Origin of the sequence: Pseudoalteromonas sp. AS71 (assembly GCF_038900275.1) — a bacterium.
GTDB lineage: Bacteria > Pseudomonadota > Gammaproteobacteria > Enterobacterales > Alteromonadaceae > Pseudoalteromonas.
Genome location: NZ_JBBMQZ010000010.1, coordinates 1 through 57671 on the forward strand (window position 1 = coordinate 1; position 57671 = coordinate 57671).

Annotated in this window: 49 protein-coding genes and 1 pseudogene; 21 read left to right on the forward strand and 29 right to left on the reverse strand. The window is 39.9% G+C overall.

Annotated elements, in window-relative coordinates:
* Positions 1-97: 97 nt before the first annotated feature.
* The 3 genes from WNY98_RS09170 to WNY98_RS09180 all read right to left on the reverse strand — a co-directional run bounded on the left by WNY98_RS09170 (position 98) and on the right by WNY98_RS09180 (position 1879).
* Positions 98-898: an SDR family oxidoreductase gene (locus WNY98_RS09170; protein WP_342877719.1), complete on the reverse strand. Its 801-nt coding sequence runs from the start codon at positions 896-898 to the stop codon at positions 98-100.
* A 60-nt stretch (positions 899-958) separates the two neighbouring features.
* Positions 959-1312, reverse strand: coding sequence for a MerR family transcriptional regulator (locus tag WNY98_RS09175; protein ID WP_342877720.1), 354 nt, complete (start codon positions 1310-1312; stop codon positions 959-961).
* Between the two features lie 129 nt (positions 1313-1441).
* On the reverse strand, positions 1442-1879 hold the full coding sequence (locus WNY98_RS09180; RefSeq protein ID WP_342877721.1) for a hypothetical protein: 438 nt from the start codon (positions 1877-1879) through the stop codon (positions 1442-1444).
* Positions 1880-2144: 265 nt separating this feature from the next.
* On the opposite strand from WNY98_RS09180, the gene WNY98_RS09185 reads away from it, so the two are divergent.
* A complete protein-coding gene (locus tag WNY98_RS09185; RefSeq protein ID WP_342877722.1) occupies positions 2145-3113 on the forward strand; it encodes an integron integrase in 969 nt (322 codons plus the stop codon).
* Positions 3114-3187: 74 nt separating this feature from the next.
* Here the strand turns inward: WNY98_RS09185 and WNY98_RS09190 are convergent, their stop codons facing one another.
* From WNY98_RS09190 to WNY98_RS09220, 7 genes are all read right to left on the reverse strand, one after another.
* Complete coding sequence (locus WNY98_RS09190; RefSeq protein WP_342877723.1) at positions 3188-3958, reverse strand: SDR family oxidoreductase; 771 nt, start codon at positions 3956-3958, stop codon at positions 3188-3190.
* Between the two features lie 9 nt (positions 3959-3967).
* Positions 3968-4867 (reverse strand): 3-hydroxyisobutyrate dehydrogenase, encoded by a 900-nt coding sequence (mmsB, locus tag WNY98_RS09195; protein ID WP_342877724.1) that lies wholly within the window; start codon positions 4865-4867, stop codon positions 3968-3970.
* Entirely contained in the window at positions 4864-6027 is a 1164-nt protein-coding gene (locus WNY98_RS09200) for an enoyl-CoA hydratase/isomerase family protein (RefSeq protein WP_342877725.1), read from the reverse strand. Before WNY98_RS09200 ends, mmsB begins: the two co-directional genes overlap by 4 nt.
* Positions 6027-6818: an enoyl-CoA hydratase gene (locus WNY98_RS09205; protein ID WP_342877726.1), complete on the reverse strand. Its 792-nt coding sequence runs from the start codon at positions 6816-6818 to the stop codon at positions 6027-6029. The genes WNY98_RS09200 and WNY98_RS09205 overlap by 1 nt, the downstream gene beginning before the upstream one ends.
* A 10-nt stretch (positions 6819-6828) precedes the next feature.
* Positions 6829-7986, reverse strand: coding sequence for an acyl-CoA dehydrogenase family protein (locus WNY98_RS09210; protein WP_101217337.1), 1158 nt, complete (start codon positions 7984-7986; stop codon positions 6829-6831).
* A gap of 166 nt (positions 7987-8152) precedes the next feature.
* Positions 8153-9643 carry a CoA-acylating methylmalonate-semialdehyde dehydrogenase gene (locus tag WNY98_RS09215; protein ID WP_342877727.1) on the reverse strand — a complete coding sequence of 497 codons (1491 nt, stop codon included), beginning with the start codon at positions 9641-9643 and terminating at the stop codon, positions 8153-8155.
* Between the two features lie 159 nt (positions 9644-9802).
* On the reverse strand, positions 9803-10984 hold the full coding sequence (locus WNY98_RS09220; protein ID WP_342877728.1) for an acetyl-CoA C-acyltransferase: 1182 nt from the start codon (positions 10982-10984) through the stop codon (positions 9803-9805).
* 330 nt (positions 10985-11314) lie between these two features.
* On the opposite strand from WNY98_RS09220, the gene WNY98_RS09225 reads away from it, so the two are divergent.
* The 9 genes from WNY98_RS09225 to WNY98_RS09265 all read left to right on the forward strand — a co-directional run bounded on the left by WNY98_RS09225 (position 11315) and on the right by WNY98_RS09265 (position 21148).
* Positions 11315-11749, forward strand: a complete 435-nt coding sequence (locus WNY98_RS09225) for a MerR family DNA-binding transcriptional regulator (RefSeq protein ID WP_024597970.1) — start codon at positions 11315-11317, stop codon at positions 11747-11749.
* A 57-nt stretch (positions 11750-11806) separates the two neighbouring features.
* Complete coding sequence (locus WNY98_RS09230; protein ID WP_170070948.1) at positions 11807-12982, forward strand: isovaleryl-CoA dehydrogenase; 1176 nt, start codon at positions 11807-11809, stop codon at positions 12980-12982.
* Positions 12983-12992: 10 nt separating this feature from the next.
* Positions 12993-14600 (forward strand): carboxyl transferase domain-containing protein, encoded by a 1608-nt coding sequence (locus tag WNY98_RS09235; RefSeq protein ID WP_342877729.1) that lies wholly within the window; start codon positions 12993-12995, stop codon positions 14598-14600.
* Positions 14601-14612: 12 nt separating this feature from the next.
* On the forward strand, positions 14613-15383 hold the full coding sequence (locus WNY98_RS09240; protein WP_342877730.1) for an enoyl-CoA hydratase/isomerase family protein: 771 nt from the start codon (positions 14613-14615) through the stop codon (positions 15381-15383).
* Between the two features lie 8 nt (positions 15384-15391).
* Entirely contained in the window at positions 15392-17395 is a 2004-nt protein-coding gene (locus tag WNY98_RS09245; protein ID WP_342877731.1) for an acetyl/propionyl/methylcrotonyl-CoA carboxylase subunit alpha, read from the forward strand.
* Positions 17395-18291, forward strand: a complete 897-nt coding sequence (locus tag WNY98_RS09250) for a hydroxymethylglutaryl-CoA lyase (protein WP_342877732.1) — start codon at positions 17395-17397, stop codon at positions 18289-18291. The genes WNY98_RS09245 and WNY98_RS09250 overlap by 1 nt, the downstream gene beginning before the upstream one ends.
* A gap of 261 nt (positions 18292-18552) precedes the next feature.
* On the forward strand, positions 18553-19251 hold the full coding sequence (locus WNY98_RS09255) for a CoA transferase subunit A (protein WP_342877733.1): 699 nt from the start codon (positions 18553-18555) through the stop codon (positions 19249-19251).
* A 14-nt stretch (positions 19252-19265) separates the two neighbouring features.
* Positions 19266-19922: a CoA transferase subunit B gene (locus WNY98_RS09260; RefSeq protein WP_007376577.1), complete on the forward strand. Its 657-nt coding sequence runs from the start codon at positions 19266-19268 to the stop codon at positions 19920-19922.
* Between the two features lie 344 nt (positions 19923-20266).
* Positions 20267-21148 carry a LysR family transcriptional regulator gene (locus WNY98_RS09265; protein WP_076923991.1) on the forward strand — a complete coding sequence of 294 codons (882 nt, stop codon included), beginning with the start codon at positions 20267-20269 and terminating at the stop codon, positions 21146-21148.
* Between the two features lie 740 nt (positions 21149-21888).
* Here the strand turns inward: WNY98_RS09265 and WNY98_RS09270 are convergent.
* Together WNY98_RS09270 and msrA are read right to left on the reverse strand one after the other, a co-directional pair.
* The gene (locus WNY98_RS09270; protein WP_342877734.1) at positions 21889-22665 is read right to left on the reverse strand and encodes an amino acid ABC transporter substrate-binding protein; all 777 of its coding nucleotides are present in this window, start codon (positions 22663-22665) and stop codon (positions 21889-21891) included.
* Positions 22666-22798: 133 nt separating this feature from the next.
* Positions 22799-24088, reverse strand: coding sequence for a peptide-methionine (S)-S-oxide reductase MsrA (gene msrA / locus WNY98_RS09275; protein ID WP_342877735.1), 1290 nt, complete (start codon positions 24086-24088; stop codon positions 22799-22801).
* A gap of 256 nt (positions 24089-24344) precedes the next feature.
* On the opposite strand from msrA, the gene pxpB reads away from it, so the two are divergent.
* From pxpB to WNY98_RS09305, 6 genes and pseudogenes are all read left to right on the forward strand, one after another.
* Positions 24345-25010 carry a 5-oxoprolinase subunit PxpB gene (gene pxpB, locus WNY98_RS09280; RefSeq protein WP_197184978.1) on the forward strand — a complete coding sequence of 222 codons (666 nt, stop codon included), beginning with the start codon at positions 24345-24347 and terminating at the stop codon, positions 25008-25010.
* Entirely contained in the window at positions 25003-25932 is a 930-nt protein-coding gene (locus WNY98_RS09285; protein WP_342877736.1) for a biotin-dependent carboxyltransferase family protein, read from the forward strand. Before pxpB ends, WNY98_RS09285 begins: the two co-directional genes overlap by 8 nt.
* Before the next feature lie 23 nt (positions 25933-25955).
* A pseudogene (locus tag WNY98_RS09290) lies at positions 25956-26063 on the forward strand (DUF979 family protein); the annotation flags it as partial.
* On the forward strand, positions 26056-26724 hold the full coding sequence (gene pcp / locus WNY98_RS09295) for a pyroglutamyl-peptidase I (protein ID WP_342877737.1): 669 nt from the start codon (positions 26056-26058) through the stop codon (positions 26722-26724). The pseudogene WNY98_RS09290 and the gene pcp, both read left to right, overlap by 8 nt.
* A 153-nt stretch (positions 26725-26877) precedes the next feature.
* Entirely contained in the window at positions 26878-28551 is a 1674-nt protein-coding gene (gene asnB, locus WNY98_RS09300; RefSeq protein ID WP_342877738.1) for an asparagine synthase B, read from the forward strand.
* Entirely contained in the window at positions 28535-29398 is an 864-nt protein-coding gene (locus tag WNY98_RS09305) for a PhzF family phenazine biosynthesis protein (protein ID WP_342877739.1), read from the forward strand. Before asnB ends, WNY98_RS09305 begins: the two co-directional genes overlap by 17 nt.
* A gap of 279 nt (positions 29399-29677) precedes the next feature.
* Here WNY98_RS09305 and egtD read toward each other — a convergent pair whose 3' ends face one another.
* Together egtD and egtB are read right to left on the reverse strand one after the other, a co-directional pair.
* Positions 29678-30652 (reverse strand): L-histidine N(alpha)-methyltransferase, encoded by a 975-nt coding sequence (gene egtD / locus WNY98_RS09310; protein WP_342877740.1) that lies wholly within the window; start codon positions 30650-30652, stop codon positions 29678-29680.
* Positions 30649-31920, reverse strand: a complete 1272-nt coding sequence (gene egtB, locus WNY98_RS09315; protein WP_342877741.1) for an ergothioneine biosynthesis protein EgtB — start codon at positions 31918-31920, stop codon at positions 30649-30651. The genes egtD and egtB overlap by 4 nt, the downstream gene beginning before the upstream one ends.
* Positions 31921-32550: 630 nt before the next feature.
* Between egtB and WNY98_RS09320 the strand changes: the two genes are divergently transcribed.
* Positions 32551-34131, forward strand: coding sequence for a BCCT family transporter (locus WNY98_RS09320; RefSeq protein WP_342877742.1), 1581 nt, complete (start codon positions 32551-32553; stop codon positions 34129-34131).
* A 239-nt stretch (positions 34132-34370) separates the two neighbouring features.
* Here the strand turns inward: WNY98_RS09320 and WNY98_RS09325 are convergent, their stop codons facing one another.
* The 5 genes from WNY98_RS09325 to WNY98_RS09345 all read right to left on the reverse strand — a co-directional run bounded on the left by WNY98_RS09325 (position 34371) and on the right by WNY98_RS09345 (position 42443).
* The gene (locus WNY98_RS09325; protein ID WP_076923983.1) at positions 34371-35081 is read right to left on the reverse strand and encodes a 3'-5' exonuclease; all 711 of its coding nucleotides are present in this window, start codon (positions 35079-35081) and stop codon (positions 34371-34373) included.
* Between the two features lie 3 nt (positions 35082-35084).
* Positions 35085-36980: a DUF294 nucleotidyltransferase-like domain-containing protein gene (locus tag WNY98_RS09330; RefSeq protein ID WP_170070962.1), complete on the reverse strand. Its 1896-nt coding sequence runs from the start codon at positions 36978-36980 to the stop codon at positions 35085-35087.
* A gap of 142 nt (positions 36981-37122) precedes the next feature.
* Positions 37123-40203 carry an efflux RND transporter permease subunit gene (locus WNY98_RS09335; protein ID WP_342877743.1) on the reverse strand — a complete coding sequence of 1027 codons (3081 nt, stop codon included), beginning with the start codon at positions 40201-40203 and terminating at the stop codon, positions 37123-37125.
* A 2-nt stretch (positions 40204-40205) separates the two neighbouring features.
* On the reverse strand, positions 40206-41222 hold the full coding sequence (locus WNY98_RS09340) for an efflux RND transporter periplasmic adaptor subunit (protein ID WP_342877744.1): 1017 nt from the start codon (positions 41220-41222) through the stop codon (positions 40206-40208).
* Positions 41223-41435: 213 nt separating this feature from the next.
* Positions 41436-42443, reverse strand: coding sequence for a rhodanese-related sulfurtransferase (locus WNY98_RS09345; RefSeq protein WP_024600244.1), 1008 nt, complete (start codon positions 42441-42443; stop codon positions 41436-41438).
* A gap of 209 nt (positions 42444-42652) precedes the next feature.
* On the opposite strand from WNY98_RS09345, the gene WNY98_RS09350 reads away from it, so the two are divergent.
* Positions 42653-43981: a DEAD/DEAH box helicase gene (locus WNY98_RS09350; RefSeq protein WP_024600245.1), complete on the forward strand. Its 1329-nt coding sequence runs from the start codon at positions 42653-42655 to the stop codon at positions 43979-43981.
* Positions 43982-43983: 2 nt separating this feature from the next.
* Positions 43984-44817 carry a S1-like domain-containing RNA-binding protein gene (locus tag WNY98_RS09355; protein WP_024590152.1) on the forward strand — a complete coding sequence of 278 codons (834 nt, stop codon included), beginning with the start codon at positions 43984-43986 and terminating at the stop codon, positions 44815-44817.
* Positions 44818-44860: 43 nt separating this feature from the next.
* Here the strand turns inward: WNY98_RS09355 and WNY98_RS09360 are convergent, their stop codons facing one another.
* The 10 genes from WNY98_RS09360 to gyrA form a co-directional block, all read right to left on the reverse strand.
* Positions 44861-45235, reverse strand: coding sequence for a hypothetical protein (locus WNY98_RS09360; RefSeq protein ID WP_342877745.1), 375 nt, complete (start codon positions 45233-45235; stop codon positions 44861-44863).
* Positions 45236-45329: 94 nt separating this feature from the next.
* On the reverse strand, positions 45330-46034 hold the full coding sequence (pyrF, locus tag WNY98_RS09365) for an orotidine-5'-phosphate decarboxylase (RefSeq protein WP_342877746.1): 705 nt from the start codon (positions 46032-46034) through the stop codon (positions 45330-45332).
* Between the two features lie 349 nt (positions 46035-46383).
* The gene (gene lapB / locus WNY98_RS09370; RefSeq protein WP_024600248.1) at positions 46384-47520 is read right to left on the reverse strand and encodes a lipopolysaccharide assembly protein LapB; all 1137 of its coding nucleotides are present in this window, start codon (positions 47518-47520) and stop codon (positions 46384-46386) included.
* A 2-nt stretch (positions 47521-47522) separates the two neighbouring features.
* Positions 47523-47804 carry a LapA family protein gene (locus WNY98_RS09375; RefSeq protein WP_024600249.1) on the reverse strand — a complete coding sequence of 94 codons (282 nt, stop codon included), beginning with the start codon at positions 47802-47804 and terminating at the stop codon, positions 47523-47525.
* A gap of 21 nt (positions 47805-47825) precedes the next feature.
* Positions 47826-48113: an integration host factor subunit beta gene (gene ihfB, locus WNY98_RS09380; RefSeq protein ID WP_007583054.1), complete on the reverse strand. Its 288-nt coding sequence runs from the start codon at positions 48111-48113 to the stop codon at positions 47826-47828.
* Positions 48114-48180: 67 nt separating this feature from the next.
* Positions 48181-49848 carry a 30S ribosomal protein S1 gene (rpsA, locus tag WNY98_RS09385; RefSeq protein ID WP_002961176.1) on the reverse strand — a complete coding sequence of 556 codons (1668 nt, stop codon included), beginning with the start codon at positions 49846-49848 and terminating at the stop codon, positions 48181-48183.
* Between the two features lie 96 nt (positions 49849-49944).
* A complete protein-coding gene (gene cmk, locus WNY98_RS09390; RefSeq protein ID WP_024600250.1) occupies positions 49945-50655 on the reverse strand; it encodes a (d)CMP kinase in 711 nt (236 codons plus the stop codon).
* Between the two features lie 106 nt (positions 50656-50761).
* The gene (aroA, locus tag WNY98_RS09395) at positions 50762-52039 is read right to left on the reverse strand and encodes a 3-phosphoshikimate 1-carboxyvinyltransferase (protein WP_024600251.1); all 1278 of its coding nucleotides are present in this window, start codon (positions 52037-52039) and stop codon (positions 50762-50764) included.
* Positions 52039-53121 (reverse strand): 3-phosphoserine/phosphohydroxythreonine transaminase, encoded by a 1083-nt coding sequence (gene serC / locus WNY98_RS09400; protein ID WP_024600252.1) that lies wholly within the window; start codon positions 53119-53121, stop codon positions 52039-52041. Before serC ends, aroA begins: the two co-directional genes overlap by 1 nt.
* 158 nt (positions 53122-53279) lie before the next feature.
* Positions 53280-55979 carry a DNA topoisomerase (ATP-hydrolyzing) subunit A gene (gene gyrA, locus WNY98_RS09405; RefSeq protein ID WP_024600253.1) on the reverse strand — a complete coding sequence of 900 codons (2700 nt, stop codon included), beginning with the start codon at positions 55977-55979 and terminating at the stop codon, positions 53280-53282.
* Between the two features lie 176 nt (positions 55980-56155).
* On the opposite strand from gyrA, the gene ubiG reads away from it, so the two are divergent.
* Both ubiG and WNY98_RS09415 read left to right on the forward strand, forming a co-directional pair.
* Entirely contained in the window at positions 56156-56866 is a 711-nt protein-coding gene (ubiG, locus tag WNY98_RS09410; protein WP_024600254.1) for a bifunctional 2-polyprenyl-6-hydroxyphenol methylase/3-demethylubiquinol 3-O-methyltransferase UbiG, read from the forward strand.
* Positions 56866-57546: an HAD-IA family hydrolase gene (locus WNY98_RS09415; protein WP_342877747.1), complete on the forward strand. Its 681-nt coding sequence runs from the start codon at positions 56866-56868 to the stop codon at positions 57544-57546. The genes ubiG and WNY98_RS09415 overlap by 1 nt, the downstream gene beginning before the upstream one ends.
* The last annotated feature ends 125 nt before the right edge of the window (positions 57547-57671 follow it).

Sequence of the window (57671 nt, forward strand, 5' to 3'; positions counted from 1 at the left end):
TTCTATGGTGAGGGATGGTGTCATGTGGGATCCTAAAATGGTTTGAAATTAGGAATTGACACCATAGTCACTTGTTAGGCGATATTTAAAACTAAGCTCATTTTCCTACTACACTATCCTTGAACATATTAACCACTATTTTGACCGTTCTTTTACGTGAAACTAATCGAGGTATTAAAGACATTAAGTAATTCATTTTTCCAGATACCGTATACATTTTATTTTTTCCATAATTAATGAGCGCGGCTCTAACCACTTCGCTTGCTGGAGCTAAGTCCATTTTAGATGTATCAGCATTAGCGTTTTCCATAAAACGAGACTCGGTAGTCCCTGGGCATAAGGCCATAACTCGAATATTGGCATCCAATAACTCCCCAGTAAGTGCCTCTGAAAAGCTTAAAACAAAAGCTTTAGATGCACCATAAACAGTTTGGTAAGGTAGAGGTTGAAAAGAACCAATAGAAGCTACGTTAATAATTCCACCACTATTTTTATTTATCATTGTAGGTAAACATAAATGAGTAAGCTCTACTAATGCATTAATATTTAACATCAACATTTCATGATAAGTTTCAAAGCTCTGACCAGAAAACTCACAAAACTTCCCAAAACCAGCATTATTAATCAAATAATCAACCGACAGGCCTAAATCATTTATTTGTTCAAATAATTTTCTAGATCCATTTAGTTCACTTAGGTCGGCAGGAATAGTTTTAATCCAAATATTCGTATGTTCATGCTCTAGCTCTTCCGCTAAATTAATTAGGTCGCTATGCGTTCTAGCTGTAAGAATTAAATTAGCTCCTTTGCTAGCGAGTTGTTTCGCAAACTCTTTCCCGATACCAGAAGATGCGCCTGTTATTAATATGGTTGTGTTTTCAAAATTCAGTTTTTTCACTATAAATCATCCTGTCAGTTAATTATAAGTTAACTGTAAGCCTTCCCCTTAAGGGGAAGGTCAAGTGAATTCTTTAACTAAATCTACTTTAAATTCGTTCAAATCATCCACTTTGCATAAAAGCTCCTCAGCTTCTTGTTTTAGATCTGATATTTTTTTATCTATGAGTCGATAAACTAAATCAATAGGAAGTTTCTTTTCTTTCGTTTTTATAGAGACTATATCTTTGATTTCAAATAGGCTAAACCCAAGTGTTTTGGCACGACAAATCATACTTATGACCATTACATCATGGTCGTTATAAATGCGATAGCTACCCTTTCTGTCTGGAGGAGTTATCAAACCAACTGACTCATAGTGCCGAATAGCTTTACGAGTTGCTCCCGTAAGTTCAGAAACACGACCTATTAACATAGTAACCCTCATGAGTGATGGAATAGATGATCGCCTAACGCCCAAATAACAGGCTAAGTAATGGTTGGCTAAAATTGTGCAGCGAAGCGAAACGTAGCCAACTTTTACGTGTCCTTGTTTATTTTCTTGTTATATTGCGCTTTTAACCAAACCTTGGTTTATTTTATGTTGCATATAAATCACATGAAAAATTGATGTAATAAATGGGTTTAACCAAAGCTTGTCACCTTTTTTAGAACCTGCAATTAGATTAATACGATTACGTACCATAACTATCCAAGTTACATCAAAAACACTTGAAATCATATGAATACCAAGTGAGCTTTTTAAAATAGCAAGATCATGAAAGTTAGCTAAACCATAAATTAAACTACCCAAAGAGATAGCAAACAAAACAATAGTTGTTGTAATAAAAGCTTTAGATATTTTAAGCTCTGTATGTTGATTGATTTGGCTAGAAAACCGGTAAAGCTTATAAATTAAATATGAGCCAATAGTTATTACACAAAGAGCTAGAGTCTTTGCTACTGAATCAACCTCAAATATATCTGTAAGTCCCTTTTTCATTTATTCTCCGAGCTGAAAGCAAACTGAAACTATTTAGCAATATAACAATTTTATAGTGCGCTCATCGCGCATATATCTGCCAATGTCACGCTCATGTATTCAATAAATCATTTTTACCAAATAACTTAACACATTGCTATATATAATTTTTTACTAGCACACAAACTCTCAATAAAAGACAAAATGCGCTCGTCGCTCATTTTCTTGAATATGGGAGCAGTGCAACTATACTGTATATAAATACAGCCATATTATTGGTGGTAATATGAAAACACGCTCTCCATTTTTAAATTATATAGCCGATTATATGTTGGTACGTCAGTATTCATTACGCACCATCGATACCTACCTAAGATGGATTGCATCTTATATCCATTTTCATAATAAACGCCATCCCGCCTCAATGGGAGACAATGAAGTCGAGTGCTACTTAGAACATTTAGTGTTAAAGCAAAACGTTGCACCACGTACGCAAGCCACTGCACTCAATTCATTGTCATTTTTATACAAACATATAATAAAAAACGAACTTTCATTAAATTTAAATTTTGCCCGTAGTAAAAAACAAGCAAAGCTCCCTGTCGTGATGACCCCAGAGGAAGTTAAAATGTTGATGGCTCATTTAAATAAGCGCTATTATTTAATTGCAGCCCTTATGTATGGAAGTGGTTTAAGAGTAATGGAAGCGGTGCAATTAAGGGTGAAAGATATTGATTTTGATTATAAATGTATTCAAGTATGGAATGGCAAAGGAAATAAACATCGTATTGTAACGCTCGCTACAGAGCTGATCCCTATGCTGAGAGCTCAAATTTTAAACGTTGATGACTACCTAAAGCTTGATTTAAATAACACTAAATATGCCGGCGCGTGGATGCCATATGCCTTAACAAAAAAATATCCTTCAGCCGTAAAAACACTAGCATGGCAGTATTTATTTCCTTCTCATATGTTAAGTTCAGATCCTCAAAGTGGTGAAATAAGGCGACATCATTTTCATCACTCTTGTATTAGAAAAGAGGTTAAAAAAGCCGTCCAAAAATCAGGGTTAACAAAAATAATAACACCTCATACATTAAGGCACTCTTTTGCTACTCATCTACTGCAAAATGGCGCCGATATAAGAACTGTTCAAGCTCAGCTTGGCCATTCTGATGTTAAAACCACACAAATTTATACTCATGTATTGCAGCAAGGTGCAAACGGGGTTATTAGCCCTTTTTCCAGATTATAAATCTCCCCGATTTAAAACAAAAAAGCACAGCCTACAAGGGCCATGCTTTTTAAATTCAAGCGTAAAAACTTAATTTACAAACGAATGCCGCCGTCTATTTCTACCACGCGACCGGTAAAAAAGTCGTTTTCGATTATGTATTGTGCAGTATGCGCAATTTCGTCACTTTCGCCTAAGCGCCCTACTGGCGTTACTGCAAGCATACGTTGTTTAGCTTCAGGCTTCATGGCGTCGGTCATGGCGGTGCTTATAACACCTGGTGCAATAGCGCCTACGCGTATACCAAATCGACCAAGTTCTTTAGCCCATGTAGTGGTAAGTGCCACAACACCCGCTTTTGAGGCAGCATAGTTTGTTTGGCCTATGTTACCTGCCCGCGCTACGCTCGACATATTAACTATGACGCCGCCTTTGCCTGATTCAATCATGTGGCTTGCAGCTTCGCGCCCTGCTAAAAATACGCCGGTAAGATTAACGTCAATCACTGATTGAAATTGCTCTAGCGACATTTTTTTAACCACTTTTCCGTCTTTTGCTTTTATGAACATGCCGTCACGCAAAATACCAGCGTTGTTAATAAGCACACTAATGTGGCCAAAATCATTGTTAATAGTACTAAATACGTTTTCTACTTCACTTTCAACAGTCACATTAGCAGCGTAACCTTTAATTATACCTTTTACGCCTTCAAACTGGTTTAGTTGCTCGCATGCGTTGTTTAATAAATCTTGTGCCATGTCAATAAGTGCAATATTTGCGCCCATAGCTGCAAACTTTTGCGCCATAGCGAAACCTAAACCTTGCGCCCCACCTGTGATTACTACCGTATTATTTTTAATTTCCACGGTTTACTCCTACTTCGAAAACAATTTAAATATGGCGCTAAAGTCATCGCTGCCTGCACCTTGATGCTGTAGCATAGTGTATAAATTTTTAGCCATTGACCCCATAGGGGTTGATGAATTACTTTGCTGCGCGGCTTCCATGGCAAGGCCTAGGTCTTTAGCCATTAAATCGACCATAAAGCCAGGTTTGTAATCGTTACTTGCAGGGGCTGCATCCATTACACCTGGGCAAGGATTGTAAAGCTCAAGCGTCCAGTTACGGCCAGAGCTTGCAGTCATAATGTCGCTAAGTACTTTAGGATCGAGGCCGTTATTTATACCCATTTGCAGTGCTTCGCTGGTGCCTGCCATTAAAATGCTAAGTAGCATGTTATTACATATTTTTGCTACTTGCCCTGCGCCAATGTCGCCTGCATGAAATATGTTTTTACCCATATCACTAAGCACTGTATTTGCTTTATTAAACGCTGCTTTTTCGCCGCCAACAATAAAAGTAAGTGTGCCTGCTGTTGCACCTGCAACGCCGCCCGATACCGGTGCATCTACAAAGCTAATGCCCTTCTCGCCAAGTGTACTGCCCACAATACGTGCTGATTCTGCATCTATTGTTGAGCAATCAATTACTAATGTATTTTTGCTCAGCTCTTTAATTAAACCGCTGTCGTCGTTATTACCTAAGTAAAGCGATTTAACATGCTTGCCCGCAGGTAACATACTAATAAGTACATCAGCGTTAGTTGCGCACTGTTTTGCATCAACTGCTGCTTTTGCGCCTTTGCTTGCAAGTTCATTTACGACCGACTGGTTTAAATCGAACACGCTAACAGTATGCCCAGCGTTAATTAAGTTAGCCGCCATTGGACCGCCCATATTGCCTAAGCCAATAAAACCTATGTTTAATTTACTCATAGTTGTTCCTTTATGTGTGTTCGCGTGTCTAAGCCATTGAGTGGGTGGTTTTCGCCAAAGCGATTAGCAAAAAAGCTGTCGATTATTGTTTGTGGTACATCACTAAGTGTTTTGTATTGCCAATTAGGCGCACCGTCTTTATCTATTAATAGCGCCCTTACACCTTCTTGAAACTCACCTACTTCGCCAGCGCGAACCGACATACCCAGCTCCATTTTAAAACACGCTAATAAGCTTTTGCCTTTGCTGGTTTTTAATTGCTCACTAACGAGTGCACAACTTAATGGGCATCCGTGTTTAAGTGATTTTTGAGCGCGTTGTAGCCACTTGTCATCAGTGGTTAGCCCTAAAATATAATTAACCTGCTCTTGCAAGGTTTTAAACTCACCCAGTTTTTGAATCGTTTTTAGGTTAGCTTTTACATTGCCTTTTGGCATACGCGCCGACTGGTTGTCTAAATCGGTGAGTAAATCGGTTAACCGCTCATGATTTAAATTTGCTGTTTTATCCCACTTGGCAGTTAAAATTTGCGCAAGCATGGCATCATATTTAGTGCTTTCGATAAAGTGATCGGCAAGCGATACAAAACGCGCGTCGTCGCAGTTTATAGAGGCCGACGTTAACCCTAAAAATAATCCAACACTTTGTGGCATTTTATGTAAAAAGTAACTGCCGCCTACATCTGGGTATAAACCTATGGTTTGCTCTGGCATGGCAATGCGTGATGTTTCAGTTACAACGCGGTGGCTAGCACCGGCCATTAGCCCTAAACCGCCGCCCATTACTATGCCGTTACCCCAAACAAGGATAGGTTTATCAAAGGTATGAATAAGGTAATCAAGCTTGTACTCGAGCGTAAAAAACTCTTCAACTAAGCTTGTTGGTTTACCTTGCGCCATTGCATGATGAAGGCTTACAACATCGCCGCCTGCACAAAATGCTTTATCGCCTGCGCCTTTTAACAAAACCATTGCAATAGTTTCATCGTCTTGCCAAGCTCGCAATTGCGGCTCAAGTAATTTGATCATCTCAAAATTAAGTGCATTTAAGGCTTTTGGCGCGTTGAGTGTAATAAGCCCAATTAAACTGCCATTTTCTGCGGTTGCGGTTTCAAATACTACGGGCTCATCGGCGTTATTTAATACTGTTAAAGCACTCATTAGCCGTTTACCCAGTTAGCGCGGCGTTTTTCTAAAAAGGCATTTACGCCTTCTTGTTGATCTTGTGTATCAAACAATCCAACAAACAATTCACGCTCAAGAGGCAATACACTTGCCATCGGTTGATGACGCCCTTTTTGAATCAATGTTTTACATGCTGCAACTGAGGTGGGGCTTTGATCGGCCACTTGGTTTGCAAGTTTTAATGCCGCTGCAAAGCTTTCACCGTGTGGTACTACTTCTTCTACTAAGCCAATTTGTAGGGCTTTATCGGCTTTCAAGCGCTCGCCGCATAAAATCATGCGTTTTGCCCAGCCTTCGCCTACAAGCCATGCTAAATTTTGTGTACCACCCGCACAGGGTAATAACCCTACTTTAGCTTCAGGCAATGCCATTTGTGCTTGCTCTTCCGCAATACGTATATCGCATCCAAGCGCCACCTCTAGCCCGCCGCCCATTGCGTAACCGTTAATGGCAGCAACCGACACGCCTCTAAAATTAGTAAGCGCTTCAAATGCTTCACCAAATACACGCGACATATCAGCAGCTACGCCTTTATCGCCACATGCAAATACGTTTAGGTCGGCACCCGCGCTAAAAAACTTCTCGCCTTCGCCAGTTAGTACTAATGCATAAATATTTTTATTGTTATTAAGCGCGTTAACGGTATTTTTTAAATCAACTAAGGTGTCTTTTGTCCACGTGTTTGCTGGCGGGTTAGACATAGTTAAAATTGCAACATGACCTTCGGTTGTTAGTTCAATACTCGGATTAGATTTAGATTCTGACATAAATTGCTCCTTATAAAACGTCGCTTGCTGACTGCGCTAAAATACGGCGCGCAATAATTACACGCATGATTTCGTTAGTGCCTTCTAAAATTTGATGAACTCGTACATCACGTACATGACGTTCAAGCGGGTATTCTTTTATGTAACCGTAACCACCATGAATTTGCAGTGCGTCGTTACACACAGTAAAGCCAACATCGGTAGCAAAGCGTTTAGCCATGGCGCAGTAAGTTGTTTTTTCAACGTCGTTATTATCAAGTTTAAATGCAGCAAGCCTGACCATTTGGCGCGCGGCTACAAGTTCGGTGTTCATATCGGCAATTTTAAATTGCAGTGCTTGAAACGCAGCCAATGGTTTACCAAATTGAGTGCGCTCTTTTAAGTATTCGCGGGCGGTATTAAGCGCCGCTTGCGCTGTACCAATTGAACATGTGGCAATGTTAATTCGACCGCCATCAAGGCCTTGCATCGCAAATTTAAAGCCTTCGCCCTCTGCCCCTAATAAGTTATGCGCAGGAATGCGCACATCTTCAAAGCTAATTAGGCGTGTAGGTTGTGCGTTCCAACCCATTTTTTCTTCTGCTTTGCCGTATTCAACACCTTTTGCGTCGGCCGGGACTACAAATGCCGAAATACCCGCAGCACCTTCGCCGCCTGTACGTGCCATTACAACTAATACTTCGGTTTCGCCCGCGCCCGATATAAACATTTTTGAGCCGTTAATAACGTACTCATCACCCTCAAGCACGGCTTTTGTTTTAAGTGATGCGGCGTCTGAGCCAGAGCCTGGCTCTGTTAAACAGTAAGAGGCAAGTAGCTCGCCCATTACTAATTGCTCTACGTATTTGTCTTTAACGGCATCAGTACCAAAACTTGCTACCATCCACGTGGCCATATTATGAATGGTTAACATGGCCGTAGTTGCTGTACAGCCCATAGCAAGCTGTTCAAAAATAATACTCGAATCTAAACGTGATAAACCAAGGCCGCCTGCTTCCTCTGGCGTGTATAAACCACAAAAACCAAGTTCGCCCGCTGCTTTAATCGTGTCTTTAGGAAAAATATGCTCGCGATCCCACTTTGCTGCATAGGGTGCGAGTTCTGACTCGGCAAATTGACGTGCAGTTTGCGCAAAGGCTTGTTGATCTTCTGATAAGTTAAAGTCCATGGTAGAGACCTCTTTAGTTGTGTGTTTGTTGTTGTGTGTTTGTTGCGTGTCGCTTTCCCATTAAGGGGATAGTTAGTGACGAGCGGCGAAGGCTTATGTGTGTGTTGTGTGTGAAGTAGCCTTCGCGCCCATCTTTTTTATTATTAGTTATTCATTTTAATCATGATTACTTTAAGTTAATACTCATGTTTGGACCCGACGCAATGTCGTCTTCAAACCAACGTGAGGTAATCGTTTTAGTTTCTGTGTAAAAACGAATACCTTGTTTACCGTACGTGTGTGTATCGCCGTAAAACGAGCCTTTCCAACCGGTGAACGAAAAGAACGGAAGTGGTACCGGAATTGGCACATTAATACCTACTTGGCCTACTTCAATTTCGTGTTGAAATTTACGAGCCACTGCGCCGCTTGACGTAAATAACGAGGTACCGTTACCGTATGGGCTGTCGTTAATTAGTGCGATTGCTTCATCAAGCGTGTCTACAAACATACACGCTAGTACTGGGCCAAATATTTCTTCTTTGTATAAATCCATTTCTTTGGTTACGTCAGTAAATAACGTTGGGCCAACCCAGTTACCTTGCTCATACCCTTCAACCGTAAAGTCAGAACCATCAATTAAACAAGTAGCGCCTTGCTCTTTACCACCAGCAATAAGCGATAAAATGCGCGCTTTTGCTGCTTTTGATGTTTGTGGTCCGTATGCTGCATTTGCATCATCCCACACGCCTGGGCGTACATTTTCAAAGCCTGCTTTGATTTCGTCTACCCATTCACTTGCCTGACCTACAAATACAGCAACCGAAATACCCATACAACGCTGGCCAGCAGCACCGACTGATGCGCCTACTAGGTTGTTTACAACGTGCGATTTACTAGCATCAGGCATAATAACCATGTGGTTTTTAGCACCAACACACGCTTGCACGCGTTTAAGGGTTTGTGTGCCTTTAGAATAAATATAAGCACCTACGCCACATGAGCCAACAAACGAAATAGCGCGTACTGCTTTGTCTTCTAGTAAGCGATCTACTTGTGGTTTTGTACCGTGTACAACTTGTAATACGCCTTTTGGGGCACCAGCTTCAATAAATAGCTCTGCTAAACGCATTGGTGTAAGTGGATCTTGCTCAGACGGTTTTAAAATAAAGGTGTTACCACATACAATAGCCAGCGGGAACATCCAAAGTGGGATCATTGCAGGGAAGTTAAACGGGGTAACACCTGCACATACGCCAAGTGGCTGCATGTAAGAATACGTATCGATTTTACGCGCTACGTTTTCCATTGTTTCACCCATCATTAATGATGGTGCGTTAGCGGCTTGTTCTACTACTTCAATACCACGCCAAACATCGCCTTTTGCATCTTCAAATGTTTTACCCAATTCGTGGCAAATAATGGTAGCAAGCTCATCGTGATGTTCTTTTAATAGCGCAGCGTACTTCATCATAATGCGAGCACGTTCAGTTATGGGTACGTCTTTCCATGTTTTAAACGTCTCTGAGGCTGAGGCAATTGCCGCGTCCATTTCTGACTCTGTGGTACATGGCACTTGTGCAAGTACTTCTTGAGTTGCTGGGTTTATAACATCGATAAGCTCTTTTGACGCTGATTGAATAAATTCGCCATTAATAAGTAGTGGTACTTGGTGCATGATTAAATCCTAGTGTGTGAGTTGTGTGTTCTCTTTTAAAAGTTGTGTGTTCTCTTTTGAAATTGGTAGCGCCGCTTTATTAGTATTATTAGTGCAGCGCTTTTATAGTTATTAATTTAGGTATTCGTTTAACTATTCATGTTGCTGTTAAATACCTAATTAGTAAGCTTCTACAGCCATAGCAACCGCTTCACCGCCACCAATACATAGAGACGCAATGCCTTTTTTAAGGCCTCGGTTTTTAAGAGCATGAATAAGCGTTACTAAAATACGCGCGCCGCTTGCACCAATTGGGTGGCCAAGTGCACATGCACCGCCGTTCACGTTTACTTTGCTTTCATCAAGTTTTAACTCATTAATAGCCAGCATGGTTACCATGGCAAATGCTTCGTTAATTTCCCAAAGGTCAACGTCGTTTACAGCCCAACCTGCCTTTTCAAGCACGCTGTTCATAGCCCCTACTGGCGCTACTGTAAATTCACTGGGTTTTTGAGAGTGTGTGCTGTGCGCTACAATTTTACAAAGCGGTGTTAAGCCCTGCTCTTTTGCTTTTGATTCGCTCATTAATATAAGCGCCGCGCCACCGTCTGAAATTGACGATGAATTAGCCGCTGTAATGGTGCCATCCTTTTTAAACGCTGCACGTAGGCTTGGGATTTTTTCTGGGCGGGCGTTACCTGGTTGCTCATCAATCGATACTGTTACGTCACCTTTACGTGTTTGCATCGTATGCGGTGCAACTTCGTTATCGAAGCTACCGTTTTCTATAGCGGCTTTTGCTTTACTTAATGAGCCCAGTGCAAACGCATCCATTTGCTCGCGGCCAATGCCGTACTCGTCGGCGGTGTCTTGTGCAAAACAGCCCATTGCTTTGTTGTCGTAAGCATCTTCAAGGCCATCACTCATCATGTGATCTTTTATTTCGCCATGACCCATTCGCATTCCACCACGTGCTTTTGGAATAAAGTATGGTGCGTTTGTCATGCTTTCCATGCCACCGGCAATAGCAGATTGAATAGAGCCCGCTTTAATTAAATCATTTGCAAGCATGGCTGCTTTTAAACCAGAGCCACATACTTTGTTAATTGTTGTAGCACCCGTGCTAAGTGCAAGGCCTGCTTTTAACATTGCTTGGCGAGCAGGCGCTTGCCCAAGGCCTGCTGGTAATACACAGCCCATAATTACTTCGTCTATTGCGTTATTAGCTAAACCAGTTTGGGCAAGTGCGCTGGCAATGGCGGTTGCGCCAAGCTCGGTAGACTGCGCATCACTTAACGCTCCCATAAAACCACCCATTGGGGTACGTTTTGCTGCTACAATTACCACTGATTCTAAAGTCATGACTAACTCCGTTGTAATTTAATGCAAATAGTTGTTAGTATATTTGCTCTATTAATTTAGTATTCATTTATTATTTAATACTCATACACAATACTAACGTTTACGCCAACGTCAACTAAAAACAGCTTAATTTTTAGTTTTAAAAGTGTAAGCATTATTTTCCAGTTTTAGACCAACACTGAGTAAATTAAATTAAATCATTGAATATTAAAAGTATAAATTAAAATTTCACACCAACACTCCTTTGTAAATAGTTTCAAACCACACCAAGCTTTACCTTTACGTAAACTTCACTTATATTGGAGTTATTCGAATGAGGTAAATACAACTATGAAACCAGATAATCAAACAAACTTTGCAAGCTCAGCCAATATACCGGCCAGTAATGAACAAACATTTAGCATTAGCGAACTCGCTAAAGAGTTTGACATTACTACCCGCTCTATTCGTTTTTACGAAGACCAAGGGTTAATAACCCCAGAGCGTAATGGTCAAACCCGTATTTATTCAAAACGCGACAAAGTGCGTTTAAAACTAATATTACGTGGTAAACGATTGGGCTTTACGCTTGCCGAAACCGGTCGTTTGTTTGAACTGTACGACGCAGATAAATCAAGCGCTAAGCAGTTGGTTACCATGCTTGACCTTATTTCAGAAAAAAAATCCGACCTATCTCAACAAATGGACGACATTAAAGTTGTTCTTATGGAGTTGGTAACGGCCGAGCGCCGCTGCAGAGACACGCTAAACAAAATAGACGAGTAAGTTTATTTTAAAAATAAAAACACACTGACAACACACATCCCCACACAGGAATGAATCATGAGCACTATTTCACTATATAAAGAAATGAACTTTGGCCTAGGCGAAACCGCCGATATGATCCGCGACCATGTAAACAGTTTTGCGAGTCAGGAAATTGCCCCACTTGCTGAAAAAACTGACTTAGATAACGCTTTCCCAAATCAACTTTGGACTCAAATGGGCGAAATGGGCGTACTGGGTATGACCGTATCTGAAGAGCTAGGCGGCGCAGGGTTAGGTTACTTAGAACATGTTATTGCCATGGAAGAAATTAGCCGTGCAAGTGCCTCTATTGGCCTAAGCTATGGCGCGCATTCAAACCTGTGTGTTAATCAAATCAACCGTAACGGCACACAAGCTCAAAAAGAAAAATATTTGCCAAAGCTTATTAGTGGTGAACATATTGGTGCTCTTGCAATGAGCGAGCCTAATGCGGGCTCTGACGTTGTATCGATGAAACTCAAAGCCGAAAAAAAAGGCGATAAGTACATTTTAAACGGCAATAAAATGTGGATCACCAATGGCCCTGACGCACACACACTAGTTATTTATGCTAAAACAGATTTAGATGCCGGCGCTAAAGGCATTACCGCGTTTATTGTTGAGAGCAACTTCCCTGGTTTTTCAACGGCGCAAAAGCTTGACAAACTGGGCATGCGCGGCTCAAACACCTGTGAACTAGTATTTGAAAACTGTGAAGTGCCAGAGGAAAACATTTTAGGTAACTTAAACGAAGGCGTTAAAGTACTTATGAGTGGCCTTGATTACGAACGCGTAGTACTTGCAGCAGGCCCGCTTGGCATAATGCAAGCGTGTATGGACATAGTAGTTCCGTACATTCATGAGCGTAAACAGTTTGACACCCCTATTGGTCAATTTCAGTTAATTCAAGGCAAAGTAGCCGACATGTATACACAAATGAATGCTGCGCGCTCATACGTATACACGGTAGCTCGTTCTTGTGACCGTGGCGAAACCACCCGTAAAGATGCAGCCGGTGCTATTTTATACGCCGCAGAGCTTGCAACTAAAATGGCGCTTGATGCGATTCAAATTTTAGGTGGCAATGGCTACATAAATGAATACGCCACAGGCCGCTTGCTGCGTGACGCTAAATTATACGAAATTGGTGCAGGTACATCTGAAATACGCCGCATGCTTATTGGTCGCGAACTTTTCACTGAAAGCCGTTAAGGATTAAACCATGACGATTTTAAAATCGAGCGTAAACCCCCACGACCCAACGTTTGTGCAAAACCATAAAAACATGTCGGCGCTGGTGGACGATTTACGCAGTAAGGTAGCAACAATTAGCCAAGGCGGAGGCGCTGCATTAAAGGAGCGCCACGAAGGCCGTGGTAAATTATTTGTACGCGACCGTATAAGTTCGTTAATTGACGAAGGCTCACCGTTTTTAGAAATTTCACAATTTGCTGCCTTTGGTGTATACGAGCAAGCAATACCGTGCGCCGGTGTTGTAGCTGGTATTGGCCGTGTAAAAGGTATTGAATGCATGATTATTGCAAACGATGCCACGGTTAAAGGCGGTACGTATTTTCCGCTTACCGTTAAAAAGCATTTACGCGCACAAGACATTGCAGAGCGTTGCCACTTACCGTGTATTTATCTTGTTGATTCGGGCGGTGCAAACCTGCCAGAGCAAGATGATGTATTTCCGGATAAGCTGCATTTTGGTCGTATTTTTTACAATCAAGCCCGTATGTCGGGTAAAGGTATCCCACAAATTGCCGTGGTAATGGGGTTATGTACCGCAGGTGGTGCGTACGTGCCTGCAATGGCAGACGAAAGCATTATTGTCAAAGATCAAGGCACTATATTTTTAGCAGGCCCGCCGCTTGTAAAAGCAGCAACAGGCGAAGAAGTAACTGCCGAAGAGCTTGGCGGCGCCGATGTGCACTGTAAAGTGTCGGGTGTTGCCGATCACTACGCTGAAAACGATGCTCATGCGCTTTCTATTGCGCGCCAATGTATTGAGCGTATTAATTACACACGTCCGACCGCCCCTCTTCTAGAGGATGTAAAACCACCTCGTTATGATATTAATGAGCTTTACGGCATTGTAGGCACCGACCTTAAAAAGCCGTTTGATGTACGCGAAGTAATAGCGCGCACAGTGGACGATTCCTCATTTGATGAATTTAAGCGCTATTTTGGTGAAACGTTAGTCACCGGTTTTGCCAGCATTTACGGTAACCCGGTTGGCATAGTAGCTAATAACGGTATTTTATTTAGTGAGTCGGCGCAAAAAGGCGCGCACTTTATTCAGCTGTGTGCTCAGCGCAATATTCCTTTAGTGTTTTTACAAAATATTACCGGCTTTATGGTGGGTAAAAAATACGAAGCTGAAGGTATTGCTAAGCACGGCGCTAAAATGGTGATGGCGGTTTCGTGTGCTGATGTGCCTAAATTTACAGTACTTATTGGCGGCTCTTACGGCGCAGGTAACTACGGAATGTGTGGCCGTGCATTTGAACCAACCATGATGTGGATGTGGCCTAATGCCCGTATTTCTGTCATGGGCGGCGAGCAAGCAGCGGGTGTAATGGCGCAAGTTAAACAAGATGGTTTAGCACGTAAAGGCCAAAGCATGAGCGAGCAAGAAATCAGTGACTTTAAAAAGCCAATTATTGATCAGTACGAAGAACAAGGTCATCCGTATTACGCCAGCGCACGCTTGTGGGACGACGGCATTATAGACCCTGCCGACACGCGAAGTGTATTAGGGCTTGCGTTAACGGCTGCGAATAACGCACCAAAACGTGATTCGAAATTTGGCGTATTTAGAATGTAACCGGAGCGCAAAATGTCAGTAACACTACAAATAACAAAATCTAATGTGGCTGTACTTGTGTTAAGCCGCCCAGAAAAAAGAAACGCATTTAATAGCGAAGTAATACACGAGCTGATTCAGTGTATAGAGCATGCAAATACGCTTGATATTCGTGCTTTAGTTTTAAAAACTGAGGGCAAGCATTTTTCAGCCGGTGCCGATTTAGCCTGGATGAAATCGATGGCGGATAACAACTACGCCGATAACCTAGCTGATTCAATGCAATTGGCTAAATTAATGCAGGTATTGGCAAGCTCGCCGCACCCTACAATTTGCGCCGTGCAAGGGGCTGCTTTTGGTGGTGCACTGGGTTTAATAGCTTGTTGCGACATAGCCCTTAGTAAAGACGATGCGCAATTTTGTTTAAGCGAAGTAAAGCTGGGTCTTATTCCGGCTGTTATTAGCCCGTATGTCATTAAAGCCATTGGTGAGCGCGCTGCTCGCAGATACTTTTTAACGGCTGAAGTGTTTGATGCCCATACTGCTAAACAACTTGGTTTAATTCATCAAGTAACCGGTAATTTAGACTGTGCGGTCGATAATATGTTGCAAACACTAATTGATAACGGACCTGTAGCAGTAAAAGCCGCAAAAGCATTAATTAACGATGTAGCAAATAAACCAATAACCGATGAACTCATTGAGCTTACCGCAGAGCGTATTGCAAAAATTCGCGTATCTGAAGAAGGTCAAGAAGGGCTAATTGCTTTTTTTGATAAACGCCCACCCGCTTGGCAACTGTAGGATTGATTATGAACACACAACGATTACAAAAAATATTGATTGCCAATCGCGGAGAAATTGCGTGCCGAGTAATGCGCAGCGCAAAACAAATGGGCTTAACCACGGTCGCGGTTTATTCTGATGCAGACAAACATGCCCAGCACGTAAAAATGGCTGACGAGGCTTACCATATTGGTGCCGCGCCAAGTAAAGATTCGTATTTGGTAGCAGACAAAATTTTGCAAGTTGCCAAAGACTGCGGCGCTGATTGTATTCACCCAGGGTATGGTTTTTTATCTGAAAACAGCGAATTTGCTAAAGCCTGCGAAGCTAATAACATTGCTTTTGTAGGACCACCAGCAAGTAGCATTGAAGCTATGGGGTCTAAAACCCGCGCTAAAGAAATAATGGCAGCTGCTAACGTGCCGCTAGTGCCTGGTTATTACGGTAAAAAACAAGATCCTGCCTTTTTACAAAGTGAAGCTGAAAAAATTGGCTACCCTGTACTAATTAAAGCCGCCTTTGGTGGCGGTGGTAAAGGTATGCGCGTTGTACAAAACGCCAAGCAGTTTATGAGTGCACTTGAGGGCGCACAACGTGAAGCAATTGCCGGTTTTGGTAACGATTTAGTATTGCTTGAGCGCTACGTAAACCAGCCTCGCCATGTTGAAGTGCAAGTATTTGCAGACAACTACGGTAACTGTGTTTATTTAGGCGATCGTGATTGTTCTTTGCAACGTCGTCATCAAAAAGTAATTGAAGAAGCCCCTGCTCCGGGTTTATCTGACGAACTACGCAAAGAAATGGGCGAAGCGGCTGTACGTTGTGCACTGGCTATAAATTACCGAGGCGCAGGTACGGTTGAGTTTTTACTGTGTGGCGATGAATTTTTCTTTATGGAAATGAATACGCGCCTTCAAGTAGAACACCCTGTGACCGAAATGGTAACCGGTGTAGATTTAGTCAATTGGCAAATTAATATTGCGGGTGGGCAAACATTGCCACTGACACAAAGCGATATTCAATTGCAGGGTCATAGCTTTGAAGCGCGTATATACGCAGAAGATCCAGCTAACGACTTTATCCCGTGCTCTGGCACTATTGAAGCGTTACATACACCCCTTAACAGTGAATTTATACGCATTGATACAGGCATTGCACAAGGCGACGAAATCAGCCCGTTTTACGATCCGATGATTGCAAAACTTATTGTGCACGACGACAATCGCGAACAAGCACTGAGCCGTTTACAACACGCTCTTGAGCAATTTCATTTAGCGGGTTTTAGCACTAACATTGGCTTTTTACATAATTTAGCAAGCCACCCTACGTTTAAACAAGGTGCGCCAAGTACGCACTTTATTGCAGAGCAAGGCGACTTGTTAGTTGCGGTTGATAAATCGTTATTACAAGCAAGCCAACTTATTGGTGCTTTTGCCTATTTAGAATCGTTAACTAGCAGCCAAAATGCGCAAAATAGTGCTAGCCCTTGGCAACAACTAAGCGGTTTTACACTCAATGCTCCGCAAGCAATTAAAGTCCCTTTTGCTGATTTACAGCTAAGCGCTATAAAAACGAAAGCGGGCTACACTATTACGCATAACGAGCACGTATTTAACCTACAAGGCACATTAAATAACAATCTTTGCAGTGTATTTATTAATGGCGAAAAACACAGCGCACACGTAACTACGGTAGATAATAATACGGTAGGTAATAGTGTAACGGTGATGAATAAAGCACTGCAAACTAAGCTTGAACTAGTTGATAAACATTATATTAGCTCGCACGAAAGCGAAGCTCTGCCACTTGCCGCCCCGCTTAATGGTACGGTAGTAAAACACTTAATCGATATTGGTAGCACAATTTCCAAAGGCGATGCGGTTGTTATTATTGAAGCCATGAAAATGGAATACACGCTTAACGCACCACACGACGGCATTTTAAAAAGCTATTGTTTTGGTGAAGGCGAATTAGTAACCCATGGTGCCCTGCTTGCGATAGTAGAAGATACGACTGAGGAAGGTGCATAATGAATGCCTTTCCAAGTAAAGTACGTATTGTTGAAGTTGGTGCGCGAGACGGTCTACAAAACGAAAAAACAGTAAGCACAGCTGATAAAGTAGCGCTTATTAACGCCCTAAGTGCTGCAGGTTTAAAAGATATTGAAGCTGGCGCGTTTGTTTCTCCTAAATGGGTGCCGCAAATGGCAGACTCAGCGGATGTAATATCAGCCCTTAATTTGCCCGATGTAAATTTAAGCGCTCTTACACCTAACTTAAAAGGTGCACAAGCAGCGCACGTTGTCGGCATTAAAGAATTTGCTATATTTACCGCTGCAAGTGAGTCGTTTTGTCAAAAAAACATAAACTGCTCAATAGAGCAAAGTATTGAACGCTTTAGCGAGGTAATGGCACTTGCTAAAGCTAATAATATCCGCGTACGTGGTTATGTAAGCTGTGTGCTCGGTTGCCCTTACGAGGGTGAGATTGATCCACAAGCAGTACTTAATGTATCGCAAAAGCTATTAGATTTAGGGTGTTACGAAGTAAGTCTTGGCGATACCATAGGTGTTGGCACCGCTAAAAAAGTAACGCAGTTAATAGAGTTACTTTTAACGCACATTGACAAAACTAAGTTGGCTGTGCATTTTCATGATACTTACGGCCAAGCGCTCACAAATATTTACGCAGCTTTAAGCCTAGGTATAGCAACGGTTGACGCGGCAGTCGCAGGCCTTGGTGGCTGTCCTTATGCTAAGGGTGCGTCAGGAAATGTTGCCACCGAAGATGTAGTTTACTTACTGCAAGGGCTTGGCATTGAACACTCAATTGATTTACAAAGGTTAAGTGACGCTGGCTGGGAAATAACCAAAGCACTTGGTAAGCAACCTGTGAGCAAAGTATCTGTGGCACTGCACACAAAATAACCTGAGCTCTGGATAATAAATCTATCTCGAGCAGCTATTTTCAGCACTAACTGCGTTGAATTTACTTGCAATAGGCCAGCTATTGACGCGTAAATTCGCCTTGTTTTCACTGAAAATCTCTGGCTAGAGAAAATAAATTTAAATATCACCCTGATTCATATGTTAGTAAATCTATTAACCAGAGTTCAGGTTAAATAGCTATCTTATAAAATGATGATTCAAGATAGTTAACAACAAATAGCACACATTGAGGAGAGACTCATGGCCGGTTTTGATAAGGTAGTTTATAGCTACGAAGCTGCAATGGAAGGATTAAAAGATGGCGATACCATTATTGCCGGTGGTTTTGGTTTATGTGGTATTCCTGAGGGCTTAATTAAACAAATTAAGCACATGCAAACAAAAGACTTAACCGTGGTATCTAATAACTGTGGTATTGATGACTTTGGTTTAGGTATTTTATTACAAGACAAACAAATTAAAAAAGTGGTTGCCTCGTACGTTGGTGAAAACGCCCTATTCGAGCAGCAGTTATTAAGTGGCGAAATTGATGTAGAGCTTACACCGCAAGGTACACTTGCTGAAAAAATGCGTGCTGGTGGCGCGGGTATACCTGCGTTTTACACCGCCACCGGTTACGGCACTCCAGTTGCTGAAGGTAAAGATGTAAAAGAATTTAATGGTCGCCCGTACATTTTAGAAGAGTCTATAACAGGTGAATTTGCAATAGTAAAAGCATGGAAAGCCGATCGCTTTGGTAATTTAGTGTTTAGACATACCGCCATGAACTTTAATCCAATGGCTGCAACGGCAGGTAAAATTACCGTTGCTGAAGTAGAAGAAATTGTAGAGCCGGGTGAGCTTGAACCAAGCCAAATTCATACCCCAGGTATTTTTGTAAATCGCGTTATTAAAGGCAGCTTTGAAAAACGCATTGAACGTGTAACAACACGAGATTAAGCAGGAGCATAATTATGGCATTATCACGTGAACAAGTTGCAATGCGCGTTGCACAAGAACTACAAGACGGTTACTACGTAAATTTGGGCATAGGAATTCCGACACTCGTCGCAAACTATGTACCGGATGATATTGAAGTTATGTTACAGTCCGAAAATGGCCTTTTAGGCATGGGCCCGTACCCTACTAAAGCAGAGCTAGATGCAGATATGATTAACGCGGGTAAAGAAACCGTGACAGCAGCTAAAGGTGCAGCCATATTTAATAGTGCAGATAGTTTTGCCATGATACGGGGTGGTCATGTAGACTTAACCGTTCTGGGTGCATTTGAAGTTGACCAGAACGGCAACATCGCATCGTGGATGATCCCTAAAAAGCTGATTAAAGGCATGGGTGGCGCGATGGATTTAGTCGCTGGCGCGAAAAATATTATTGTTACTATGACCCATGCAAGTAAGCATGGTGACTCTAAACTATTAGAGGCCTGCTCTTTACCGCTTACTGGCGTTAATTGCGTTAAAAAAATAGTAACAGATTTAGCCGTATTAGAAGTTAAAGACGGCGCATTTCATCTATTAGAACGCGCTCCGGGCGTATCTGTTGATGAAATCATTAGTAAAACAGCAGGTAAATTACTTGTTGACGGTGAAGTACCAGAAATGGTTTTTTAGTAACTTTTAATAAGTTAACTTAAAATAACGCTTTACCCTGTACCGACCTCATTCCCAGTGCCAATGGCGCTGAGTTACCCAAAATCCCTCTCACGAGGGATTTTTTTTATCTTTTGCCATTATTTTTACCGTCATTCATACATCTGTAGTAAATTTTATCTATAATACAAATATAAATTAAATGTAAGCGCTTAGATTCTTTGCACTATTTTGTGGATAGTCTGCACCTTTTTTGTGAACTAGCGTTGAATTTATTTTTAACCTACTGATATTTATACATTAAATAGTTGGTTCAAATTTTGCCTAAGTAAGGCGTCTCAATAAATTAAATAATTCTGGAAAACATGCAAACTCCTATTCGTGGCCTTCGCTCTTTTTGCTTTGCCGCAAGAAGCCTAAGTTTTAAGCATGCAGCTAATGAGCTGTACTTAACGCCTTCTGCGGTAAGCCATCAAATAAAACAACTTGAAGAACAACTTGGTATTGAGCTTTTTCAACGTAAAACGCGTTCAATTAGCTTAACCACAGCGGGTAAAAACTTTTTTGATGCGGTGTCTCCTATCATCACAATGTTAGAGAGCACTATTAATGAGTTTAGTCAGATGCAGCAAAATACAAATTTGACGATTACGCTACCTGAATTTTTTGCCAGCGAACTACTCATGCCTAAATTAAGTGAGTGGACGTCAGAGCACCCTAATATAAACCTGCAAATGGACACGCTTAAAACACGCAAAGAGTTAACGCGTCATAGCGATTTATCTATTGTATTGTCCTCTGGTAAACCTACTGAAGGATTAGCGACAGAGTTGTTTAACCTTGAATATATTCCTGCATGTAATAAGAAATTACTTGATCAATGGAGGGACGATCATCGTCAAGCGCTTAACCAAGTTCCACTGATCCTCCACAAAGCTCGTCCTTGGGCATGGCACCAATGGGCTGAAAAAGCGGGTATTGATGACTTTTCTCCCTCGCAGATTATTCAAATAGATAGCATGTTTGGTGTAGCCCGTGCAGCGCAGCAAGGTATGGGGATTGCACTTATTCCACTGCCAATTAGCCAAAGTTGGTTAGATGAGCAATGGCTTTATAAATTATTTGAACAGCCTTTAACAACTAAAGATAAATACTATTTAGTGCAGCACGAATCAAGTACCCCTAATCACCCGCTTGATTTATTTGCAAAGTGGGTTGTAAGCACATTTAGAAAAATCCAAGAATAACCCTTTGTTAGGCGGGTTTATTAATACACCTAATTACGGGTTGTATTAATGGTTCGCTTAAATCTAATTTAAATTTTTGAATAATATTTTTATTTAAATACATAAACTTAACACCACGTATTAGACTAAAGTCTATAGTTTAATTTTTTTCACTCATTGGTTTCGTTTTTATCGTTTGTCGAAAATAAAGTTAAATATTAAAGTTACTCCATCAACTCAAAACAACTTACATTAAATTGTTTTTAAGAGTAACAAATGCAACCTTTTGAGTTTTAGTAACTCAAACTTAGCAGTGAAAAGAATCTTATATTGTGTGTGTAAGATGTTGTCAGTGTGAAAAAGCGGTTCAAGTTAGGTGGTGACTTGGCTTGAACTGTTTTTATTCTTGGCTCAACCACATGATATGCATTACCAGGCTACTAAAGCGTAGCAAACCGAATCTTTATATTGTGTGTGAAGATGTTGTCAGTGTGAAAAGCGGTTCAAGTTAGGTGGTGACTTGGCTTGAACTGTTTTTATTTTTGGCTCAAACCACATGATAAGTAATACAAGACTACGAAAGTGTAGAAAACAGAATCTTTATATTGTGTGTGAAGATGTTGTCAGTGTGAAAAATGGTTCAAGTTAGGTGGTGACTTAGCTTGAACTGTTTTTATTATTAAGCACATACATAATATAGTTATATACAGGTTAATACCTTTTAAAAAGCCCCGTAAGTTATAACTTACGGGGCTTTTTAGTTAAATTTTTATTTGATATTCTTTTTTCAGTTCCTGTATTTGCACTTTATGTGAAAGCAAGAATGTATCAAATTTCTTAATCACGTCAGGGTAGTCAATCGACGATAATAAAAAGGCTTGTAAATCTGTCGGCAATTCGTTTTGAAAATAAACAGGTCGGGTTAATTTAAAGTATTTAACGATATTATAGTTTAATACATCGTTAGATATGTAAATACACTCCACTCGCTCTTTTAAAAGCAACTCTATTAATTCAATTACGTTAGCTGTTTCTATTAGCTCAACGTTCTCATTATTCATTAACGGTTTAAAGCTTTGAGGCGTAAACCCTCTTACCGTTGCAAAACTAATGCATTCATCAATAGTGATATTTTTATTTAAACTCGCAATCCCCGTTTTAGTCACAACGGTTGGCTGCGAATAAATAATTTTATTTACATCAATAAATGAAGCTTTATAACTTGGTTTCCATTGAGGATTATCTGGATACTTAAAATCGACATGGCGATGTTCCACAAATTCTTTGTAAAGTCGATTAATAGGTAGTGTGTAAAACTCAAACTCAAACTCATGCTGCTGGGCAAACAAGGTAAGTAATTTTTGACTAAAGCCATAATAGTCGCGGTTATCAGCCCCACTACCATCGTAGTATGGAAGGTATTCTATATTCTCTACGCCTACTACGTAATGAGTCGCTGATTTAGCGCTGTTTATTAAAAGCAATAAAGCGAATGGCAAATATATTAACTGCGTTGCTATTTTTTTAAATTGATTCATTAATAACCTAAGTAATATTATTGACGATTAGCTGCACGCTTTGATTTTAACAAATTTGCAAAGATTATGATAAACCTATTTTGTTTTATGCAAAAAAAGCCTGATTAAAATCAGGCTTTACAAAGTAAAAGGTTTAGCTTTTATCTCTTGGTACAAAATCAAGAACGGTTGCATTAATACAGTAGCGATCGCGCCCTCTTGGACCTTCACCTGGAAATAAATGCCCTAAGTGTATACCTGTACTTTTAGAGCGAAGCTCAATACGTGTCATGCCCCAGCTGCTATCGTCATGCTGTGTTACGTTGTTTTTTACTGGATGAGTAAATGACAGCCAACCAGTACCTGAGTTAAACCTATCGCTTGTATCAAATAGAGGCTCTCCACTTAATTTATCAACAAATGTGCCATCGGGTGTATTTTTAAACTCTTTATATTCTTTGCAATAGGGCCTATCTGTTCGTGCATCGAATGCAACTTTATAAGCATCACTGTTACCTAATTTGAATGCACCTAATGCTTTATAAAACTCTTCAGGCGTTGCGTACCCTTGACGACCATATGCCTCTACTCCGTTTTCTAAGAACAAAATAGTCGGCGTTGCCCATGTGGCTGACTTAATGGTTAAATCATCAAGTTGGTCAGCATGTCGAAATGTCATAGGTATGGTGCCTTTATAATCATTTGCGACTGCTTTTTTAAATTTTTCACAGTACGGACAGTATTCTCGTGAATCTAAGACTACTATTTGCTTACCTGCTAGTAGAGCACTGTTGTCAGCTTTTTCTACGGGTGTTTTATTAAAAACTACGCCTGTAGAATGATCGGGGCAATAGCCATTAGGGTTCTTTTCTAGATAATTTTGATGATATTCTTCTGCCGATACAAAACCTTCAAGCGGTTTAATAACCGTTTCGATTTTCCCGTAGCTGGCATCAGTTAAAAGCTGCTGATATTGCAACTTAACTTGCTCTGCTACTTTAGCTTGTGCATCAGTAGTCGTTAATACAATTGAGCGATATTGCGTACCTATGTCGTTGCCTTGGCGATCTTTTTGAGTTGGATCGTGACTTTCAAAATAGTTTTTTAAGAGATCTTCTGCTGAAATTATATTGCTGTTATACATAACCTGTACAACCTCAGCATAATTATTCTCGTCAAAACGACGAGACTGATCGGTGATATTTCTGTACGTTGCTTTAAACCCATGGCCGTCTGCATAACCCGACTCAGCATCAATAACGCCACTTAGCGCTTCGTAGCGTTTTTCGGCTCCCCAAAAACAACCAGAACCAAGTACGATGGTTTCTACATGCATGGTGGCTTCTACATTGCTATGTTCTACCTTTTCCATAGATAAAGCAAAGCTGCCTGCGCTAAATATAATAGCAGCGCCAGATAAATATAATAAATGCTGGTGTTTCATAAAGTACCTCTTAAACAAGTGCGTGCTAATTAAGACCTCCTTATCTTAATTTTCATTTCAACCTAATTACTTATTTAGTACGAAGTGTAATAAGTTTTGGTCCTCAATAAGTTAAATACAATTAATTGAATATAAAAATACTCTTAAAGTAAGCTGGGAAAATAAACACTAAACATAACTACTTAGTCGCAATGGTGTAAATAAATTAATAAAACTGTGTTACGTTTGAATTATGTTGTACAAATAGGTTTATTTAATGAAGCCAGCTCCCCATATTTATGCATTAACAAACAGTAGTTTACTGCTTGATGCATCGCATTTAGACGCTACAGATAGACTCTCTATTCAAAAGAAAATTTGGGCTTTAACCAGCCACTGTAAAAGCACTAATGAATTTACCGATTTGGTGCCGGCCATGAACTCGCTCACTCTTTATTTAAAATCAGATAAACACTTAAATAAATGGTTACAAGTGCTACCTACACTTTGGAGTGATATTAAAAGTAGTACTTTTAAAGGGCTGCATCACTTAATCGAAACCACCTACAAGGGTGAGGATATTAATTACGTGGCTAATTATCATAATTTAAGCGCTGATGAGGTTATTAATATTCATAGTAAAACCAAATACCACGTTTTATTTTTAGGCTTTCAGCCCGGTTTTGCTTACCTACACGGCTTAGATGAGCAATTACATACACCAAGGCGTGATGAACCACGTACTAGGGTCCCTAAAGGTTCTGTTGCGATAGGTGCTTCTCAAACCGGAATTTACCCCGCTGATACCCCAGGTGGTTGGCACATAATAGGCCATACAGATACAGCTTTGTTTGATTCGACCTCTGAACAACCTTGCTTAATTCAACCAGGTGATACGCTTGAATTTGTTCCACTAGTTAATAAAGGAGCAACTCATGATTAAAGTACTTAAAAGTGGTGTATTACTTACAATTCAAGATTTTGGCCGTGAAGGCTACCGCCATTTGGGTGTAAGCAAAGCGGGCAGCTTAGACCCGTATGCGCAAATAATTGCTAACAGATTACTTAACAATAACGACAATGATGCTGTTTTAGAAATAACCGTTGGTTTGTGCGAGCTGGAATTTAGGTGCGACACAGTAATTGCGCTTCATGGTGCCGATTTGCAAGCAACCCTTGACGGACAAGCAATTCACCCTGGTTGGACATACGCAGTAAAAAACAAACAAGTACTGAGCTTTGCTACTGGTAGAGCAGGCTTGAGAGCTTATTTGGCAGTGAAACACGGTATACGAAGTACTGAAATTATGGGCTCTAAATCTACAGATTTAAATGCGTGTTTTGGTGGTATTGAAGGTAGAACTCTCACCACTGGTGATGAAATACCTATTACTCCTTATTATGGAAAGTTTATAAAAGTAGGTGCAATTGCACCTCCTAAGCGTAAACTTATACGATTACACCCAAGCCCCCATGCCAACTTGTTAGGCGAACCTTTACTAAGCAACTTTGTATCTACCGCATTTAAAATTAGTAGTAACAGCAACCGAATGGGCGTTAGGCTTGAGCATACTAAGAATAGCTTGGTGCATTCGCACTCTTTGCCATCACTAGGGGTGAGTCCTGGGAGTATTCAACTACCACCAAATGGTGAGCCTATTGTGCTACTTAATGATGGCCAAACCACAGGGGGCTATCCGCTTTTAGGGACTGTTATTGAAGCCGACTTACATCAATTTGCGCAATTTAGACCTTTAGATAATATTGAGTTTATATATGTAACGTTTGAAGAAGCTGCAAAAGCGAAGCAGAAACTTGACGGGCATCTACATCAATTGAGCCTTGCACTTAAAAATAACCTATAAAAGCATTCTAGAATCAACACGCCCTAGATTTAAAAAATAGGTACCATGTAATAAAGGTTCAAATTCCGACGGCAGCTAACTTACTCGCCGTTATTATTATTTTAATGTATAGCTTGGTGTTTAATGACTAAATCAACTTCTACTATGCCGTGTGTATTAATAACCGGTTTTGCTCCTTTTGGTGGCGAAACTATCAATTCTTCTTGGCAAGCAGTGCAAAAACTTGATGAAACTATCATCATGAAACACAAAATATGCACACTAGAACTTGCCTGTGAATTTAATACGTCTATCAGTCAGCTTATAAACGCCATTGAGTCGCACAATCCAGCGGTTGTTTTGTGTATAGGTCAAGCCGGTGGACGCAGCGAAATATCAATTGAGCGTATTGCAATAAATATTGACGATGCACGCATTAAAGACAATGCGGGTAAACAGCCAATCGACTCACCGATAGAAAAAAATGGTCCTGATGCCTATTTCACAAACCTACCAATAAAGCGCATGTTACAAGCAGTGCACAACAGCAATATACCTGCTGCCATTTCGAATACGGCAGGTACGTATGTGTGTAACCATGTTATGTATGGCCTTATGCATTACATAAATGATCACTGCGCTGTAATGAAAGGTGGCTTTGTGCATATTCCTTATTTACCAAGCCAAGCTGTGCACCACAATGGCGCACCAAGCATGAGTGAAGACACTGTTATTAACGCGCTAAAAGTTATGGTTGCGCAAGCTTTGAACAATAATAGCGACGTAAAAATGGCAGCAGGTACCACTCATTAACCAATTTGGTGCGGTTACATATAACTTGGTGCATAAATTATTCTTAATTAATTGTAAAAGCTATGTGACTTGAGTAATTTTTTCTGATAAAACAAGGTTTCGCAGCACAGCAAATTGGCTTTGCTGCACACATAATAGGAATGAGGAGTTACTATGTGTTCAATTTTTGGGGTATTAGATATTAAATCTGATCCCACTCAATTGCGTACCCAAGCAATTGAAATGTCAAAGCTGCTTAGACACCGTGGCCCAGATTGGTCTGGTGTATACGCATCTGAAAAAGCTATTTTAGTGCATGAGCGTTTAGCTATTGTTGGTGTATCAAGCGGTGCACAGCCTTTATACAATCCTGAAAAAACAAATATTTTAGCGGTTAATGGCGAGATTTATAATCATAAAGAACTTGCAGCAGAGCTAGACGTTGATTTTACTTTCCAAACTCAATCAGACTGTGAAGTTATTTTAGCGCTTTATAAACAAAAAGGGCCTGACTTTTTAGATGACCTAAATGGCATTTTTGCATTTTGTTTATACGACGAAGAAAATGACGCTTACTTAATTGGCCGTGATCATATTGGTATTATCCCGCTTTACACTGGTCACGACGAGCACGGTAACTTTTACGTTGCTTCTGAGCTAAAAGCACTTTCTCCAATTTGTAAGCACATTGAAGAATTTCCTCCAGGGCATTACCTGTACAGCAAAGATGGTAAAATGACGCCTTATTACAAACGTGATTGGGAAACATTTTATGCAGTTAAAGATAATAGCGCAGAAGCCCAAGACGTTAAAGATGCATTAGAAGCGGCCGTTAAACGCCAGCTAATGTGTGACGTGCCTTACGGCGTATTACTTTCTGGTGGTTTAGACTCATCCGTTATCTCTGCTATTACCCAGCGTTTTGCTGCCAAACGTATTGAAGATAACGACGAAAGCGATGCATGGTGGCCTAAACTTCATTCTTTTTCAGTTGGCCTTGAAGGCTCACCTGATTTAGCGGCTGCACAAAAAGTAGCTGACATGATTGGGACTATTCACCACCCTATTATTTTTACGATTCAAGAAGGTATTGATGCACTGCGTGAAGTGATTTACCACATTGAAACGTACGATGTAACAACGATTCGTGCTTCTACACCTATGTACTTAATGGCTCGCCAAATTAAAGCGATGGGCATTAAAATGGTGTTATCTGGCGAAGGTGCTGATGAGCTATTTGGTGGCTACTTATACTTCCATAAAGCCCCTAACGCACAAGAGTTTCATGAAGAGCTAAACCGTAAAGTATCAAAACTGCATTTGTTTGACTGCTTACGTGCTAATAAATCAATGGCTGCATGGGGCGTAGAAGCACGTGTACCGTTCCTTGATAAAGAATTTGTTGATGTAGCTATGCGTATCAACCCTGAAGCTAAAATGTGTAAAGATGGAAAAATTGAAAAACATATTTTACGTGAAGGCTTTGAAGGTTACTTACCTGATGAAGTTTTATGGCGTCAAAAAGAGCAGTTTTCAGACGGTGTAGGCTACAGCTGGATTGATACGTTAAAAGAGTTTGTAAATGAGCAAGTAAGCGATCAAGAGCTTGAAAATGCGAAATTTAAATACCCTATTAATACACCAGACTCAAAAGAAGCATATTACTATCGTGCAATTTTTGAAGAACATTTCCCTGGTGATGCATCCGCTAAATGTGTTCCACATGGTAAGTCGGTAGCGTGTTCGACTTCTGAAGCACTGGCATGGGACGCATCGTTTCAAAACAATGCCGATCCATCAGGTCGTGCTGCGGGCGTTCATAACGACGCATATGCAAGCAAAGGTTAATACTCTTTGTTTAGCGAAGCGTAAGCCTAAATGGCTTGCGCTTCGCTTTATAGAGCTCACTTCCACCGAATCTGTTTTTTATAGCCCTGCAAATAACTTAAAAGGCTCGAGCGCTTTAATTGTTATTTATAAAAATGGGTTAACAACAAAAACAATGCAATATATTGCATCACAATCAATTCACCCTGCGACCGTATTTTTAAATCAAAATGAGATAACTAAACGCCATTGCAATATTCGCTGGTTTAACCAAACAAGTGAAATTAAACGCTGCGGACATGGCACTTTAGCGGCCGCTAATTTTTTAATGGGTTATTTAGGTTATTGCCCTAAAGTATTTACTTCAATGAGTAATGAGCGTTTTGCTATAAGAGTAAAAAAACAACGCGCCCAGTTGTTACTAAAAAGTATAGAGCCTAAAAAAAGCGAATTAGCTGCGGGTGAGTTAAAAAGTGTGTTTTCCTCAGCAATAAAAACAGCCTACAGTACCGGTGATAAAAACGGTTATACCGTCGTGCTATTTAATGAAGAATTTAATAAAGAAGTTGAAAGAGACGATTTAAAAAGCTTACACGTTGATTTTAAAGCTTTGAGTAAACTCCACAAAAATGCAGTAATTACCCTTAGTATAAAAAATAAAGACAAGAAAAATGCCATAGCGCGTTTTAGATATTTTGCCCCCCAGTTTGGCGTAAATGAGGACAGAGCAACGGGCTCTGCGGTATCTGTTATTGCCCCTCTGCTATTTAGACTGCATGGTTTAAATAAAGCTGCGCTTATACAGCAATCAAATAATGGTGCATTGCTAAACTATGAGTTTAACAATGCCCAAGTTGTCATTTACTAGGGCGTGTTGATCTTTGCGAATTGAAATTTGTTCAATCTAGGAGCGATTAAATCGCGGCGCGAGGTTTGTAACCTAGTGGGCTAAGTAAAAATCGAGCAACAGAGAGTTTATCGCCCCTAGGCAGAACCCGAAGGGCAGCACATGTTTGGTATTTATGCTGCGTTATCGCCTATTTATGTGGAATAACCACACTTCATAGGCTCTGCCTTGCCTAAAAACCAAACATATTGCTGCAAATTCAACTATCAAAGATCAACACGCCCTAAACTTAAGTAACGTTTAAAGCGGTCTTAATAAGCACAAGGCAAAATAGTTACTATCGTCTTGCCATGTTTGCTCTAACTTTAAATTAGCCTGCGCTGCAAGCTGCTTAAACGACTCAAGCGTGTACTTGTGAGAGTTTTCCGTATGAATGCTTTCACCTTCTATAAAGTCTATTTGCTGATCATTTATAATCACGCTTTGAGTACAATTACTCACTAAATGCATTTCGATACGGCTATGTTGCTCGTTAAAGCGTGACTCGTGGCTAAAATTGTCTAAGTTAAATGTGCCATTTAACTCGTTATTAATACGTTGCAGTAAGTTTTTATTAAACGCGGCGGTTATTCCTAATTTATCGTTATATGCATCAAGTAACACTTGGCGCTCTTTTACTAAATCAATGCCAATTAGCACATAGCCATTTACACCACATAAGCGATGGAAATTATTCATAATTTCAATTGCTTTTACAGGTGCAAAATTACCAAGAGTAGACCCCGGAAAGTACACCAGATTTGTTTGACTATCTAAAGCGGTATCTTTGGTTAGCTGTTTAACCATTTGACTATGTGTAAAGTCTCCTAATAATGGCGAAATTGCCAAATCTGGAAATAACGGTGACAAATGAGCAAGTGAATAACTGAGCATCTCTTCAGAGATTTCAAACGGTACAAAGGTTTTTACGTTTGCCATATGCGCTAATAAATAGGCAACCTTTTTACCCGAGCCACAGCCAGGCTCTATAATAGAGAGGTTTTCAGGTAGCATTTGAGCAATCGACTGCGAATGTTGCTCTAATATAGAAAGCTCAGTTCGTGTTACGTAATACTCTTGTAATGTTGTTATTTGCTCAAATAATGCAGCACCTTTATCATCATAAAAATATTTACACGGAAGCGTTTTTTGTTGTTGAGTTAATCCGCTTATCACGTCGTTTAGAAATTCAGTGTCGGTTATGTTACTTTGCTTAATCGCTGTTACTTGGCTCATACTATATCCTTAGCTAGTCTTATCCCGCTGCACATCCACGCTTGATGCGGGTAATAAAAATTACGATATGTTTGTCGTAAATGGTTTTGAGGGGTAAACACACACCCGCCACGTAGCACCATTTGGTTATTCATAAACTTACCATTGTACTCCCCTGCTACTCCTTCAATAGGCTTAAAACCAGGGTATGGTAAATATGCACTGTTCGTCCATTGCCAACACGCATCAGTTAACTGGTTTATTTCAGTATCAGTCTTTGCTTGCTGAGGTGTTAGGTCGTTATTATTAATCTCTGTTGAAGCTGTATTTTTAGCTGCATATTCCCACTCAAACTCTGTAGGCAAGCGAGCCTTTACAAAATTAGCATAGGCGCTGGCCTCAAAATAACTAACATGGCAGATTGGTGCACTTAAATTAAGAGGCTGCAATCCATAGTGTGTAAACTCAAACCACTCGTTATTTATGCAATGCCAATACAAAGGTTGCGTTAAACTATTATTTTGTATATTTGCCCAGCCGTCGCTTAACCAGTACTGTGGATTGCTATACCCACCGGCATTTATAAAGTCTAAATATTCACCATTAGTGACCAACCTGCTAGCAAAGCTGAATGGATGAATTAATACTTGGTGTTTGGGACACTCGTTATCATATGCAAATTCATCGTCGGCATTTGTGCCAATATTAATAATGGCTTGTTCAAAATTGATAAAGTTAAGGGGCTTAATATCTGCTGATTTGTTTTGGCTATTTAAAAATGATGTTTGATATTGTGGAAATAATGGGTTTACTGAAAAGTTATATTTGATGTCCATAAGCATTAGCTCTTGGTGCTGTTGCTCGTGGTTTAAACCAAGATCAATAATATCTTTAATTTGTGGGTTAACTTCAGTATTAAGCAATTCAATTACACAGCTATCAACATGCTTTCTGTAAGCTAGAACTTCATCTAAACTAGGCCTAGATAAACTACCTCGGTTGGCTCGTTTAAATTGCTCTCCAATCCCATTGTAGTAGGAATTAAAAAGCATTCTATAGTGAGAGTTAAACACAATGTACTGCTTACAATAAACACTAAGTAAAAACGTTTCAAAAAACCATGTTGTGTGTGCTAAATGCCATTTGCTTGGACTGGCATCTGCCATAGCTTGTAATTGGCAATCCTCTACAGTGAGAGGTTCTATAATAGCTAGGCTTTCGCCTCTAACGCTGCAAAAGCGTTTAACAAGTTCGTTTTGGTTGGTATTTTTTGTAACGCATTCACGCATAATAGTATTAATCCTTTGCCTATCTATTTATAAAATATAGCTTAGTGTTGTGTTAAATCATATTCATATTACAACTTGATTAAAGATGCTTATCGGCTTATAAATTTATAATAGCCCTAAAGGGGAATTTGCTCTTTACTGCTTGTTTTTTTAATTTTTCTTACGTGCATCTAAGCATGCACAATAACGCAGAAGCAGTTACCGAACCCACTAGGTTTGAAACCTAAAAGCGATTAAATCGTTCCCAAATTGAGCGAATTTTAATCCTAAAAGGTCAATAATCCCTAGTATTTAAGCATTAAATAAGTTACTTAAAAGTGATCTTTTTTTACTTAACTAAGTAAATTAATACTTTTAATAGCAAACTAATTTTTAACGTTCACTGAATTTAGAATTTTTTAGCTTTTAAATAGAAGAATCATTAATTTGGCTATATAAACAGCGTTTTAAATACAAATTCATTTACATTTAATATTTAACTCATACACTACTAGCTGTATGATCACTCTTCAAATTAGTTAGTCTTCAAATAATTACGGTATTACTTTTTACTTAATATTTAAAGGCTAATGTAATTCGATATGACGCCGAATTTATTTTGGCTTGTTAGGACAACTAAAGAGGTATTGCATGAAGGAAAATCATGACAAATATAGTATTGACAATACGGACTACACCGTAGGTCAGGACAACGTACAAAAGTGGGGGTTTGATATACACAACCCTGTTTTTGGAACTAGTGCGGGCCTGATTGTCATTTTTTTAATCGCCATACTTGTTACCGACCCACAAACTGCAAAAACAGCGCTTGATAGTATCAAGACCGATATTATTAATAATTTTGATGCCCTATTTATGTGGGCTGCCAACTTCTTTGTACTCTTTTGTTTAGCACTTATTGTTTCTCCTTACGGGAATATTCGCCTTGGTGGTGATGATGCTAAACCTTCTCACTCTCGAATTTCATGGCTTGCTATGTTATTTGCTGCAGGTATGGGTATCGGTCTTATGTTTTGGGGCGTTGCTGAACCGGTTGCTTACTTTACTGGTTGGTACGAAACACCACTTAACGTAGCCGCTAATACACCAGAGGCTGCAAAATTAGCAATGGGCGCGACTATGTTCCATTGGGGTCTTCATCCTTGGGCTATTTACGCTGTTGTTGGTTTATCTCTTGCATTTTTTACGTACAACAAAGGTTTACCTCTTTCAATTCGTTCTATTTTTTATCCTATATTAGGCGACAAAGCGTGGGGTTGGCCTGGTCATATCATTGATATCTTAGCTGTACTTGCAACATTATTTGGCCTTGCAACGTCTTTAGGTTTAGGTGCACAGCAAGCATCAGCGGGTATTAACCATGTATTTGGTACAGAAGGTGGCATTGGCTCTCAAATTTTGGTTATTGCGGGTGTAACACTTTTAGCGATTGTTTCTGTAGTTCGTGGTATTGACGGTGGTGTAAAACTACTCAGTAATGTAAACATGCTAATTGCTTTCTCATTGCTATTGTTTGTTTGCCTAGTCGGCTTTGCTGTAGCAATGGGTAACGTACCAACAACTATTATGGGTTACGTTGAAAATATAATTCCATTGAGTAACCCACATGGCCGCGAAGATGAAACATGGATGCATGGTTGGACTGTGTTTTACTGGGCTTGGTGGATTTCCTGGTCACCGTTTGTAGGTATGTTTATCGCGCGTGTATCACGTGGTCGCACAATTCGTGAATTCTTAATTGCGGTGTTACTTATCCCTACGCTAGTTACTGTTTTATGGATGTCGATTTACGGCGGTATTGCGATTGATCAAGTAGTTAACGGTGTTGGTGCACTAGGTACTAACGGCTTAACTGAAGTACCTTTAGCTATGTTCCAGATGCTTGATGAATTACCTCTATCTAATATTTTATCGTTTATTGCGATTGTATTAGTGCTAGTGTTTTTTATTACATCATCTGACTCTGGTTCACTAGTAATTGATTCAATTACTGCTGGCGGTAAAATTGATGCACCAGTTCCACAACGTATATTTTGGGCATCGGTAGAAGGCGCTATTGCAGCAGCTCTACTTTGGATTGGTGGCACGCAAGCAATTGAAGCACTACAGGCAGGTGCCGTTTCTACAGGCTTGCCATTCACTATTGTATTGTTGTTTATGTGTTTAAGCTTAGTTTTAGGTTTACGAACTGAGCCTCGCCCAGTTAAGTAATACCTTAATTAGTAATACTTTAATTAGTAACGAAAGCGCCGCAATAATTGCGGCGCTTTTTTGTTTAACTATTTAAGGTTATATCAATTCGCTTAATAAAGTGATCAGTTTTGTGGCAGAAAATACGTCTCAATAGTAAGGCAAAAATTCGTTATTTAGTTGCTCTAAATGATAAATTTTAACGTAGCTAACGTCAGGTTTAACCTTCAATATGATTAAAGCATTATTGCGTATTAGTATTACCCCCATAATTCTGAGATTGGAGTATCTACACGGTAATGATGACTCAGTTGCGCTTGTAAAAGCTCAGCTGTAGCAAGTGCATCTGTTAACGCATTATGGTTTTGATACGCAGGTAGAGAATAACGCGCACGACAATCTGTTAATCTGAGCGAGCCAAGTTTTGTATTAAATACTCGACCTAATAAACCTTGCCTTGCTTTGAGTGCTCTTTTTTCTATTTCCATTGTATCAACAAGGGCAAACTCAATACCTTCTTTAAGCCGTAGTAGTAACGCATTATTTAAAAAATGGCGTTCTATAGCAGCGTAATGCACCACGACAACTTTACCACTTAGCGCTTCAAGTAAAGGTTCAATGATTTGATTAAAGTCAGGGGCGTCATCTACCTCAGAATGGGTTATCCCATGGATTAAAATAGACTCTTCATGCAGGTTACGTCTAGGTTGTACAACCCAATGCCGGCTGTGTTTACAATAGATACGCTTTAAACTAAACGGCACTAATCCGACACTCACTATATCGTCGTTTTGGCTATTTAAACCAGTGGTTTCAAAGTCCATTGCTACAAAGGGCACATCTTTTACTGCGGCTTTGTCTTGATTATAAGCACCAGCATAAAAATGTTTTAAGAGTTTATTTTCGGTGCTGTTGGCAAGCTCGTTATATCTAGCTTGCCAATCAACTGCTTTGTAATTACGCGGATTCATAGGCTACTTCACACCAGAGTTTGCTGTGTAGCTAAATTTTAAATAGCTTTGTGCTTTTTCTAAAATAGCAAATGCTTCTTTTAAGTTTCGCTGTTCAAACGGAGACAGTAAATGTGGATCTAGGTTATTATCTGGCTCTTCGCCCTTCTCTATTTGCCACGCTTGATGGCGAATTCGCATCATGGCTATATACTCTAGTGCATCACGTAAATCTTGCGCTTTACCCTGCGGTAAAAGTTTTGCTTCAATAATATCTTCTAAACGCTCAAACGAGTTTTGTTTACGCGAACCAATAGCTAGTGCGTGCACGCGAATAACATCCGAAAGTGGTGCAGTACCTCGTCGTTTTAAGTTCATTGAGCGCTTATGTTGGCCATTATGTTCCATAACAAAGCCTTTGAAAAAGCCAAGCGGTGGTGTTCTATTTCTCGCATTTGCTGCCATGTTAGCCAAAAATACACGATTTACTTTACTTTGTTTTGCTATAAATATTTTAAGTTCATTAGCCCACTTGGTTTTACCCCATACCCCGTCTAAATCAAAAAATATAGAGCTATTAAGTAAAGCTTGTGGTTTTGGCTGAGCTATCCAATCTGCAAATTGATCAAACCATTCTGAGCGAGTTTTACGCCACTTTTTGAACGACGCCATTATTTCTCCATCACAATACGTATAGCCACATTGTGCTAAGCCATCACAAACAAAGTCTGAGATATTTTGAAAATATTCGTTATGTTTTTCGTCGTCATAACTGTCATCTAAAATTAGCGCGTTATCTTGATCCGTTACAATAAGTTGCTCATCTCGAGCCATTGAGCCCAAGGCAATAAAACAATAAGGAACGGGAGGTGGACCAAACTTTTCTTCAGCTAATACAAGCAATCTTTGTTTAAATGTACGACCGATAACGGCCATGGCGGTGCCAACCATGTGAGAGTTTGCATCTTCGTTGACCATACGAACAAATACGTTGGGCAACTGGCGCGCATAATGTGCCAAATCCTCAATTGTTTGTTGAGCAAGTATACCGCGCACAAGCAATAAGCTACTTTGCGATTCATAACGTAAAATGTCAGAGAGAGAGATAACCCCTATAGGGCGCTTTTTTTGTACTACAGGCAAGTGATGTAAATTATCTCTAAGCATGGCAAGTACTGCTTCAAAAATATAGTCATTAGCGTCTAAGAGCACTAAGTTAGTCGACATAATATCTTTTGCTTGTGTGTTAAAGGCAAGGCCTTTAGCCACTACTTTTGAGCGTAAATCCCTATCGGTTATTATGCCAACGACTTGTCCATCATCTTCCTCAGGATCATCGTTTATAGGCTTATTTACGTCTGTTACCAAAACTGACGAAACCGCCTCTTCGGTCATTAATTTAGCGATATCTTGTATTGTAGAGGTTGCATCTACGGTTACTACATCTCGGTGGATTAATGATTTCACTTTCGCAGTTGTAAGGTCATTGCCATCAGCTTGTTCAACAATAGCTTGATGTAAACGCACGTTACCATCTGTTTCAAAGTAATCAGCAAACGCATCAAACTCATCACAGTAACGATTAAATAGCTCAACATTTATGCAGTATACTAATGTATCTTCAAGAGCTGTTGCAGGAAAACGTACCTTACGGTTCATCAATAAACCCATTTGACCAAATATACCTGCGGTAGCCAAACGGTTATAAAGCTCGCCATTACGGCGATACATTTCTACAGAACCACTTCTAATTACATACAAATCAGATATATCTTGTCCAAAACTCAAAATATCTGTTTTTGCTCTAAAGTAAGCAACTTCAACTTGTTGAGCTAGCTCATTAAGCGCTTTTTGAGGTAAGTCATCAAAAGGAGGATGTTGTGCTAAAAATTGTGCGATTTCAACTTGTTCGGCTTGCATAGGGGATTCCTTGTGACCACACAGTAAGGCATGTATATGCTTAGGTGGCTATCTTAACAAACAAATATAGCCAATCAAGATATAACTAAGACCCACTACTGTTTTAAGCTAAAAGAGTAGTGAGTCTAGCTTTAATTACACTTTAATTTAGCTTTTCTAGCTCTTGTTCGAGCTCTTTAGATTCATCGCCTCGAGGGGTCGTAAAGCGAGCTAAACCTAAGTAAATAACAGGTGTAAGGTAAAGGGTAAATAATACGGCGAGCGCTAGGCCACCAAACACCACCCAACCAATTGCATTTCGTGCTTCAGCGCCCGCACCGGTAGACATAATTAATGGTAAAGCACCTAACAAGGTCGATATAAGAGTCATTGTAATGGGTCTTAAACGTACTAGTGCAGCTTGCTCAACAGCTTTTCTAACAGGTAAACCTTGGTCGCGTAGTTGGTCGGCAAATTCAACCAGTAATATAGCGTTTTTAGCGATTAAGCCGATCAGCATAACTAAGCCGATTTGAGAGTATATATTTAACGATGTCCCCGTTAAATAAAGCGCTAAAATTGCAGATGTAATACCAAATGGTACGGTTATCATAACCACGACAGCACTATTTACATTTTCGAACTGGGCAGCAAGAACTAAAAATACAATTAAAAAAGCCAATACGTAGGTTACAAGCACTTCATTAGATGTTTCCTCATAGGTCAGTGCTTCACCTTTAAACGCAAGTGCAATACCAGGCGCTAATGATTGCTCAGACACCTGCTTAATTTGATCTACTAAAGAGGCGATAGTTAATCCTTCGGGCAGTTCCATACTGAGCTCAATAGAGCGGCGCTGTGCATGTCGCTCAAGTTCAGCTGCTACACCTTCTTCAGAGATATAAGCAACACTACTTAATGGCACTAAGCTGTTATTGCCAGCTCTAATATATAAATTAGCTAAATCGCTCGGATCGTTTATGGTTTGATTTTGAGCTTGCAACATTATAGGAACGGATTGATCGCCTATGTTTAAATCTTCAACATCATCTCCGTTAATAGCCGCTCTCAGTGTAATTGCTATGTCGCTCAGCGCTACACCCAGCTCTTGCGCACGCCGTCTGTCTATATTAACTCTAAGCTGTGGTTGCGATGGCTGATAGGAAATACGAACAGGGGCAACTTCAGGCACTGCTTTTTCAAGTGCCGCTGAAAACTGCTGCGCAGCTTTAAATATTTGTAGGTAGTCTTGACCTAGTAAGGCTATTTCAACACCGCCACCTTGACCACGTAAATTTAAACTATTTGCACCGCCTGGAAATGCTGGTGCACCGGGAATATCACCCAAGGGCTGACGAATTTTATTGATTATTTCTTGTTGAGTAAAATTTCTTTCATCCCAATGCTTTAATGGCACAGTGATAAATACTATATTTGGATCCCATTGGCCAACTACCGTATAAATTGATTCTATTTCGCCGCTATCAATAAAAGGTAATAAAATATCTTCCATTTTTATGGCTTGTCTATCCATAAAGTTTAACCCTACACCGTCAGGGCCTCGTGCAAATATACGTATTTTTCCACGATCTTCTGTTGGTAGTAATTCGCTATCTAAACTTGTATATAAAGCGCCTGAGCCAGCCGCTACCAATACACAGGCTATAAATGTAACCCACGCATGGTCTAGCACTTTGTGAATTGATTTTGTATAAATACCACCAAGCCAATGACCTATTTTAGCAAATGGGTGAAAACCACCCTGTTTTAGTTTTAGCTTTGAAGTTAGCGCTGGTACTAATGATAAAGCTACAAAGCTTGAAATAATAACGGCGCCTGCAAGTACACCTCCAAACTCTCTAAACAGCCGCCCAGCGGTTGAAGGTAAAAATGCAATAGGTATAAATACAGCTGCAAGTACTGCAGTTGTTGCTATTACCGCAAAAAACACTTCTCGTGTTCCTATTACCGCAGCTGCACGTCTGCCTAAACCTAATCCTCGTTGTCGCTGAATATTTTCACTGACTACAATGGCATCATCTACAATTAAACCGGTGGCAAGTACAAGGGCTAGTAAAGTTAAAATGTTAATTGAAAAACCAAGTGCCCAAATCAGTGCTAATGAGCCAATTAACGCCACGGGGATTGCAAAAGCAGGTACGAGTGTGGCACGCCAAGAGCCGATAAAAACCCAAAGCGTTACAACTACTAACAACACGGTAAGTAATAAAGAGTAAATAACTTCATCAACTGAGCTTCTAATAAACTGTGCATCATCAGACGTAAGGGTAAATTCCATTTCAGGAAAACGCGTTTGCATGCTGTTGATGAGCTTTAACACTTCATCAGATATTTCTATCGTATTTGATTGGGCTTGACGAATTATCTCCATGCCTATAACAGGTTTACCGTTGAGTCTTACCATAGAACGTGGATCAGCGGGACCAAAGTAAACAGCTGCAATATCGCTAATGCGGGTATCACCTTGAATTATGATGTCGCCCACTTGCTCTGGTGTTATTGATGAAGCATCAGCCCGTACGATAATTTGTTGATCGTTTGATTTTAAACTTCCTGCTGGCACGTCAAACGGAGCTTGGCTAAGTACTTGTGCAACATCTGGAATCGTTAAATTGAAGCTGCTTAGTTTAAGAGGATCAATTCGTACTCTTAATACTCGTTCCCTATCACCATTTAAGCGTACATCCGCAACACCTGGAATGGTTAAAAACTGCGGGGCTAAATCAACATCAACACGTTCAGTAAGTGCTTCAAGCGATAAACTATCACTAGAGACGGTTAACGATACAACGGCTTCTGCATCGTTATCGGCTTTAATAGTGGATACTCGCTCGACTTCTTCGGGGAGATCTCGTTGAACACGTGCCACCGATTCGCGCGTTTCGTTTGCTGCATCGTCTAAATTAATTCCGGGCCTAAACTCTACGACAATTCGTGAATTTCCTTCTTCACTTTGCGCTCGTATTGATTTAACACCGCTTACGCGTGCTACTGCGCCTTCTAGTTTACTGGTTACTTCAGTGTCTACAGTTTCTGGTGAGCCACCCGGAAATGGTGCAGAAACAGTAATACGCGGCCTATCTACATCGGGGAGTTCCCTGACCTCAATCCCTGCAATAGCTGCAATCCCGGCAATAATAATTAGTAAGTTGAGTACAACTATAAGCACAGGGCGACGAATAGCCATTGATGGTAAATCTTGCATCATAGGTTGTTGTTTCATACCTACTCCTGCGAATCTGAATCAATTGCGTTAAAGCTTAGTTCTTGCTTAGCTCGTAGGCGTTGGACGCCCTCAATAACTAAAATATCACCCTCTTTTAATGGGCCCGATACTAATAATCGACCTGCAAGGCGTTGCTCTATTTTTACATCAACGCGTGTGGCTTTATTATCAACACTTGTCCATACGTAAGGACCCGTTGCTCCCCACAATAACGCAGCTTCTGGTATTGCAGCGTAATTATCACCTAATACTTCAATATGAACTCTAAAGCTCATACCCGGCAAAAACTGCTCATTCGCATTGTTAAGTTTTGCTTTAACACGAAGAGTACGAGTTTGAGGATTTATTCGAGAATCTAAATAAGCAATTTGGGCGTTAGTTGGGCTTTCTGACTGCCAAGGAAATACTGTTATATTACTTTTATTGCGTAGCATAGATATGGCTGATTCTGGCGCATTAAAATTAATATACAAGTCACTCGTGTCATCAATACTCGCTATTTCAGTAAGCTCAGAAATTCTATCGCCAACCTCAACATCTGTTAGCCCCATAATACCATTTAAAGGTGCAATAACTTTTCTATCTTCAAGCTCTGTTTGTGCTTGAGTTAAAGTAACTTTTGCAAGTTCAACAACTGTTTTAGCGTCGTCTACGTCACTTTTAGGCACAGCTCCTTTAGCCTGGCTTTGCTGTAATCGCTCTAATATTCTTTGCGTATCCGCAAGTTTAATTTTAGCCTCATCAAGCGCGGCTTTTTGCCTGCGAGAGTCGAGCTCGAGTAACATATCGCCTTTTTTTACTTTATCGCCAGGTTTAAAGTATACAGCGGTCACCTTATCACCCACCGCTGGGTATAACATAACTGAATGAATTGCCTCTGTATTACCAACTGCTTGTACTTGTTGCTTAGCACGCTCTAATGTTATTTTTTGTACCACAACATTAGCGCTTAATGCTGGTAAAGTTACAAATAGTAAAGCACTTAATGTACTGATTAATAAAATTCGAGATTTCAAAGTTACACCCTAACTAATTATTATTTTCATTACCGTACGAAGTCTAACAGCTGTTTGATCAATAAATAGGTTAGAACGATAAATTAGCAAAACAATAGGATGAGTTTACGTAGGTGATACCAATTTAGGTAAAACTAACAAAAAATACAAGTGACAGTTAAAACTAAAAAGCCCAGCATAAGCTGGGCTAATAAAAGTATTCATTAATAAATGTTATTTACCGCGCTGAGCATCCTTTTGCGCTTTTTTAGCCTCTTTACGTTGCTGTAAAACTGCCTGTGCTTCGCTACCAATATGGCCTTCACCACGCGCTTGCGCGAGCTCAATCTGTTTTTGGCGTTCAGCAAAGCGTGTCCGCTGTTCATCCGTTACTTCTTCAATACAATGATGGCAAGATACACCTTCCATGTATTCAGGCTTTAATTTTTCTTCTTCTGTAATTGGCATACGACAGGCGTGACATTGATCATAAGAACCTTTTTGTAAGTCGTGATCAACCGCTACACGATTATCAAATACAAAACACTCGCCTTCCCACATTGTTTCTTCTTTTGGCACTTCTTCTAGGTATTTTAAAATACCACCTTCAAGATGATATACCTCATCAAAGCCTTGCTCTTTCATATACGCAGTTGATTTTTCACAGCGAATACCGCCAGTACAAAACATAGCCACTTTTTTATGTTTTTCAGGGTCTAAGTTTTCTTTTGCCCACTGAGGAAACTCACGAAATGTTTTAGTGTTTGGATCGACTGCGTTTTGAAAAGTACCAATTTCTATTTCGTAATCATTACGAGTATCAATAAGTATAACGTCAGGATCTGATATTAACGCATTCCATTCATTAGGCTTAACATAACTACCTACAACTTTTAGAGGGTCTACACCTTCAACCCCCATAGTTACAATTTCTTTTTTTAATTTTACTTTAGTACGGTAAAACGGGCATTCATCATCGTAAGATTCTTTTGTTACGATATTTTTTAAATTAGGTTGCTCATCAAGCCAGGCTAATAGATTATCTATGCCTTCACGTTTAGCAGAAACCGTACCGTTAATACCTTCAGCTGCAATAAGTAAAGTACCACGAACCTCGTTTGCTTCCATTACCTCAAGTAATGGCTTTCTAAGGGCTTCATACTCAGGTAAAGCCACAAACTTATACATTGCACACACTACAAAGTGGTCCTTTGTCACATCATTTTTATGAACTGCCGTCATCTTATTTCCTATTTTGCTTTTAGTTGCCACAATTGGCATTTACCGAATCGTAAATCCGGCGCATATGGGGCGCGTATTTTACGCTTTTTTAGTTTAATTGCAAAAAATAGCGCTATAGATTGGTTTTTACTGTTAGCGACCTATCTGTGTAAGCTATAATGCGCTGATAAATTTATAGACTTAATTTGCTTATTTTGGAGAAACACACATTGCAGTTTACTGATCTTGGGATTGATACACGCCTTGAAACACAATTAGCACATCAAGGGATCACCCAGCCCACCGATATTCAAGCGCATGCAGTGCCTACCGCACTTGCAGGGCATGACATTTTCGCTCAGTCGAAAACTGGGTCGGGCAAAACCTTGGCGTTTTTATTACCTGCTGTACAAAGGGTTATGAAACAAAAAGCACTCAGTAAACGCGATCCTCGTGTACTTATTGTTGCTCCTACGCGTGAGCTTGCTACGCAAGTATTTACTCAGCTGCGTTTATTAATTGCAGGCACAGCTATTAAGGCCGTAAAAATACTTGGCGGCGAGAACTTTAATGACCAAATAAAAGCACTTAGAAATGATCCACAATTTGTAGTTGCTACACCTGGGCGTTTAGCCGATCACATTACAAAACGATCTTTACAATTGAGTGGGCTAGAACTGCTTATTTTTGATGAAGCCGATCGTATATTAGATTTAGGCTTTACTGAGCAGTTGAAAATGATTAACGAGCAAGCTAATCACCGTTTACGCCAAACGTTATTGTTTTCTGCAACACTTGACCATGCGCAAGTAGACGCTCTATCACGTAATCTATTAAAAAAGCCAAAGCAAATTACGCTAAGTGCAGCGAACGAGCAACATAGCGATATTAAACAAACGTTATACCTTGCCGATCATCTTGATCATAAAGAAGCGCTATTAGAGCACTTTTTGAATCAAGATGATGTTGGGCAGTGCATTATTTTCACGGCAACGCGTTCTGACACGAGTCGTTTGAGTGAGGCGCTCAATGCTAAAGGCTTTAAGTCTGTAGCGCTTGCAGGTGACTTAACGCAAAATAAACGTTTAGATATAATGGATTCATTTAGTCGCGAAAACTTTAAAATATTAATCACAACCGATGTTGCATCTCGTGGTTTAGATTTACTAAGTGTAACGCATGTTATTAACTTTGATTTGCCAAAACACGCTGAAGAATATGTACACCGCATTGGCCGTACAGGCCGTGCTGGTTTTAAAGGTAATGCTTTATCGCTTGTTGGACCTAAAGACTGGGCAAGCTATTTAGCTATTAAATCGTTTTTGAACGATGAGCTTGTATTTGCAAGTGTCGAAGGTTTAAAAGCGAAGTTTAAAGGTATTAAAGAGAAAAAGCCTGAAGCAACGTGGGATAAATCTAAAGAAAAATCTGCCGCTGTTAAAAAGCCTGTATTTAAACGCAAAGCCAAACCTAAAAAGCCAACAGCACCAATTAAAGCACCAATGAACATTGATGGCGATACACCAATGCGCCGTAAAAAAAAGACTGAGCAGGAATAATTATGAGTTACCTAGGAACCACACAAACATTATTTGTAAAAGAAGTGAGTAACGAAGGTGCTTACTTAGACGGTCATGATTTAGGTGAAGTGTTTTTACCAAAACAAGAAATTAAACATGAGCTTGAAGCGGGCGATAGCATTAGTGTATTTATCTTCTTAGACAACGCTAACTTAGCAACTGCCACAACTAAAAAGCCACACGCACAAGTAGGTGAATATGCCCTGCTTCGCGTTAAAGAAATTAATAGTATTGGTGCGTTTTTAGATTGGGGTCTTGAAAAAGATGTATTAACCCCATTTAACGAACAAAAACCACGTATGCAAGAAGGTCACTCATATCTAGTTCGTTTGTACCTTGATAATGCAAGCCAACGTATTTGTGCATCAAACAACTTTAATCGCTTTCTATCTAAAGATGAGCCGCAGTATACGCACTTACAAGAAGTGGATTTAATTGTTGCTGGCAAAACAGATATTGGCTACAAGGTATTAATTGAAGAATCGCACTTTGGTGTTGTTTTCTACAATATGGTATTTAAAAGCTTATTTGTGGGTCAAAAGCTTAAAGGGTTCATTCAAAAAGTACGTGAAGACGGAAAAATTGATGTTGTACTAGAAAAGCCGGGGATGGGTAAAGTAAGTGACCTTGGTGAAACTATTATGCAAAAACTTAAAAACGAAGGTGGAGTTATTCCATTAGGCGATAAGTCCGAACCTGAAGCGATTAAAAAGATGTTTTCTACTAGTAAAGCTAACTATAAAAAAGCAATTGGTGGATTATTCAAACAAGAGTTAATAGATATTGAAGCGAAATCCATTCGCTTAAGATCTTAATCATAAATAATAGGCTTTAATTACTAATATTATTTGTTTGTAATTAACCTAGAATGTACTTATAAGGCAATGTACATTGCGTATATTGCCTTGAATAATCAAGCACTTCACCCTTTGACTCTAGGTTAAGCGGTGCCAAACGAAAAACCTTCTTTTCGCATTCTGTTTTTTTATCATCAAGCTTAGATATGCAATCAGTTACCGTTATATGCTGAGATATCAGTGTATCCTCATTTTTGTAACACAGGTGGTGTGCATAATTTCGCATTGTTTGTTTAAAATCGAACATATTAATAGGATAGTTCGAGATTATATCTGTTACTGATGTAACATCATCATATGCTTTATTAGAAAAGACGTACTTATTTACCGAAAAACCCGCAACAATAATAATTATGAAACCTAATAATAACTTCAAAGCAAACCCCTACTACATTATTAATACTAATAATGTAACATAAAATACACATGTAGTAAGGGGTTTTAGCACTATATTGCTGCTTTTTGTTAAATTACGCTATGGATTTATTAACATCACTAAGCACTTTTACGGGATTATCCGCCTGAGTAATAGGTCGACCTATAACTAAATAATCACTTCCTGCATCAATTGCTTGCTTAGGAGTCATGATACGCTTTTGATCGCCGGCATCACTCCCTTCAGGACGTATACCTGGCGTAACAAGCTTAAAACTCTCACCTAACTCTGTTTTTAAGGCTTTTGCTTCTTGTGCAGAACACACAACGCCATCAAGCCCAGCTTCCTTTGCAAGCTTAGCTAAATATATAACTTGCTCTTGAGCTGATTTATCAACGCCTAAGCGCTTTAATTCTGTTTCATCCATGCTTGTTAATACAGTAACAGCGATAAGTAATGGCGCTTTATCGCCAAACTGTTCTAGAGCCGATTTAGCTTTGCTCATCATTTCAAAACCACCAGAAGCATGAACATTTACCATCCACACACCCATTTTAGCCGCAGCAGTAACAGCTTTAGCTACTGTATTAGGGATGTCATGAAACTTTAAATCTAGAAAAACATCAAAACCTAAATCAATTAACTCTTTAACGAATGTAGGTCCAAAATAAGTAAACATCTCTTTGCCTACTTTAAGACGACATGTATCAGGAGAAAGTTGTTTAACAAAGTTTAAAGCAATCTCTTGGTCATCGTAATCTAATGCTATAAGAATTTTTTTTGAGTGTTCGAAAGACATGACTATCCTAATGTATGGCTATAATACCAATCCGCAATAATACTTAATCAATTTGAAGGACTAAATTTGACGCTAACTGCTTAAAAATTTCTGATATACAACAATAAAATAACGAAATTCTTGCCTTGTTATCGACACAATTTTCTTGCCTCAAAACAGACCACTTAATAAGCGAATTGATATAAAGTAATTGTTTAAATAGATTTAATGCAATAGTGCTAGCTGGTAATTTGAGAGAAGGTGTAGAGAAATTTATATAGACACAACATCAAAAAATTCCAACCCAGTAAACTCTCAGTTTAATTTGCTAAAATTATCATAGTTAAATCCGATATTATTTAAGGGGTTATTAAAATCCGTCTAAGCCTCGACTTGGAACAATGGTTTCCCAATGCTTACAAGAAGGGCAATTCCAATATATGGTGTAGCTCGTAAAACCACAGTGCTGACATTGAAAATCAGGTTTTGTAGCAATATAAGACGTTACAAGCTTATCAATTTCGTTAAGTACTTCTTTAGTATTTTTGTTTTGGTCACCCATTAATTGCAGTAAAAAACTGAAACCACGAATAGTAGGTTGACGTTTTAAGCTATCAGTTAGAAATTCAAAGGCTTGTTTAGTGTGCCCTTGCTCAAGTAATGCTTGGCAATGTTTTATTTTAATTAATACACCACCCTTCTCTAACAAGTCACTGACTAACTCATGAAATTGATGCGTTAGATTTAATTGTTTATAGCTGTGAGCTAGCTCATCAATAAACAACGGCGCAAACAAAGTGAATTGTGATACTAGCTCACGCCAGTAATAAATAGCTTTAACGTAATCTTCTTTCGCGTAAGCAACTAACCCTAACTCGTAAAGCGGACGTACGGCTTTATAATTTAAGCTAATCGCTTTTCTCATTAGTTGAGGTGTATTTTCACTTAAAGCCGACTCACAATAAAAATTAGCGATCGCTTTAAATTGTTGTTCTTTTGCAAATAGCTCGCTGTGGGCTTCAAACATGTTGATGCCTTTTTCCCATTCACGGGTTTGCGAGTATAAAGTAATAATAGGATCTAGCGCTTCTACATGCCCTGCTTTAACTAACCAAACTAAGTGCTCTTCTGCACTATCTAGTAGACCAGCCATTATGTAATCTTCGGCAAGTTCTAAACGGCTAGTTGCAGCTTGTTGTTCATTTAAGCTTGGGTGTTTTAAAAGAAGTTCATGGATTTTTATTGCGCGGTCTAGTTCACCTCTACGGCGAAACATAGTAGCAAGTGTAGAATAGTGTTCAACAGAGTCAGCCGAAACTTCAAGCAAATTAATTAAGTGCTCTAAGCCTTGGTCTTCTTCTCTGTCGAGTAGAAACTTTAAGCCTTTGCTGTATTCAGAAGTGATCTGACGATTAAGTTGATGAGCTTGGTTTTTGGCACTATTTTTACCCATAATCCAACCGTAACCAGCGGCAACAGGTAATAGTAAAAACAAAAGCTCAATCATAGTTAGGTGTCTTTATTCGCGGCAAGCTTTTTTTTATCTTTTTCAGGCGCTAATTGCTTTTTTAAGCGGTAGTTTTGCCACTTTAATTGCGAAAACAATTTAAAGCTAATAAAACAACCAATCAAAACACCTAATAAAAAGCAGATACTTATTATTACAGCTAAAGGTAATGTATTACTGGCTATAATATAATTTATTTGTACTAACTGTGGGTTTTGTGACCCTAATACAAATGCACTGATAAGGCATAGTGCAACCAGAATAATTTTTAATACCTTAAACAAGTAACTACTCCACTAAGTTAACTAGGCAATGCTTTCATTTACGCGGTCGCGTAATTCTTTGCCTGGTTTAAAATGAGGTACATGCTTTCCTTCAAGCTCAACTGTGTCGCCAGTCTTAGGATTACGACCTGTGCGAGGAGCGCGGAAATGCAAAGAGAAACTACCAAAACCTCTGATCTCAATACGATCTGAAGTAGATAATGAGCCGGCCATTTGTTCAAGAATTTCTTTTACAGCATTCTCAACATCTTTCACTGGAACGTGTGCGTGTTGTTCCGCAAGTGTTTCTATCAGTTCTGACTTAGTCATAGCGTTTCCTTAAAAAGAGATATAGGAAGGGCAAAAAATGCCCTTCCAACTAAAAACTAATTATATATTAGTCTTTTTGTGCATTTGCGAAAGCAGCTGCCATTGCGTTTTCAAACACTGGCTCTTCTTTCTTAAGCTTCTCTAGTACTTCTTTCTCTTCTGCTTCGAAAAGAGCTTTTACAGATAAGCTTAAAGTGCGGTTCTTACGATCAACACCAACGTATTTAACTTCAATCTCGTCGCCTACAGAAACAACAGTAGTTGCATCTTCAACGCGCTCTTGAGCGATATCAGCTACACGGATGTAACCTTCAACGCCTTCGATAAGTTCAACAGTTGCGCCTTTCGCATCAACTTCAGTCACTTTACCTTTAACAATAGCACCTTTTTTGTTTGCATCAAGGTAGTTATTGAATGGGTCAGCTTCGATTTGCTTAACACCTAGAGAGATACGTTCACGCTCTGGGTCAACTTGCAATACGATAGCAGTGATTTCGTCGCCTTTCTTGAATTCACGTACAGCTTCTTCGCCAGGTGTATTCCAAGAAATGTCTGAAAGGTGTACAAGACCGTCAATACCACCGTCAAGACCGATAAAGATACCGAAGTCAGTGATTGATTTGATCTTACCAGTAACTTGATCGCCTTTGTTTTGTAGACGAGCAAATTCCTGCCAAGGATTAGCAATACATTGCTTAAGACCAAGAGAAATACGACGACGTTCTTCGTCAATTTCTAAAACCATAACTTCAACAGTGTCGCCTAAGCTAACAACTTTTGAAGGATGGATATTTTTGTTAGTCCAATCCATTTCAGAAACGTGTACTAAACCTTCAACGCCTTCTTCGATTTCCACGAAACAGCCGTAATCTGTAAGATTAGTAACACGACCAGAAAGTTTAGAACCTTCTGGGTAACGACCAGCGATAGCTGCCCATGGATCTTCACCAAGCTGTTTAAGGCCTAGAGATACACGAGTTTTATCTTTGTCGAATTTAAGAACTTTAACTGCGATTTCGTCGCCAACATTAACGATTTCTGAAGGGTGCTTAACACGCTTCCAAGCCATATCAGTAATGTGTAGTAGACCATCAACACCACCAAGGTCAACGAATGCACCGTAGTCAGTAAGGTTCTTAACGATACCTTTAACTTCTTGGCCTTCAACAAGGTTAGCAAGAAGCTCTTCACGTTCTTGTGAGTTTTCAGATTCGATAACTGCACGACGTGAAACAACAACGTTGTTACGTTTTTGGTCAAGCTTGATTACTTTAAATTCAAGCTCTTTGCCTTCAAGGTGAGTTGTGTCACGTACTGGACGAACATCAACAAGTGAACCAGGTAGGAAAGCACGGATTGAATCAACTTCAACTGTGAAACCGCCTTTAACTTTACCGTTGATAACACCAGTAACAGTCTCTTGCTCTTCACATGCTTTCTCAAGACGGATCCATGCTTCGTGACGCTTAGCTTTCTCACGAGAAAGAATAGTTTCACCGAAACCGTCTTCAATTGCATCTAGTGCAACATCTACTTCGTCGCCAACAGCAACTTCAAGTTCACCAGCAGCATTTTTGAACTGCTCAGCAGGGATAGCACTTTCTGATTTAAGACCAGCATCTACAAGTACAATGTTGTTCTCGATTGAGATTACTGTACCTTTAACGATAGAGCCTTGCTCTGCTTCAAAACCCTTTAAGCTTTCTTCAAATAACTGCGCAAAATTTTCTGACATACGAATATACGTCTCTATATATTATACCAATAAGCAACCATGCTGCATGGGGTTGTTAAAATAGCACTGGCATCCTGCTGGCGCATAAAATGTGTTTTAGCTTCGTTTAGGAAGCTTACCTTCAGAGATTGCAATATCTAATAAAGTTATTACCTTATCAAACACTTGCTGTGCATTAAGTTCGCTAGTATCGATCTCAATAGCATCTTCTGCAGGTACAAGCGGAGCAACGGCACGATTCATATCGCGCTCATCACGAGCTTGAATGTCCTGTAATAGACCACTTAGTGTAACATCAAGACCGCGCGTATTCAACTCAACAAAGCGTCTACGAGCACGCTCTTCTGCACTTGCTGTTAAATATATTTTTAACGGAGCATCTTGAAAAACGACAGTGCCCATATCACGACCATCGGCGATTAAGCCATTTTCACTACGAAATGCACGCTGGCGACGTAATAATGCTTCACGAACGCGAGGTAATGCTGCAACCTTTGACGCTGCAGCGCCTACTTCTTCGTTACGAATAGTAGTGGTTACATCTTCGCCTTCTAAAATAACTTTTCCTGCATTAGTCTGGCTATCTACCAAAAACTGCACATCTAAATTTGCAGCAAGAGGGACAAGCCCTTCTTCATTGTCTAATGCAATTTGGTGATGAAGTGCAGCTAAAGATAAAACGCGATAAATCGCACCGCTATCTAATACATCCCACCCTAACTTGTCGGCTAACAAGCGACAAACAGTTCCTTTACCTGAACCACTTGGGCCATCAACGGTGATCACGGGCATTAATAACGCCTGCATTTAAAACCTCCTGCAATGCACACCTAAATAAACCGCGACATTATACGTCAGTTATTAAAATATATCTGCTATTAGTGTGTAACTTTTGTAATTACTTCTAAATAGCTTATTCACTGACTGATGCTAAAACATTGAAAAATGTAGGGAATGTTTTATAAGTACACTTTGGATCATTAATCGTTATTGGCTTTCCGCCTACGGCAACCATAGCAAAACACATAGCTATACGGTGATCGTCGTAAGTATCTATAGCAACATCATTAAAATGTTCAGGTGGAGTAATTTCTATAAAATCCTCACCCTCTACAACTTCAGCGCCTACTTTTCTAAGTTCAGTTGCCATTGCGTACAAACGGTCTGTTTCTTTAACGCGCCAGTTATAAATATTACGAATAGCAGTTTTACCTTTAGCAAATAAAGCAACTGTTGCAAGGGTCATAGCAGCATCAGGAATTGCATTCGCATCTATATCTACGCCATTAAGCTCGCCTTTGCGAACAACTAAGCGCTCATCATACCAATCAATTTTAGCGCCAACCTGCTCCATTACTTTAGCAAAGCCTATATCTCCTTGAACCGATTTAGCGCCAACACCTTTAATTTCTATCTCGCCACCGGCAATCGCTGCGGCTGCAACGAAATAAGAAGCCGATGAAGCATCACCTTCAACCATAATTCGCTCGACTGATTGATACTGTTGACCACCTTTAACGTTAAAAGTTACATAGTCACTGTGCTCAACATCAATACCAAAGCGCGCCATAACACCTAACGTAATATCAATATAAGGCTTAGATACTAAAGTACCCTTAATAGTTATATTTGTATCGCCGTTAAATAAAGGAGCTGCCATTAACAAGGCAGTTAAAAACTGACTTGAAATACTGCCATCAATTTCAACTTCACCGCCATTGATTTGGCCGCCTACGATTTTGAGTGGTGGATAATCTTTATGTTTTGTATAGGTAACATCGCCACCAAGTGTTTGTAGAGCATCAACTAAGTGCCCTATCGGACGCTCTTCCATGCGTGGCTCGCCTATTAACTCATATTCGCCACTTACAGCCGCAAGCACTGCTGTCAAAGGTCGATAAGCAGTACCTGCATTACCTAAAAATAATGGTTCACTTGGTGTTTTAAACACACCACCAACCCCCTCTACAGTAGCTACAGTGCGCTCTTCATTAAGTGTTACATTTACACCTAAAAGCTTCAGAGCACCCAACATATGACGAATATCATCACTATCAAGTAAGTTCTCTACAACGGTGGTACCGCTTGCAAGTGCTGCTAATAATAAAATTCTGTTCGATAAGCTTTTTGAGCCAGGCAGAGTAACAGTCCCATTTACACGTGAAATGGGCTCTAAACGAAGCTGCTCCATTAGCTGTGCTCCTTTGCAAATGCAGCCATAAAGTCTACAAGTGCTTGAACACCTTCAAGTGGCATTGCGTTATAGATACTTGCGCGCATGCCTCCCACAATTCGGTGCCCTTCAAGTGCAAGTAAACCGGCTTCGCTTGATTGAGCAACAAATTTGCTATTTAAGCTTTCATCATTTAACCAAAATGGGACATTCATGCGTGAACGACAATGCTTAGCAACAATATTTGAATAAAAGTCAGAGTTATCAATAAAATCATACAGTAAATCTGCTTTAGCAATATTTTGTGCTTCCATGGCTTTTACCCCACCATTGCTTTCAAGCCATTCAAATACTTCAGCCGCTAAATACCAAGCAAAGGTAGGTGGGGTATTAAACATACTGCCCTGCTTTGCTTCAAGTGCGTAATCTAAAATACCAGGCTTTGGCAAACCTTCGCGCTCAAGTAATGTTTTACGAACAATAACAATTGAAATACCCGATGGACCGATATTTTTTTGCGCACCAGCGTAAATTAAATCAAATTTATTAACGTCTATCTCACGCGATAAAATAGTTGAAGACATATCAGCAATAATCGGAGCTGTTGGATGACTCGGTACATCAAAAATCTCTAAGCCATCGACAGTCTCATTAGGGCAATAGTGGATGTACGCAGCATCTTCTGGTAATTCCCAGTCAGCAACGGCTTTAATTGAAAACTCACCATCTGCATCATTACGGACATCCGTAAAAGACGTTTGAGTGAACTTATTCGCTTCATCTCTGGCGCTTTTCGACCATACGCCATTCTCGCAATAAAACGCTGTTTTGCCTTCTTGGTGTAAATTTAATGGCACAGCACTAAACTGACCACGACCACCACCATGCATAAACAGCACTTCAAATTCATCACTAATATTCATTAGACGGCGAAGGCTGGCTTCACATTTAGCTGTAAGCGCCAAAAACTCTTTACTGCGATGGCTAATTTCCATCACAGACACACCTAGGTCTTGCCAATCTAGAAACTCTTTTTGCGCTTTTTTCATAACCGCTTGCGGAAGCATAGCTGGCCCCGCACAAAAATTATATTTACTCATTACCTTTGCCTCATTCCAGTAATTTAACTACTAAGTATGAACATTTAATACCAATCCGCTAAACCTTTAAAATTTAATGAATGAATATAATTTCACACTCTATTAATTTTTTTCAACAACATTAAAAAAAGCGGCCAAGGCCGCTTTTTCAATATCAATTATTCTGAAGGAGGATTATCATCCGCTACTTCATCAATAACCGTATCTACTGTTTCAACGTCTTCAATATCAATTAAGTCACTTTCTGTAACTTCAATCTCTTCTATACGTTGTAAACCAACTACTTGCTCTTCGTCAATAGTTCTGATCAAAATAACACCTTGCGTGTTACGTCCAACCGTAGAAACTTCATTAACGCGAGTTCGTACTAAGGTACCACGATTTGAAATAATCATTATTTCGTCGTTATCGTCAACTTGAACAGCACCAACAACAGCACCGTTACGTTCACTCACTTTGATAGATACAACACCTTGTGTTGCACGGCTCTTAGATGGGTAATCTTCAAGTTGTGTACGCTTACCGTAACCATTTTCAGTTACCGTTAAAATAGCACCGTCAGTTTTTGGTACAATTAACGATACTACGCGCTGCTCGTCTGGCATTTTAATACCACGAACACCTGTAGCCGTACGACCCATTGGACGAACACCTTTGAAACGAATCTCAGGGTTGCCTTCTTCATCAAGTACTGGGTTACCGTTTTCATCAACAACGGTTGTTTCTTCAGCTTCTTTAAAGCGTACTACTTTACCAGCATCAGTGAACAACATAATCTCGTTGCTACCATCGGTAATATCAACACCAATTAAGCTATCGCCATCATTTAAGTTAACAGCAATGATACCGCTAGCTCGTTGACGACTGTAAGCCGTTAATGGTGTTTTCTTAACTGTACCGAATGCAGTTGCCATAAAGATGTATTTATCTTCAGCGTACTCGCGTACTGGCAATATAGCAGTAATACGTTCATCTGCTTCAAGTGGTAACAAGTTAACAATTGGCTTACCGCGCGCTGCACGACTTGCTAGTGGTAACTGATACACTTTAAGCCAATATAAACGACCCGCTGTAGAGAAACATAAAATCGTATCGTGTGTATTTGCAACTAAAAGACGTTCGATGAAATCTTCATCTTTCATCTTCGTTGCTGACTTACCTTTACCACCACGACGCTGTGCTTCATAGTCAGACAATGCCTGATACTTCACATACCCTTCGTGAGAAAGCGTTACTACAACGTTTTCTTCAGTAATTAAGTCTTCAAGGCTGATATCGTGAGCCGCTGCATTAATCTCAGTACGACGTTCATCGCCATACTGCGCTTTAATTTCAACTAGCTCATCACGAATAACTTCCATTAAACGCTCAGGAGTCGCCAAAATATAAAGTAGTTCAGCAATTAGCTCTAATAACGATTGATATTCAGTTAAGATTTTTTCGTGTTCAAGACCAGTAAGCTTGTGTAAACGCAAATCTAGAATTGCTTGAGCTTGTTGCTCAGAAATATAGTATTGACCGTCGCGAATACCTAAATCAGCAGCAAGCCAATCTGGACGGGCTACATTATCTTCGCCTGCTTTCTCAAGCATACCTTGTACATGACCTAATTCCCACGGACGTGCTGTTAAGGCAATTTTAGCTTCAGCTGGTGTAGGGGATTTACGAATAAGTTCGATAATTGGGTCAATGTTTGCAAGCGCAATCGCTAAACCTTCAAGCGTGTGAGCACGGTCACGCGCTTTGCGTAAATCAAACACGGTACGACGAGTTACTACTTCACGGCGGTGAATAATAAACTCTTCAAGCATTTCTTTTAAATTAAAACACTTAGGTTGGTTATTAATTAAAGCAACCATATTCATACCAAACACAGTTTGTAACTGAGTTTGTGAATACAAGTTATTTAAAATAACTTCGCCTACGTCACCACGTTTAATCTCAATAACGATACGCATACCGTCTTTATCAGATTCATCTCGTAGCGCGCTAATACCTTCAATTTTTTTATCTTTAACTAGCTCAGCAATTTTTTCAATTAAGCGAGCTTTGTTAACTTGATAAGGAATTTCGTGAACGATAATTGTTTCACGACCTGTTTTTTCATCGGTTTCGATGTCGGCGCGTGCACGCATGTACACTTTACCACGGCCAGTTAAGTAGGCTTGTTCAATGCCCTTCTTACCGTTGATAATTGCAGCCGTTGGGAAATCAGGACCAGGGATATAATCCATTAACTCTAAAATAGTTAAATCAGGATTTTGAATAAGTGCCAAACACCCATTTACAACTTCAGTTAAGTTATGTGGTGGTATATTTGTAGCCATACCTACCGCAATACCCGACGAACCATTCACTAATAAATTAGGAACTTTCGTAGGTAAAACATCAGGGATGAACTCTGTGCCATCGTAGTTAGGAACGAAATCAACCGTTTCTTTTTCAAGATCGGCTAATAACTCATGCGACATTTTTGCCATACGTACTTCTGTATAACGCATTGCCGCTGCTGAATCACCATCAACCGAACCGAAGTTACCTTGGCCATCTACAAGCATATAACGCAGTGAGAATGGCTGAGCCATACGAACTATCGTGTCATAAACTGCACTGTCGCCGTGTGGGTGGTATTTACCGATTACGTCACCGACCACACGGGCCGATTTTTTGTAAGGCTTGTTCCAGTCATTACTAAGCTCGTTCATTGCAAACAAAACGCGGCGATGAACAGGTTTTAAGCCGTCACGTACGTCTGGTAATGCACGTCCTACGATTACGCTCATTGCGTAATCTAAGTAGGAGTTTTTTAACTCGTCTTCAATATTGACTGGCAGAATTTCATTGGCGAGATCAGTCATTTGATATCACATTCCTTCAGTATCAGCTCTCAACAACCCGGTATTGGGTATTAAGAGTATTGTTATTATTTCTAACAGCCATGCTATCACAATTAATTTTAATTTACAGGCGCAAAACTTTGCGATTTATCAATTTAGCCCTATATAATGGCCTCAGATTGACGAGGAAGTATTTTATGACCGAACATCAAAATGTAGATCACGCAGAAATAGCAAAATTTGAAGCCATCGCTGAGCGTTGGTGGGACCTAGACGGAGAATTCAAACCTCTTCACGAAATTAACCCGTTACGACTAGACTTTATAGCAAACAAAACGCAAGGCTTATTCGATAAAGAAACACTCGACGTTGGCTGTGGTGGCGGTATTTTAAGCCAAAGCATGGCACGCATGGGCGCAAAAGTAACCGGTATCGACATGGGTCAAGAGCCTTTAACTGTTGCTAAATTGCATAGTTTAGAGACAGGCGTAAATGTAGATTATATAAAAATACCTGCAGAAGAGTTTGCTTCGCAAAACCCAGAGCGCTTTGATGTAATAACCTGTATGGAAATGCTTGAGCACGTACCCGACCCAGCTTCTATCATTCATGCTGTAGCCGCACTTGCCAAACCAGGCGCGGATGTGTTTTTTTCAACCCTTAACAAAACACCTAAAGCATATTTATACGCGATTGTTGGCGCTGAAAAACTTTTAAAAATGGTACCTGAAGGTACACACGACCATAAAAAGTTTATAAAACCTGCACAGCTTATTGCATGGGCAGAGCAAGCCGGTTTAAAAGTCCGTGCAAGTACAGGGCTTTCTTATAACCCACTATCAAAGCAATATACGCTCAATAGTGACGTTAGCGTAAATTACATACTTTATTTTGAGAAGTTAGCTTAATGGCTAATTCTCAAGCCCCCTTACCCATTATTGAGTACGATGCATTTTTATTTGATTTAGACGGCACCCTACTCGACACCGCTGATGATTTAGGTGCCGCTTTAAACGCAGTTCTTATTAGCAATGAAATAGAACCAGTTAATAGTGATGTATACCGTCCTGCGGCATCTAACGGCGCAGGCGCATTATTAGAGGCTGGTTTTAAAGAATTATGGGACAAACAACACCAAAGCGAGCTTATAAAACAATTAGTTAACGAGTACGCTGCAAACATAGCAAAACACACGCATTGCTTCAGCGGAGTTGAATCGTTACTTATCGCCCTTGATCAGAAAAAGATCAAATGGGGGATCATGACTAACAAGCCTGGCTTTTTAACCGATCCTTTAGTGGCAGCTATTCCCGCATTGAAAAATGCCAGTGTAGTAATAAGTGGCGACACCTTAACTGAAGCTAAGCCATCACCTTTACCACTGCTACACTGTGCAAAGCTTATGCAAGTAGAACCAAAGCGTTGTTTATACATTGGTGATGCACAGCGAGACATACAAGCAGGCAAAGCCGCAGGTATGCATACCGCAACGGCTCTTTGGGGTTACATCCCAAGTAAAGATGAAGCGATAGCTTGGGAAGCCAATTTTAACTGGCTAAGTCCAATTGACGGTTTTAACCATATATAGTGTCATGTTAATTATTAAACACTATATATTGTGATTGTGTTAGTTTTCACACAAAGCTTGCTGATAAAAAAAGCAGTCAAAATTTATTTTTAAAATGCGTAAATTTAGCAGATCATTAGTTGATT

What these genes read in the sequence shown, in the direction of transcription:
- serC (WP_024600252.1), bottom strand. Translation starts at nt 53,121, where the DNA reads ATGAGTAAATATAATTTTTGTGCGGGGCCAGCTATGCTTCCGCAAGCG.
- WNY98_RS09245 (WP_342877731.1), top strand. Translation starts at nt 15,392, where the DNA reads ATGAACACACAACGATTACAAAAAATATTGATTGCCAATCGCGGAGAA.
- WNY98_RS09185 (WP_342877722.1), top strand. Translation starts at nt 2,145, where the DNA reads ATGAAAACACGCTCTCCATTTTTAAATTATATAGCCGATTATATGTTG.
- ihfB (WP_007583054.1), bottom strand. Translation starts at nt 48,113, where the DNA reads ATGACTAAGTCAGAACTGATAGAAACACTTGCGGAACAACACGCACAC.
- WNY98_RS09285 (WP_342877736.1), top strand. Translation starts at nt 25,003, where the DNA reads ATGATTAAAGTACTTAAAAGTGGTGTATTACTTACAATTCAAGATTTT.
- msrA (WP_342877735.1), bottom strand. Translation starts at nt 24,088, where the DNA reads ATGAAACACCAGCATTTATTATATTTATCTGGCGCTGCTATTATATTT.
- WNY98_RS09200 (WP_342877725.1), bottom strand. Translation starts at nt 6,027, where the DNA reads ATGAGTGCTTTAACAGTATTAAATAACGCCGATGAGCCCGTAGTATTT.
- WNY98_RS09330 (WP_170070962.1), bottom strand. Translation starts at nt 36,980, where the DNA reads ATGCAAGCCGAACAAGTTGAAATCGCACAATTTTTAGCACAACATCCT.
- pyrF (WP_342877746.1), bottom strand. Translation starts at nt 46,034, where the DNA reads ATGTCTTTCGAACACTCAAAAAAAATTCTTATAGCATTAGATTACGAT.
- WNY98_RS09180 (WP_342877721.1), bottom strand. Translation starts at nt 1,879, where the DNA reads ATGAAAAAGGGACTTACAGATATATTTGAGGTTGATTCAGTAGCAAAG.
- WNY98_RS09250 (WP_342877732.1), top strand. Translation starts at nt 17,395, where the DNA reads ATGAATGCCTTTCCAAGTAAAGTACGTATTGTTGAAGTTGGTGCGCGA.
- asnB (WP_342877738.1), top strand. Translation starts at nt 26,878, where the DNA reads ATGTGTTCAATTTTTGGGGTATTAGATATTAAATCTGATCCCACTCAA.
- WNY98_RS09205 (WP_342877726.1), bottom strand. Translation starts at nt 6,818, where the DNA reads ATGTCAGAATCTAAATCTAATCCGAGTATTGAACTAACAACCGAAGGT.
- pxpB (WP_197184978.1), top strand. Translation starts at nt 24,345, where the DNA reads ATGAAGCCAGCTCCCCATATTTATGCATTAACAAACAGTAGTTTACTG.
- WNY98_RS09240 (WP_342877730.1), top strand. Translation starts at nt 14,613, where the DNA reads ATGTCAGTAACACTACAAATAACAAAATCTAATGTGGCTGTACTTGTG.
- WNY98_RS09320 (WP_342877742.1), top strand. Translation starts at nt 32,551, where the DNA reads ATGAAGGAAAATCATGACAAATATAGTATTGACAATACGGACTACACC.
- WNY98_RS09260 (WP_007376577.1), top strand. Translation starts at nt 19,266, where the DNA reads ATGGCATTATCACGTGAACAAGTTGCAATGCGCGTTGCACAAGAACTA.
- WNY98_RS09210 (WP_101217337.1), bottom strand. Translation starts at nt 7,986, where the DNA reads ATGGACTTTAACTTATCAGAAGATCAACAAGCCTTTGCGCAAACTGCA.
- rpsA (WP_002961176.1), bottom strand. Translation starts at nt 49,848, where the DNA reads ATGTCAGAAAATTTTGCGCAGTTATTTGAAGAAAGCTTAAAGGGTTTT.
- egtB (WP_342877741.1), bottom strand. Translation starts at nt 31,920, where the DNA reads ATGCGTGAATGCGTTACAAAAAATACCAACCAAAACGAACTTGTTAAA.
- WNY98_RS09305 (WP_342877739.1), top strand. Translation starts at nt 28,535, where the DNA reads ATGCAAGCAAAGGTTAATACTCTTTGTTTAGCGAAGCGTAAGCCTAAA.
- WNY98_RS09175 (WP_342877720.1), bottom strand. Translation starts at nt 1,312, where the DNA reads ATGTTAATAGGTCGTGTTTCTGAACTTACGGGAGCAACTCGTAAAGCT.
- WNY98_RS09415 (WP_342877747.1), top strand. Translation starts at nt 56,866, where the DNA reads ATGGCTAATTCTCAAGCCCCCTTACCCATTATTGAGTACGATGCATTT.
- WNY98_RS09235 (WP_342877729.1), top strand. Translation starts at nt 12,993, where the DNA reads ATGACGATTTTAAAATCGAGCGTAAACCCCCACGACCCAACGTTTGTG.
- gyrA (WP_024600253.1), bottom strand. Translation starts at nt 55,979, where the DNA reads ATGACTGATCTCGCCAATGAAATTCTGCCAGTCAATATTGAAGACGAG.
- WNY98_RS09325 (WP_076923983.1), bottom strand. Translation starts at nt 35,081, where the DNA reads ATGAATCCGCGTAATTACAAAGCAGTTGATTGGCAAGCTAGATATAAC.
- aroA (WP_024600251.1), bottom strand. Translation starts at nt 52,039, where the DNA reads ATGGAGCAGCTTCGTTTAGAGCCCATTTCACGTGTAAATGGGACTGTT.
- WNY98_RS09265 (WP_076923991.1), top strand. Translation starts at nt 20,267, where the DNA reads ATGCAAACTCCTATTCGTGGCCTTCGCTCTTTTTGCTTTGCCGCAAGA.
- cmk (WP_024600250.1), bottom strand. Translation starts at nt 50,655, where the DNA reads ATGCAGGCGTTATTAATGCCCGTGATCACCGTTGATGGCCCAAGTGGT.
- pcp (WP_342877737.1), top strand. Translation starts at nt 26,056, where the DNA reads ATGACTAAATCAACTTCTACTATGCCGTGTGTATTAATAACCGGTTTT.
- egtD (WP_342877740.1), bottom strand. Translation starts at nt 30,652, where the DNA reads ATGAGCCAAGTAACAGCGATTAAGCAAAGTAACATAACCGACACTGAA.
- WNY98_RS09355 (WP_024590152.1), top strand. Translation starts at nt 43,984, where the DNA reads ATGAGTTACCTAGGAACCACACAAACATTATTTGTAAAAGAAGTGAGT.
- ubiG (WP_024600254.1), top strand. Translation starts at nt 56,156, where the DNA reads ATGACCGAACATCAAAATGTAGATCACGCAGAAATAGCAAAATTTGAA.
- WNY98_RS09335 (WP_342877743.1), bottom strand. Translation starts at nt 40,203, where the DNA reads ATGAAACAACAACCTATGATGCAAGATTTACCATCAATGGCTATTCGT.
- WNY98_RS09220 (WP_342877728.1), bottom strand. Translation starts at nt 10,984, where the DNA reads ATGACTTTAGAATCAGTGGTAATTGTAGCAGCAAAACGTACCCCAATG.
- WNY98_RS09255 (WP_342877733.1), top strand. Translation starts at nt 18,553, where the DNA reads ATGGCCGGTTTTGATAAGGTAGTTTATAGCTACGAAGCTGCAATGGAA.
- WNY98_RS09215 (WP_342877727.1), bottom strand. Translation starts at nt 9,643, where the DNA reads ATGCACCAAGTACCACTACTTATTAATGGCGAATTTATTCAATCAGCG.
- mmsB (WP_342877724.1), bottom strand. Translation starts at nt 4,867, where the DNA reads ATGAGTAAATTAAACATAGGTTTTATTGGCTTAGGCAATATGGGCGGT.
- WNY98_RS09270 (WP_342877734.1), bottom strand. Translation starts at nt 22,665, where the DNA reads ATGAATCAATTTAAAAAAATAGCAACGCAGTTAATATATTTGCCATTC.
- WNY98_RS09230 (WP_170070948.1), top strand. Translation starts at nt 11,807, where the DNA reads ATGAGCACTATTTCACTATATAAAGAAATGAACTTTGGCCTAGGCGAA.
- WNY98_RS09345 (WP_024600244.1), bottom strand. Translation starts at nt 42,443, where the DNA reads ATGACGGCAGTTCATAAAAATGATGTGACAAAGGACCACTTTGTAGTG.
- lapB (WP_024600248.1), bottom strand. Translation starts at nt 47,520, where the DNA reads ATGATTGAGCTTTTGTTTTTACTATTACCTGTTGCCGCTGGTTACGGT.
- WNY98_RS09225 (WP_024597970.1), top strand. Translation starts at nt 11,315, where the DNA reads ATGAAACCAGATAATCAAACAAACTTTGCAAGCTCAGCCAATATACCG.